At 33.3% G+C, this 57,671-nt stretch carries 61 protein-coding genes (2 of these 61 only partly in view); all 61 read left to right on the top strand.

Annotated elements, in window-relative coordinates; all coding sequences use genetic code 11:
* Nucleotides 1–201, top strand: the final stretch of a protein-coding gene (locus tag B5X47_RS01430; protein ID WP_079588448.1) for a FliH/SctL family protein. It extends 606 nt beyond the left edge of the window; only the last 201 of its 807 coding nucleotides appear in the window; its start codon lies off the left edge, out of view; the stop codon is at nucleotides 199–201.
* On the top strand, nucleotides 198–1,508 hold the full coding sequence (gene fliI, locus B5X47_RS01425; RefSeq protein WP_079588447.1) for a flagellar protein export ATPase FliI: 1,311 nt from the start codon (nucleotides 198–200) through the stop codon (nucleotides 1,506–1,508). The genes B5X47_RS01430 and fliI overlap by 4 nt, the downstream gene beginning before the upstream one ends.
* 11 nt (nucleotides 1,509–1,519) lie before the next feature.
* Entirely contained in the window at nucleotides 1,520–1,960 is a 441-nt protein-coding gene (gene fliJ / locus B5X47_RS01420) for a flagellar export protein FliJ (RefSeq protein ID WP_079588446.1), read from the top strand.
* Nucleotides 1,961–1,972: 12 nt separating this feature from the next.
* Nucleotides 1,973–3,238, top strand: a complete 1,266-nt coding sequence (locus tag B5X47_RS01415) for a hypothetical protein (RefSeq protein WP_079588445.1) — start codon at nucleotides 1,973–1,975, stop codon at nucleotides 3,236–3,238.
* A gap of 17 nt (nucleotides 3,239–3,255) precedes the next feature.
* Nucleotides 3,256–4,689, top strand: coding sequence for a flagellar hook-length control protein FliK (locus B5X47_RS01410; RefSeq protein WP_079588444.1), 1,434 nt, complete (start codon nucleotides 3,256–3,258; stop codon nucleotides 4,687–4,689).
* Nucleotides 4,690–4,698: 9 nt separating this feature from the next.
* A complete protein-coding gene (locus tag B5X47_RS01405; protein WP_079588443.1) occupies nucleotides 4,699–5,085 on the top strand; it encodes a flagellar hook assembly protein FlgD in 387 nt (128 codons plus the stop codon).
* 37 nt (nucleotides 5,086–5,122) lie between these two features.
* Nucleotides 5,123–6,355, top strand: a complete 1,233-nt coding sequence (locus B5X47_RS01400; RefSeq protein WP_079588442.1) for a flagellar hook protein FlgE — start codon at nucleotides 5,123–5,125, stop codon at nucleotides 6,353–6,355.
* A gap of 11 nt (nucleotides 6,356–6,366) precedes the next feature.
* The gene (locus B5X47_RS01395; protein WP_079588441.1) at nucleotides 6,367–6,576 is read left to right on the top strand and encodes a flagellar FlbD family protein; all 210 of its coding nucleotides are present in this window, start codon (nucleotides 6,367–6,369) and stop codon (nucleotides 6,574–6,576) included.
* Between the two features lie 3 nt (nucleotides 6,577–6,579).
* Nucleotides 6,580–7,362 carry a motility protein A gene (locus B5X47_RS01390; protein ID WP_079588440.1) on the top strand — a complete coding sequence of 261 codons (783 nt, stop codon included), beginning with the start codon at nucleotides 6,580–6,582 and terminating at the stop codon, nucleotides 7,360–7,362.
* Nucleotides 7,362–8,114, top strand: a complete 753-nt coding sequence (locus tag B5X47_RS01385) for a flagellar motor protein MotB (protein WP_079588439.1) — start codon at nucleotides 7,362–7,364, stop codon at nucleotides 8,112–8,114. The genes B5X47_RS01390 and B5X47_RS01385 overlap by 1 nt, the downstream gene beginning before the upstream one ends.
* Nucleotides 8,115–8,135: 21 nt before the next feature.
* Nucleotides 8,136–8,561 (top strand): flagellar basal body-associated FliL family protein, encoded by a 426-nt coding sequence (locus B5X47_RS01380; RefSeq protein WP_079588438.1) that lies wholly within the window; start codon nucleotides 8,136–8,138, stop codon nucleotides 8,559–8,561.
* Between the two features lie 15 nt (nucleotides 8,562–8,576).
* Complete coding sequence (gene fliM, locus B5X47_RS01375) at nucleotides 8,577–9,575, top strand: flagellar motor switch protein FliM (protein WP_079588437.1); 999 nt, start codon at nucleotides 8,577–8,579, stop codon at nucleotides 9,573–9,575.
* The gene (gene fliY, locus B5X47_RS01370; protein ID WP_200805074.1) at nucleotides 9,565–10,740 is read left to right on the top strand and encodes a flagellar motor switch phosphatase FliY; all 1,176 of its coding nucleotides are present in this window, start codon (nucleotides 9,565–9,567) and stop codon (nucleotides 10,738–10,740) included. The genes fliM and fliY overlap by 11 nt, the downstream gene beginning before the upstream one ends.
* Nucleotides 10,741–10,759: 19 nt before the next feature.
* Nucleotides 10,760–11,122 carry a response regulator gene (locus tag B5X47_RS01365; RefSeq protein ID WP_079588436.1) on the top strand — a complete coding sequence of 121 codons (363 nt, stop codon included), beginning with the start codon at nucleotides 10,760–10,762 and terminating at the stop codon, nucleotides 11,120–11,122.
* Nucleotides 11,122–11,403 (top strand): flagellar biosynthetic protein FliO, encoded by a 282-nt coding sequence (locus B5X47_RS01360; protein WP_079588435.1) that lies wholly within the window; start codon nucleotides 11,122–11,124, stop codon nucleotides 11,401–11,403. The genes B5X47_RS01365 and B5X47_RS01360 overlap by 1 nt, the downstream gene beginning before the upstream one ends.
* Nucleotides 11,393–12,181: a flagellar type III secretion system pore protein FliP gene (fliP, locus tag B5X47_RS01355; protein WP_079588434.1), complete on the top strand. Its 789-nt coding sequence runs from the start codon at nucleotides 11,393–11,395 to the stop codon at nucleotides 12,179–12,181. Before B5X47_RS01360 ends, fliP begins: the two co-directional genes overlap by 11 nt.
* An 11-nt stretch (nucleotides 12,182–12,192) precedes the next feature.
* A complete protein-coding gene (fliQ, locus tag B5X47_RS01350; RefSeq protein WP_079588433.1) occupies nucleotides 12,193–12,462 on the top strand; it encodes a flagellar biosynthesis protein FliQ in 270 nt (89 codons plus the stop codon).
* An 11-nt stretch (nucleotides 12,463–12,473) separates the two neighbouring features.
* The gene (gene fliR / locus B5X47_RS01345) at nucleotides 12,474–13,262 is read left to right on the top strand and encodes a flagellar biosynthetic protein FliR (RefSeq protein ID WP_079588432.1); all 789 of its coding nucleotides are present in this window, start codon (nucleotides 12,474–12,476) and stop codon (nucleotides 13,260–13,262) included.
* Between the two features lie 3 nt (nucleotides 13,263–13,265).
* The gene (gene flhB, locus B5X47_RS01340; RefSeq protein WP_079588431.1) at nucleotides 13,266–14,357 is read left to right on the top strand and encodes a flagellar biosynthesis protein FlhB; all 1,092 of its coding nucleotides are present in this window, start codon (nucleotides 13,266–13,268) and stop codon (nucleotides 14,355–14,357) included.
* A gap of 8 nt (nucleotides 14,358–14,365) precedes the next feature.
* Nucleotides 14,366–16,393, top strand: coding sequence for a flagellar biosynthesis protein FlhA (gene flhA / locus B5X47_RS01335; protein WP_079588430.1), 2,028 nt, complete (start codon nucleotides 14,366–14,368; stop codon nucleotides 16,391–16,393).
* Nucleotides 16,393–17,619: a flagellar biosynthesis protein FlhF gene (flhF, locus tag B5X47_RS01330; RefSeq protein ID WP_079588429.1), complete on the top strand. Its 1,227-nt coding sequence runs from the start codon at nucleotides 16,393–16,395 to the stop codon at nucleotides 17,617–17,619. The genes flhA and flhF overlap by 1 nt, the downstream gene beginning before the upstream one ends.
* Nucleotide 17,620: 1 nt before the next feature.
* Nucleotides 17,621–18,514 carry a MinD/ParA family protein gene (locus B5X47_RS01325; protein ID WP_079588428.1) on the top strand — a complete coding sequence of 298 codons (894 nt, stop codon included), beginning with the start codon at nucleotides 17,621–17,623 and terminating at the stop codon, nucleotides 18,512–18,514.
* Nucleotides 18,514–19,152, top strand: a complete 639-nt coding sequence (locus B5X47_RS01320; RefSeq protein WP_079588427.1) for a flagellar brake protein — start codon at nucleotides 18,514–18,516, stop codon at nucleotides 19,150–19,152. The genes B5X47_RS01325 and B5X47_RS01320 overlap by 1 nt, the downstream gene beginning before the upstream one ends.
* A gap of 1 nt (nucleotide 19,153) precedes the next feature.
* Nucleotides 19,154–20,227 (top strand): protein-glutamate methylesterase/protein-glutamine glutaminase, encoded by a 1,074-nt coding sequence (locus B5X47_RS01315; protein ID WP_079588426.1) that lies wholly within the window; start codon nucleotides 19,154–19,156, stop codon nucleotides 20,225–20,227.
* A gap of 1 nt (nucleotide 20,228) precedes the next feature.
* Nucleotides 20,229–22,319, top strand: coding sequence for a chemotaxis protein CheA (locus B5X47_RS01310; RefSeq protein WP_079588425.1), 2,091 nt, complete (start codon nucleotides 20,229–20,231; stop codon nucleotides 22,317–22,319).
* Nucleotides 22,320–22,339: 20 nt separating this feature from the next.
* A complete protein-coding gene (locus tag B5X47_RS01305; RefSeq protein WP_079588424.1) occupies nucleotides 22,340–22,759 on the top strand; it encodes a chemotaxis protein CheW in 420 nt (139 codons plus the stop codon).
* A 27-nt stretch (nucleotides 22,760–22,786) separates the two neighbouring features.
* Nucleotides 22,787–23,410 carry a chemotaxis protein CheC gene (locus B5X47_RS01300; protein ID WP_079588423.1) on the top strand — a complete coding sequence of 208 codons (624 nt, stop codon included), beginning with the start codon at nucleotides 22,787–22,789 and terminating at the stop codon, nucleotides 23,408–23,410.
* Nucleotides 23,403–23,888 (top strand): chemotaxis protein CheD, encoded by a 486-nt coding sequence (locus B5X47_RS01295; RefSeq protein ID WP_079588422.1) that lies wholly within the window; start codon nucleotides 23,403–23,405, stop codon nucleotides 23,886–23,888. The genes B5X47_RS01300 and B5X47_RS01295 overlap by 8 nt, the downstream gene beginning before the upstream one ends.
* 35 nt (nucleotides 23,889–23,923) lie before the next feature.
* The gene (locus B5X47_RS01290) at nucleotides 23,924–24,235 is read left to right on the top strand and encodes a hypothetical protein (protein WP_079588421.1); all 312 of its coding nucleotides are present in this window, start codon (nucleotides 23,924–23,926) and stop codon (nucleotides 24,233–24,235) included.
* A gap of 17 nt (nucleotides 24,236–24,252) precedes the next feature.
* Nucleotides 24,253–24,996 (top strand): sigma-70 family RNA polymerase sigma factor, encoded by a 744-nt coding sequence (locus tag B5X47_RS01285; RefSeq protein ID WP_079588420.1) that lies wholly within the window; start codon nucleotides 24,253–24,255, stop codon nucleotides 24,994–24,996.
* Between the two features lie 14 nt (nucleotides 24,997–25,010).
* Nucleotides 25,011–26,423, top strand: coding sequence for a FapA family protein (locus B5X47_RS01280; RefSeq protein WP_079588419.1), 1,413 nt, complete (start codon nucleotides 25,011–25,013; stop codon nucleotides 26,421–26,423).
* Nucleotides 26,424–26,436: 13 nt separating this feature from the next.
* Complete coding sequence (locus tag B5X47_RS01275) at nucleotides 26,437–26,769, top strand: hypothetical protein (RefSeq protein WP_079588418.1); 333 nt, start codon at nucleotides 26,437–26,439, stop codon at nucleotides 26,767–26,769.
* Between the two features lie 5 nt (nucleotides 26,770–26,774).
* Nucleotides 26,775–27,365 carry a hypothetical protein gene (locus B5X47_RS01270; RefSeq protein ID WP_079588417.1) on the top strand — a complete coding sequence of 197 codons (591 nt, stop codon included), beginning with the start codon at nucleotides 26,775–26,777 and terminating at the stop codon, nucleotides 27,363–27,365.
* A gap of 175 nt (nucleotides 27,366–27,540) precedes the next feature.
* Nucleotides 27,541–28,287 carry a 30S ribosomal protein S2 gene (gene rpsB, locus B5X47_RS01265; protein WP_079588416.1) on the top strand — a complete coding sequence of 249 codons (747 nt, stop codon included), beginning with the start codon at nucleotides 27,541–27,543 and terminating at the stop codon, nucleotides 28,285–28,287.
* Between the two features lie 55 nt (nucleotides 28,288–28,342).
* A complete protein-coding gene (tsf, locus tag B5X47_RS01260; protein WP_079588415.1) occupies nucleotides 28,343–29,257 on the top strand; it encodes a translation elongation factor Ts in 915 nt (304 codons plus the stop codon).
* A gap of 68 nt (nucleotides 29,258–29,325) precedes the next feature.
* A complete protein-coding gene (pyrH, locus tag B5X47_RS01255; protein ID WP_013361916.1) occupies nucleotides 29,326–30,039 on the top strand; it encodes a UMP kinase in 714 nt (237 codons plus the stop codon).
* 2 nt (nucleotides 30,040–30,041) lie between these two features.
* Complete coding sequence (frr, locus tag B5X47_RS01250; RefSeq protein ID WP_079588414.1) at nucleotides 30,042–30,599, top strand: ribosome recycling factor; 558 nt, start codon at nucleotides 30,042–30,044, stop codon at nucleotides 30,597–30,599.
* Nucleotides 30,599–30,802: a hypothetical protein gene (locus B5X47_RS01245; RefSeq protein ID WP_079588413.1), complete on the top strand. Its 204-nt coding sequence runs from the start codon at nucleotides 30,599–30,601 to the stop codon at nucleotides 30,800–30,802. The genes frr and B5X47_RS01245 overlap by 1 nt, the downstream gene beginning before the upstream one ends.
* 51 nt (nucleotides 30,803–30,853) lie before the next feature.
* Nucleotides 30,854–31,582, top strand: coding sequence for an isoprenyl transferase (locus B5X47_RS01240; protein WP_143215736.1), 729 nt, complete (start codon nucleotides 30,854–30,856; stop codon nucleotides 31,580–31,582).
* Nucleotides 31,583–31,592: 10 nt separating this feature from the next.
* On the top strand, nucleotides 31,593–32,369 hold the full coding sequence (locus B5X47_RS01235; RefSeq protein ID WP_159446362.1) for a phosphatidate cytidylyltransferase: 777 nt from the start codon (nucleotides 31,593–31,595) through the stop codon (nucleotides 32,367–32,369).
* 25 nt (nucleotides 32,370–32,394) lie between these two features.
* Nucleotides 32,395–33,564, top strand: a complete 1,170-nt coding sequence (locus B5X47_RS01230; protein WP_079588410.1) for a 1-deoxy-D-xylulose-5-phosphate reductoisomerase — start codon at nucleotides 32,395–32,397, stop codon at nucleotides 33,562–33,564.
* A gap of 22 nt (nucleotides 33,565–33,586) precedes the next feature.
* Nucleotides 33,587–34,582, top strand: a complete 996-nt coding sequence (gene rseP, locus B5X47_RS01225; RefSeq protein WP_079588852.1) for an RIP metalloprotease RseP — start codon at nucleotides 33,587–33,589, stop codon at nucleotides 34,580–34,582.
* Nucleotides 34,583–34,593: 11 nt separating this feature from the next.
* Entirely contained in the window at nucleotides 34,594–35,640 is a 1,047-nt protein-coding gene (gene ispG, locus B5X47_RS01220) for a flavodoxin-dependent (E)-4-hydroxy-3-methylbut-2-enyl-diphosphate synthase (RefSeq protein ID WP_079588409.1), read from the top strand.
* A 62-nt stretch (nucleotides 35,641–35,702) separates the two neighbouring features.
* The gene (locus B5X47_RS01215) at nucleotides 35,703–39,956 is read left to right on the top strand and encodes a PolC-type DNA polymerase III (RefSeq protein ID WP_079588408.1); all 4,254 of its coding nucleotides are present in this window, start codon (nucleotides 35,703–35,705) and stop codon (nucleotides 39,954–39,956) included.
* A 202-nt stretch (nucleotides 39,957–40,158) separates the two neighbouring features.
* On the top strand, nucleotides 40,159–40,617 hold the full coding sequence (locus tag B5X47_RS01210) for a ribosome maturation factor RimP (protein ID WP_079588407.1): 459 nt from the start codon (nucleotides 40,159–40,161) through the stop codon (nucleotides 40,615–40,617).
* Between the two features lie 24 nt (nucleotides 40,618–40,641).
* Nucleotides 40,642–41,715: a transcription termination factor NusA gene (nusA, locus tag B5X47_RS01205; RefSeq protein WP_079588406.1), complete on the top strand. Its 1,074-nt coding sequence runs from the start codon at nucleotides 40,642–40,644 to the stop codon at nucleotides 41,713–41,715.
* 11 nt (nucleotides 41,716–41,726) lie between these two features.
* Complete coding sequence (rnpM, locus tag B5X47_RS01200) at nucleotides 41,727–42,002, top strand: RNase P modulator RnpM (RefSeq protein ID WP_013361905.1); 276 nt, start codon at nucleotides 41,727–41,729, stop codon at nucleotides 42,000–42,002.
* Nucleotides 41,989–42,312, top strand: a complete 324-nt coding sequence (locus B5X47_RS01195) for a L7Ae/L30e/S12e/Gadd45 family ribosomal protein (RefSeq protein WP_079588405.1) — start codon at nucleotides 41,989–41,991, stop codon at nucleotides 42,310–42,312. Before rnpM ends, B5X47_RS01195 begins: the two co-directional genes overlap by 14 nt.
* The gene (gene infB, locus B5X47_RS01190) at nucleotides 42,299–44,338 is read left to right on the top strand and encodes a translation initiation factor IF-2 (RefSeq protein ID WP_079588404.1); all 2,040 of its coding nucleotides are present in this window, start codon (nucleotides 42,299–42,301) and stop codon (nucleotides 44,336–44,338) included. Before B5X47_RS01195 ends, infB begins: the two co-directional genes overlap by 14 nt.
* 22 nt (nucleotides 44,339–44,360) lie before the next feature.
* Entirely contained in the window at nucleotides 44,361–44,723 is a 363-nt protein-coding gene (rbfA, locus tag B5X47_RS01185) for a 30S ribosome-binding factor RbfA (RefSeq protein ID WP_079588403.1), read from the top strand.
* Nucleotides 44,724–44,727: 4 nt separating this feature from the next.
* Nucleotides 44,728–45,708: a DHH family phosphoesterase gene (locus B5X47_RS01180; RefSeq protein WP_079588402.1), complete on the top strand. Its 981-nt coding sequence runs from the start codon at nucleotides 44,728–44,730 to the stop codon at nucleotides 45,706–45,708.
* A complete protein-coding gene (gene truB / locus B5X47_RS01175; RefSeq protein ID WP_079588401.1) occupies nucleotides 45,692–46,585 on the top strand; it encodes a tRNA pseudouridine(55) synthase TruB in 894 nt (297 codons plus the stop codon). Before B5X47_RS01180 ends, truB begins: the two co-directional genes overlap by 17 nt.
* Nucleotides 46,586–46,603: 18 nt before the next feature.
* Nucleotides 46,604–47,536, top strand: coding sequence for a bifunctional riboflavin kinase/FAD synthetase (locus B5X47_RS01170; RefSeq protein WP_079588400.1), 933 nt, complete (start codon nucleotides 46,604–46,606; stop codon nucleotides 47,534–47,536).
* A 106-nt stretch (nucleotides 47,537–47,642) separates the two neighbouring features.
* Nucleotides 47,643–47,906: a 30S ribosomal protein S15 gene (rpsO, locus tag B5X47_RS01165; RefSeq protein ID WP_079588399.1), complete on the top strand. Its 264-nt coding sequence runs from the start codon at nucleotides 47,643–47,645 to the stop codon at nucleotides 47,904–47,906.
* 102 nt (nucleotides 47,907–48,008) lie between these two features.
* A complete protein-coding gene (locus B5X47_RS01160) occupies nucleotides 48,009–50,108 on the top strand; it encodes a polyribonucleotide nucleotidyltransferase (RefSeq protein WP_079588398.1) in 2,100 nt (699 codons plus the stop codon).
* Nucleotides 50,109–50,396: 288 nt separating this feature from the next.
* On the top strand, nucleotides 50,397–52,601 hold the full coding sequence (locus tag B5X47_RS01155; RefSeq protein ID WP_079588397.1) for an FtsK/SpoIIIE family DNA translocase: 2,205 nt from the start codon (nucleotides 50,397–50,399) through the stop codon (nucleotides 52,599–52,601).
* Nucleotides 52,602–52,630: 29 nt separating this feature from the next.
* On the top strand, nucleotides 52,631–53,674 hold the full coding sequence (gene mnmH, locus B5X47_RS01150; RefSeq protein WP_159446361.1) for a tRNA 2-selenouridine(34) synthase MnmH: 1,044 nt from the start codon (nucleotides 52,631–52,633) through the stop codon (nucleotides 53,672–53,674).
* Nucleotides 53,675–55,003, top strand: coding sequence for a 30S ribosomal protein S12 methylthiotransferase RimO (gene rimO / locus B5X47_RS01145; RefSeq protein ID WP_079588395.1), 1,329 nt, complete (start codon nucleotides 53,675–53,677; stop codon nucleotides 55,001–55,003).
* Nucleotides 55,000–55,518: a CDP-diacylglycerol--glycerol-3-phosphate 3-phosphatidyltransferase gene (pgsA, locus tag B5X47_RS01140; RefSeq protein WP_079588394.1), complete on the top strand. Its 519-nt coding sequence runs from the start codon at nucleotides 55,000–55,002 to the stop codon at nucleotides 55,516–55,518. Before rimO ends, pgsA begins: the two co-directional genes overlap by 4 nt.
* 76 nt (nucleotides 55,519–55,594) lie before the next feature.
* On the top strand, nucleotides 55,595–56,647 hold the full coding sequence (gene recA, locus B5X47_RS01135; protein ID WP_079588393.1) for a recombinase RecA: 1,053 nt from the start codon (nucleotides 55,595–55,597) through the stop codon (nucleotides 56,645–56,647).
* A 180-nt stretch (nucleotides 56,648–56,827) separates the two neighbouring features.
* Nucleotides 56,828–57,671 carry the 5' portion of a ribonuclease Y gene (rny, locus tag B5X47_RS01130; RefSeq protein WP_041487447.1) on the top strand. It continues 698 nt past the right edge of the window, so only the first 844 of its 1,542 coding nucleotides appear in the window; the start codon lies at nucleotides 56,828–56,830; its stop codon lies beyond the right edge, outside the window.

Below are 57,671 nucleotides of genomic sequence, written 5' to 3'. Positions count from 1 at the left end.
ATAGTAGAATTTGCCAAAAATAAAATTCTAGCAACATATCCAGGAATCAGCAAGATAGAAATTAAAGTGGCTGATAATTTTAAAAAAGGCGATGTAGAAATAGAGAGTGATTCAGGTAGTCTTAACCCATCTGTTTCTCACCAAATTAAGAAGTTGATTGGAGAGTTTAGTAAATTGATAATGAGCAGTGATAATATATGATTGCAAACTTAAAAAAATATCATGATAGACTAAACGAGATATCCCTATATCAATATAAAGGTAAAGTTTCTAGGGTTATAGGACTTACTATTGAATCAAGAGGTCCAGCAGTTAGACTTGGAGAAACCTGCCACATATATCCTATCAAATCAAAAGACCCTGTATTAGCTGAGGTTGTAGGATTTAAAGAAGATACTGTTCTTTTGATGCCTCTAGGAGAAATGGAAGGGATAGGACCTGGTTCGATGGTTATTGCAACTGGTAATACTCTAGAAGTAGATGTTGGAGAACAGCTACTTGGAAGAATACTAGATGGAATGGGAAATCCTATAGATGATTTTGAACCTCCATCGCTAAATTATTCTTATCCTGTAAACAACCAACCACCAAACCCACTTTCTAGAACAAAAATAACTGAGCCACTTCCACTAGGAGTAAAGGCAATAGACGGATTTTTAACTTGTGGAAGAGGACAAAGGATAGGTATATTTGCTGGTTCGGGAGTAGGTAAATCTACTTTACTAGGTATGATAGCAAGAAATACCTTGGCCGATATAAACGTAATCGCACTTATTGGAGAGCGTGGAAGAGAAGTTAAGGAATTCATAGATAATGATTTAGAGGAAGAAGGCTTAAAAAAATCTGTGGTTATTGTAGTAACATCCGATCAGCCGCCTTTAGTCAGGATGAAAGGAGCACTTCTTGCCACATCAATAGCTGAATATTTTAGAGATTGTGGCAAAAATGTAGTTTTAATGATGGACTCACTAACTAGATTTTCTATGGCTCAAAGAGAAGTGGGACTTGCTATAGGAGAACCACCTGTTACAAAAGGCTATACTCCATCGGTTTTTGCAGTTCTACCAAAGCTACTTGAAAGAGCAGGGAATTCTAGTAAAGGCTCTATTACAGGGCTCTACACTGTTCTTGTAGACGGCGATGATATGAATGAGCCGATTGCTGATGCTGTTAGAGGGATACTAGATGGACACATTGTTTTATCTAGAAACTTAGCAAATAAAAATCATTATCCAGCCATAGATATTCTAGCTAGTGTAAGCAGGGTAATGCCTAATATAGTTGATAAAGAACATATTGGAATAGTTGGTCAAATAAAAGATTTGATGGCAACTTATAGAGACTCCGAGGATTTGATAAATATAGGAGCTTATATTAAGGGGACAAACAAGAAAGTAGATATGGCAATAGAAAAAATAGAGGCTATAAATGATTTTTTGAAGCAAGGCGTTCATGATAGATTAACATTTGATGAAATTGTTGAACTGTTAAGAGGCATTCTAGATTAGCAGGTGATGATATGGGGTTTAGATTTAAGCTTCAAAGAGTACTAGATTTAAAATTAAAGCAAGAGGATGAAAAAAAGAATCAAATAGTAACATTAATGCAAGCTATAAAAATCAAAGAGGAAGAGTTAGAAGCCTTAATTAGCGAAAAAAAACAAAAAGAATTCAGCTTGAACGATAATAGAAAAAGAGGTATTTCAATTCTTGAAATAAGAAATATAAATCAGTATTTACTTTTTCTAGATAAAAAAATTAATACATTAAGATTCGAAATAAGCTCTTTGGAATCGAACTTAAACCAAAAAAGGCTAGAATATTTAGAACTACAAAAAGAAAGAAAAACATTTGAAAAGCTAAAAGAAAAAGACTATGAAAAGTATCTTTACAACGAAAAAAAAGAAGAAGAAAAAATGATAGACCAAATTGTCACATTTAATAAAAATAACACTAAATAGGAGGCTGGCTTTGTGAGTGAAGAAGCAATCATACAAGACGACTTAACGGCAAAAGAATCTAGATTTGGAGCACTAAAAACAGCGATTCTTGTCGTGTTAGGGCTCTTGATAATTGGCATAGTATCATCAACTATTTTATATTTCACAAATAGTGGCGTAAAAACAAATATTGATGCACTTGCAAAGAGGGTTGGTCTATTTCAGCCTAAGTCAGAGCCAGAGTTACAAGTTGATACGAGAATAAAAGAATTGTCTTCATATTATCTTTCGCTAGATATACCTAGAGCCGCTGATAAACTATATGCTCTAAAACAAGAGAATAAAAAGCTTTACGAAGAATTGTTTTCTTATATGATAGGAGAAAATTCCTTAAAGGCCTCTAAAATTAGAGATGAAATTAAGCTTAAAGAAGCTAAAGAGGATACACTTCAAAGAGAATATGAAGCAATGCAAACAGCAATTAACGCTCAAAGAAGCACTGACTCTACACATTACGCTTCTTTAGGTGTAAGAGGAGCTATAAATGCTATAGAGGAATCCTTGACCTATAATATGGATTTTACTACTATGGCCAAAACTTTGGAAACAATGCAGCCGAACTTTGTAGCTAAGCTGCTTCACTATATGAACCCGACATACTCAACTGAATTAGAACTATCATTAAGCAAAGAGTTCTATGATACAGTTAAAAAGGAAAAAGAAAAGTATGATGAGTTTCTAAGAAAAAACACATCAATGGCACAAGTATATAATAAAATGGATGCAGTTTTGGCAGCGGCCAAATTAGAAGAACCAACAGAATTCAACTTAGATGACTTAGGATTAATTTTTTCTAAAATGGATTATTTCAAAGCATCAGAAATTTTAAATAAATTTTCTGATGATAAATATGTATCACAAGTACTCGAAAGTATTAAAAATTACGAGGATTTAGAATCTACATTTGAAGGAAGTTTATCCACTGTAATCTCAGATTCGCTTAGAGTTTTAGAGGAATATGAGAGAGACACTACGAACCTAAGAAAAGCCTATGAAAAAATGCAACCTGCAGATTTAGCAGATATTGTCGATACAATGACTAACCAGAATCCATCATATAAAGAGTATGTGATTGATGATGTAAGAAAGTTTAGAATAACAGAGCAAGATATGCTAGTACAAGTATTAAAACAAGCTAAACCAACTGTTGTTTCGAATTTATTATCCGAACTAAAAAACACTGACAGAACTCAAAAAGCAGCGTTACTGAGCAGAGAACTAGGAATACCTAATCCATAATAAAAGGAGGCAATTGAATGAACAAAGTTGACACTGTGTCTTTAATAAATATGATTCTACCAAAGCCAGATACTTCAAAAGGCTCGTGGGGAGACTCAGCTTTTAAAGATATATTTTCTATTAATAATTCAAGTAATAGTAAATCTAATAATAAACCTAATAAATCTACCAAAGATATATATTCAGACAATCAAAATGTTGATAAGAACTTACAAGCTTCAAAAAGAAAAGATTTGAAGCCAGAATCACCTATTAAGCCAAAAGAAGCAAAGGATAAGCTTCAAAACGATTCAATCAGCAATAATAAGCAAAATGAAAAGCAAATGAGTGAGACGGAAAACACCAGTAGCGTTTCACCATTAGCAGAATCTAATAATAATGAGGCTGAAGCTTCGGGATTGATTGAACCTGAAGTGACTATAAATGATCAGGCAAATCAAAATCCAGTAGATATACCAGAGAAGATAGCAGAGCTTATTCAAAGCTTAATGAACACAAACCTAAATCCTGAGCAATTGGATAAAGTTACTGAGGCTATAAAAATGCTTCCAGAAGAGATTAAAGCTATGATACAGGAAAATCCAAAAATTGCACTTGATTTTCTTAAAGACAACTTAAATTTTTTAGCTAAAACAATTGATTTATCAAAGGAACAACTGACAAGTATAGAAAATAGCTTAACTGCATTATTGGAAACAGTTGGTGCCAGTGAAGACATAAATTTAGACAAGCTTATAAATCTACAAAAAACTCAAATTCAGAACATTAATTCAAATATAAAAGCTGAACCCAAAAAAGAAGTGGCAACTGGTGATTTGACTGATATAAATGTTGAGCTTAACGCATTAAAAGTTCAACCAAATGTTGTATCACAACAAAGCTCTATGTCATCTAATGTTTTTTCTGATAGTCAAAGTGAAAACCTTGATTTTATGCAGACAGATAAAATAGAAGGCTTTGATTTAACTGGAGGGAAAATTTTCTCGAATACTATGCTTATGAATTCAGTAAAAAAGGTTGATGTAAGAAATAATCAGTTTATGCAAATGATATCAAAAATAGCTGATGAAATAAGACTAACTGTAGATAAAAATAAAAACGAAATGACTATAAAACTTCAGCCTGAGACTCTCGGCAAACTAACAGTTAAAATAAGCTCGGAAAACGGAGTGATGAATGCATCATTTTTCGCAGAAAATGATAAAGCAAAAACAATGATTGAAAATAATATGATAGAGCTTAAAAATTCACTAGAAAAACAAGGAATTCAAGTTCAAAATCTAACTGTAACAGTAGACCAAAATCAAGATGAGCTTTCCAAACACAGGAACATAATGGAAGCTCAGAAATATAATAAGGCTCAAATAAGTGTTGCAGAATTTGAGCTATTAGAAAAAGATAATTTAGATAACCCATATGTCCTTGAGGATATATTTTCAGAGTTAATTTAGGAGGTTAACATGAGTACAAGTACTACTAATACAGTGAACCCTACCCCAATAACAAGCACAGGCACAGAAAAAAATTATGCTAGACAAGTAAATTCTGAACTTGGAAAAGATGCATTCTTAAGACTACTAACTACCCAACTTAGCCATCAAGATCCGCTTAATCCTACTGATGACAAGGAATTTCTGAGTCAAATGGCAAGTTTCTCATCATTAGAGCAAATGCAAAATTTAAACACAAGTTTTGCAGGACTAGATAAAACTATGCAGGAAACGCAAAAAGCTTTATTTGACACAATTAAAATGTTTAATAACAACTATGTTGACGGGCATAAGGAACTAGTTAAAAAAATTGAAGAATTATCTCTAGCAATAAAAGAGCTAAAGGAAAATGATTAATTAACAATATAAAGGATATAATGAGGAGGAACAGCTTATGATGAGATCAATGAACTCGGCGGTATCGGCACTTAGAAACCACCAGCTGAGAATGGACGTTATCGGTAATAATATAGCAAATGTTAATACGATTGGTTTTAAATCAAGTAGAGTAACTTTTAAAGATTCTCTAAGCCAGATGCTTAGAGGCGCCAGTGGCCCTGATACTAGCAGGGGAGGAACAAATCCTCAGCAAGTAGGATTAGGTATGGATTTATCTTCTGTAGATACTCTATTTACAACAGGAGTGCCTGATAGAACAGATAGAGGCCTTGATGTTATGGTAAATGGAGAAGGTTTCTTTATGGTTTCAGCAGATGGTACTGACAACGGAATGTACTATACAAGAGCTGGAAACTTTGATATCGATGAAGATGGAAACCTTGTGAATGCTGATGGACTTAGAGTATTAGGATATAAAACAGATGCTTCTGGAAATGTTGGAACAGAGATTGGAGGAATAGTGGTTCCACTTGCTGATAGCATACCACCAATTGCGACAACTAGCGTTACTATGGAAGGGAATTTAGATTCTAGAACTGCTGATACTGCATTAGGAAGACAAACAGAAATAACAGTTATTGATTCCTTAGGAACAAGTCATAAAATTAGTTTAGCTTTCACAAAAACAGGTCCTAATGCTTGGAGTGTAACGCCAACAACTGTTGCTGATCCTCCACAACCAGCTGGAACTGCAGTGAATATTACTTTTGATACTAATGGTAAATTAACATCTGGTGGGAGCCTTTCTGGAAGTTTAGCGCTTACGAATGGAGCAACTACACCATTAACGTTTACTATTGATATGTCTGAGTTGACCCAATACGGGACTGAATCAAATGCACTTATGAGATCTCAAAATGGTTCGCCTGTAGGAGTTCTTACATCTTATGCAATAGGACAAAGAGGGGAAGTCGAAGGAGTATTTTCAAATGGTAGAACTAAAATACTTGGACAAATAGCCACTTCGATTTTTGCAAATCCAGCTGGACTTGTAAAAATGGGTGGAAACCTTTATAGAAGCTCTGCTAACTCTGGAGACCCTCAGGTGAATAAGCCGGGAACTGGTGGCAATGGTGGACTTCAGCCTGGAGCATTAGAAATGTCAAATGTAGATTTAGGTAAAGAATTTACAAATATGATAGTAACTCAAAGAGGATTCCAAGCTAACTCACGTATAATTTCAACTACAGATCAGATGCTTGAAGAACTTGTTAATCTTAAGCGTTAACGGAGGCTTTTATGATAAAAGTATCTAGACTAAATGGAGAAGAATATGTTTTAAATAGTAGCTTGATAGAGACTGTTGAAGCTAATCCAGATACAGTTATATCTCTAACGACAGGTCATAAGCTTGTCGTTAGAGAATCAGTTGATGAAATTATCGAAAAGGTAATAAAATATAGTGCGAGAGTAAATGCAGCAATTAAAGTCATTCAAAGTGAGGTGTAGACCTTGGATTTATCTACTATTATAGGTATAGTTTCGGGGATGGTATTAATAATAATAGCAATTTTACTAGGAGGTAGTTTACTAGCTTTTTTTGATGCAGCGTCTATAATGATAGTTTTGGGTGGAACTATAGCGGCGACGTTGGTTGCATTTCCAATACCTCAAGTAAAAGACATAATAAAATTGACTCAAAAAACATTTGCAAATAGAGACTCTAACCCAGGTAAAATAATCAATGATATAATAACATTAGCAAATAAAGCTAGAAAAGAAGGTTTATTATCTCTTGAAGAAGCTACAGAAGCTTTGGATGATGAATTTCTAAAAAAAGGACTTATGCTAGTTGTAGATGGAACGGATCCTGAGCTCGTTAGAAATTTACTAGAGACAGAGCTTGATTTTATTGAACAGCGCCATAAAGCTGGTCAAGGATTGTTTGAATCAATGGCAACGGCGGCACCAGGTTTTGGTATGATAGGTACACTAATTGGACTTATAAATATGCTCGGTAGCTTGGATGATCCGTCTACTATAGGTCCTTCTATGGCAGTTGCACTTATTACGACTTTATATGGTTCATTATTTGCAAACTTATTTTTCTCTCCAATGGCTAATAAGCTTAAAGTGAAAAGTGGAGAAGAAATACTTGAAAGAGAAATAATGGTAGAGGGATTATTATCTATTCAAGCAGGTGAGAATCCTAGAATAATAGAAGAAAAACTTAAAGCATTTTTACCGCCATCTATGAGAGCTGGGATAGGAACTGGAAATGGAGGAGAAGATTAATGGCTAAGAAACAAAAGCCAGAGGAGTGCAAGCAAAAAGTAGCCGAATATATGCTTACATACGGAGACATGATGACTTTGCTTCTTTGTTTCTTTGTTCTGTTGTTTTCTTTTTCATCGATTGATGCTAAAAAATTTGAGGCTATAATTCAGTCTTTTAGTGGAGCATTAGGAGTATTAGATGGTGGAACTACAGTTCAAGATGCTCCTATGCTTGACAGTGGATTGATGGATGAAAATACATCAAGTGAAGTTCTAGAAATGCAAAATTTTCAAAAACTTGAAGAAACTATCCAAGAGTATTTAAATGAAAATCAGCTTTCTGAAAGTGTTACAGTATTAGAGGAAGAAGCTGGACTATTGCTTAGATTTCAAGATAATATACTTTTTGACTCAGGAAGTGCAGACTTAAAACCAGAATCACTAGAAATAATGAGTTATATTGCTCAGCTTCTCAACGCCGAGGACTTTGAGGATAAATTTATTAGCATAGAAGGACATACCGACAATGTACCTATGAATAGTCCAAGATATCCTTCAAACTGGGAACTTTCAGTAGGAAGATCCAGTAATGTGGTTAGATTTTTAGTTGAAAATAATAACATGGACCCTAAGAGGATTTCGGCATCTGGATATAGTGAATACCATCCTGTAGCTCCAAACGATAACCCTGAAAACAGAGCAAAAAACAGAAGGGTTGATATATTAATTTTAAAAACTATCCATTATAAAGATTCCTCAAAAAACCAATAAATTCTCTTAGGAGGTGAACATATGGACAATAAAAAACTTGCAATTTTTTCAATAGCTGTATTTGTGGTGTCAGTTTTGGTTTTTGCTACAACTTTGTATTTGGTATTTTTTAAGGCTCCTGCTTCTGCAGATAGCGCACCTAAAAAAATAGATACCTATAAATATGATTTGGGTGATTTTTCAACTAATATAGGAAGCTCTGGAAGATATTTTAAAGGCAAGATTGTAATAGAAACTACAAACAAGAAAACTCCTAAACTGATTGAGCAAAATGTAGAACCTATAAGAGACCATATACTATCAGTCTTAATTTCTCAAGATGTTAAAACTATGATGAGTGAAAATGGCATTGAAAACATTAAGAAAGATATTTCTAAAAAAGTTGCTGAGATAATCGGATCTGATGACATTAGCAATGTATATTTTACGGACTATATTATACAGTAAGAGAGGTGAAGACATTTGGCTGATATATTATCCCAGAGTGAAATAGACTCCTTACTGTCGGCGCTTAGCTCAGGTGAAATAGACGCTTCCGATATTAAGGAAGAGACAAAAGAAAGTAAAATTAAGAAATATGATTTTAAAAGTCCTAAAAAGTTAGCTAAGGATCAGCTAAAGACTCTTCACATGATTCATGAGAACTTCTCTAGGATATTAAATACTTATCTATCAGGATACTTAAGAACAATAACTCAAATAGATGTAATATCAGTAGAAGAGCTTTCGTATTATGAATTTAATAATTCAATATCTAACCCTGCACTAATATCTGTTATAGATTTCATGCCTTTGCCAGGCCAAATTATATTTGAAATGTCAAATAGGCTAGCTTTCACTATGATAGATAGAATTCTAGGTGGAAATGGAAAATATGAGTCTGAGAGTAGGCCATTTACAGAAATTGAAACTACTATATTAAATAAGTTAATGGCAAATGTCTCGCGACTACTTATTGAACCGTGGGAAAATGTGATTGAGCTTGACCCAGAGCTTGACAAAATTGAGACGAATTCTCAATTTGCTCAGATTGTATCTTCAAATGAAACGGTAGCGCTTATAACTCTAAGGGCAAATATTGGCGAGATAGAAGGTCTCATGAATATTTGTATGCCTCATATAGTATTAGAACCTATTCTTCCAAATCTTTCTACAAAGTTTTGGTTTTCAACTGTAAAAAAGGAACTTAATGAAGAAGACAAGGGATATTTGGAAACTAGAGTAAAAAGGGCAAATATAGATATTAATGCAATCGTAGGAGATACATATATAACGGTTGAAGAATTTATATATCTTCAAGAAGGAGATGTAATTAAGCTTTCAAGAAAGATTGATGAAGATTTAGAACTACATGTTGAAGGAAAAACCAAGTACCTAGGAAGACCAGGTACACTAAAAAACAATATGGCATTTAAGATTACAAAAGTGGTAGAAAAGGGTGATGAAGACTATGATGAATGACATGCTTTCTCAAGAAGAAATTGATGCGCTGATGAGTGGTGCAAGCTCTCAAAGTAATGAACCAAAAAATGAAAGCCTAAACGATATGGAAATAGATGCAATAGGGGAAATTGGTAATATAAGCATGGGAACTGCTGCCACAACTTTATTCACTCTTTTGGGCCATAAAGTTCAGATAACAACTCCAAGAGTTGAGGAAACTACCATAGGTACTATTGCAAGTAGCTATCCGCTACCATTTATAGCAGTTCAGGTTAATTATAGAATAGGCATAGAAGGAATGAATCTTCTGATTCTTAAAGAAGATGATGTAAAAATAATTACATCATTAATGCTAGGTGGAGATGGCAAGTCAGATATACCTGAAGAACTTAATGAAATTCATCTTAGCGCAATAAGCGAAGCTATGAATCAAATGATAGGGTCGTCTTCAACATCTTTATCTGAGATGCTCGCTAAAAAAATCGATATTACACCACCTATTGTTTCTAAAGTGAATTTCTCTGATAGTCAATTAGATCCTGAGCTATTATCAGCCGATGAATCTATTATATGCATATCTTTTAGAATGACAGTAGGAGATTTAATTGATAGCACTATAATGCAAATTTTACCTATAGATTTTGCGAGAGCGCTTGTTAATAGAATGCTATATGGAGCTTCAGATGAAGAAGAACAGGTAGAAGAAGAGATTAAGCCTCAGCCAACGGTTAAATCTGTTGAAACTTCAGTAGAAGACAACTACCCTGAGGATATAGAGGAAGTTGAAGATGATGAGTATTATTATGAGGAAGATGATGATAGTTATTATGAGCCTCAAAAGCCACAACCAAAACAAAAGAACGTAAAAGTAAAACCAGCTGCATTCGCTAGTTTTGACGCTCCGCATAAACGTTCAGGTGATATGCCAGAAAACATTGATCTTATAAAAGATGTTTTATTGAAAGTAACTGTTGAACTTGGAAGAACAACAAAACCAATTGATGATATTCTTCAATTTACACCTGGAAGCATTTTAGAATTAGATAGACTTGTAGGAGAACCTCTTGATATAATGGTAAATGGAAAGAAAATTGCTAAGGGTGAAGTAGTAGTAATTGATGAGAATTATGGAATTAGAATAACAGATATTATAAAATCTGAAAAAAGACTTAGAAGTATATGATTTTAAGGAGGAATAGAACGTGGCAAAAGGAATATTATTAGTTGATGATGCAGCATTTATGAGAATGATGTTAAAGGATATCTTAGTTAAAAATGGATATGAAGTACTAGGAGAAGCTGAAAATGGTTTAAAGGCTGTAGAAAAATATAAGGAATTAAACCCTGATTTAGTAATTATGGATATAACTATGCCAGAAATGGATGGGATAGAGGCAGTTAAAGAAATTAAGAAAATAAATCCATCTGCTGCTGTAATCATGTGTTCGGCAATGGGACAACAGTCAATGGTTATAGAGGCGATTCAATCAGGAGCAAAAGATTTTATTGTAAAGCCATTTCAAGCTGATAGAATCATAGAAGCTGTTAGAAAAGTTATAGGATAATGGACTTGTTTTTGGAGATACTAAGGATAATAGTTTCTTTAGGCATTTTCATTGCGATTTTATTTGGAGCAAAGTACGCTACGGTTTATTGGGCAAAGAGGAACCAATTTATAAATAATGAAAAGCAAATTAAAGTTATTGAGCAGGTTCCTCTAGCCAGAGATAAAGCTGTTTTCCTTATAAAGTATAGAGATAATGAATATATAATAGCTACTACTCCACAGAATATCGAGATTATTGATAAGATAAAATCAGAGGAAATGGATAATTATGGCAATTAAATCGAAAAAACTTTTTTTATACATAGGGATTTTTTTTGTTTTTTTTATTTTTAGTCTTGATATTGGATACTCGGAAAATCTAACGAGCAATATTCCTGATATCTCTCTACAAATAAATGGATCGGAAAATCCAAGAGATTTGAGTAATTCAATTGAAATGTTAATGCTTTTTACAGTGCTAACATTACTTCCTAGTATTTTAATTATGATGACTTCTTTTACAAGAGTAATAGTGATTTTGTCGTTTTTAAAAAATGCTATGGGAGTACAGCAGGCGATACCTTCTCAAGTAATAGTAGGGCTTTCGCTTTTTTTAACATTTTTTATTATGGCGCCTGTTGGGAATACAGTGTATTCAGAGGCTCTAAGACCTTATTTTGATAATGAAATAACTCAAGAAGAAGCATTTGAGACGGCAATGGTTCCACTTAGAGAGTTCATGATGAAGCAAACTAGGGAAAAGGATATTAAACTATTTATGGATTTATCTAAAAATGAAGACCTGATAAATAGTGAAGATATTGTTCTAGAAAATATTCCAAACACGGTAATCATTCCTGCTTTTATAATTAGTGAACTAAAGACTGGTTTTCAAGTTGGATTTTTATTATTCATACCTTTTATTGTTATAGATATGGTTGTAGCAAGTACACTTATGTCAATGGGTATGATGATGCTTCCACCAATGATGATATCGCTTCCTTTTAAAATTTTACTGTTTGTTTTAGTGGATGGATGGGATATGGTAATAAAATCAATAATTATTGGATTTAATTAGGAGGGGTAATAATGGATATGGATCTTGTTGTAGGAATAATGCAACAATCGCTGACTATGGTATTATTACTTTCTGCACCAATGCTATTAATCGGACTAATTGTTGGACTTATAGTAAGTGTTTTTCAAGCTACTACTCAAATACAAGAAGCTACTTTAGCATTTGTTCCTAAGATAGTTGCGGTTATGCTTTCCATGGTGGTATTTGGTCCGTGGATGATGTCATCTATGGTTAATTTTACTCAGAATTTATTTGAAAATATTGATAAATTTATTAAATGATTGGATAGCTTATGATAAACGAATTATTTACTACAGTTATTACTTCGATAAATGTATTTTTGCTCATCCTATCTAGGGTAATAGGCTTTATATCGGTTGCTCCTGTATATGGAAGAAATGGTATACCTATGTATGTAAAAATAGGGCTTAGTATAATTGTTTCTTACATAGTTCTACCCTTCTTAATTTTCGAAACTCCTGCCCCTATAGGATCTGCCGAATTAATTTTTTTATCATTTAAAGAAGTTATTACTGGGTTGGGTTTAGGGTTAATTGCTCAACTCTTTTTTTCTATTTTTGCATCAGCTGGTTCGATTATAGATATGGATTTAGGTCTTTCAATGTCACAGGTTTATGATCCTCAAATTGGAGGACAGGTTACGGTGACATCAAAATTTATGGATATTTTTGCATATCTTATTTTTTTATATATTGATGGTCACCACTATCTTATGAGAGCTATAATAAATAGTTTCTATATATTGCCTCTAGGAGAAGTTCATATTGCTAATGACAATTTTATTAATTTTATTATAAAGTTATTTAATTATTTGCTGATTAGCTCTATAACTATTGCTATTCCAATAATAATAAGCATTTTTCTAGGCAATCTTTTGCTTGCTTTTATGGCAAAGATTATGCCACAGATGAATGTATTTATAGTAGGAATGCCATTTAAAATTTTTATGGGACTTATAATTTTTATAATTTCACTACCATATATGGGAGACTTAATAAGAAAGATACTTATGAATATCTACCAATATTTATATTTATTTCTAGATATAGTAAAAGGATAAACTATGACGGATATAAAATTGAAAATTGATTTACAATTATTCACAGAAGAAAAAACTGAAAAAGCATCACCTAAGAAAAAACAAGACTCTAGAAAAAAAGGTCAAGTGATGCAAAGCAGGGAAATAAACACTGCTGCAGCATTAATGGCTTCAGTTCTTGCGCTTAAATATTCGGGTGGCTTTATGTTTCGAACAATAACAGAAGCCACTTATTTTTTTAGGGATTTATTTTATACAGATATACTAAACGAGAGTATAGGTGGATATAAAGTATTACTTTATATGATTATGTATGTTACTAAAGCAGTTGTAATTGTCATTGGAGTTGGATTTGTGGCAGCATTTATAACAAATAAACTTCAAGTTGGTAATCTTTTTACTACAGAAACCTTAAAAATTAAACCTGAAAGATTAAATCCAATCGAAGGGTTCAAAAGAATGTTCAGCATGAGAACTTTCGTTGAACTGGTAAAATCTTTATTAAAGATTGGTATTGTTGGATTTGTTGGATATAGCTATTTAGCAAAAAATATTGGACTTGTTTTAAAAAGCCAGCAGCTTGTACCGATTCAGTTCTCTTATATGATATTTGAATTATCAATTAATCTTGCAATAAGAATGACATTTGCAATTACCGTAATTGCTATTTTAGATTTCTTTTATCAAAGATACGATTATGAGAAAAACTTAAAAATGTCAAAACAAGAAATAAAAGAAGAATACAAGCAATCAGAGGGAGATCCTCAAATTAAGTCCAAAATTAAGGAGAAACAAAGACAAGCTGCAATGAGAAGAATGATGCAAGAGATACCAAAAGCGGATGTTATAATCACAAACCCAACTCATTTTGCAGTGGCGGTAAAATATGATGAGGATAAGTTTGAAGCTCCATACGTTGTGGCAAAAGGGAAAAATTTAATTGCTCAAAATATTAAACAAAAAGCAAGGGAAACAAGTATACCTATTGTAGAAAATAAGCCGTTAGCACAGGCATTATATAAAGAAGTTGAAATAGGACAGATGATTTCTCCACAGCTTTATGAAGCTGTAGCAGAAATTTTGGCATATGTGTATTCATTAAAAGAAAAAATATAGGAGGCTCTATGAAATCAGGTGATATAGCAATAACCATCGGAATTATTTTTATTATACTTATGATTATTATTCCAATACCATTATTTTTAGTAGATATACTGTTGAGCCTTAATATATCTTTGGCTCTTCTTATATTACTTATTTCAATGTACAACAAAGAAGCATTGGATTTCTCAGTTTTTCCATCGCTATTATTAATTACAACATTATTTAGACTTTCATTAAATATTACTACAACAAGATATATCTTGTCTGAGGGAAATGCAGGACAAGTAATAGAAGCCTTCGGAAATTTTGTTATGGGGGGAAATCCTGTAGTAGGATTTGTTGTATTTATAATTATTGTAATAGTCCAGTTTATGGTTATAACTAAAGGTTCCGAGCGTGTAGCCGAAGTAGCTGCTAGGTTTACACTTGATGCTATGCCGGGAAAGCAGATGGCTATAGATGCAGATTTAAATTCTGGTCTAATTGATGAAAGAGAAGCTAAAAATAGAAGACTTAAAATTCAAGGCGAGGCAGATTTTTATGGAGCAATGGATGGAGCTTCTAAATTCGTAAAGGGAGATGCTATAGCAGGAATTCTGATTACTTTAGTCAATGTAATTGGAGGATTTGTTATTGGTGTATTGATACAAGGTATGCCAATGGCTGAAGCATTATCTAGATTTACTATTCTATCAGTTGGTGATGGACTTGTTTCACAGATACCAGCATTACTTATTTCAACTGGAACAGGTATCGTTGTTACTAGAGCCACATCTGAATCTAACCTTGGTAGAGATTTCATAGATCAGCTTTTTAATAATTATAAAATAATGTTTATTATATCAGGGGTATTATTCTTTTTAGCACTTACTCCACTTCCATTTATACCTTATATGCTGTTGTCGTTGATATTTTTAGGCTCAGGGCTGAATATGCTAAGAAGATCGAGAATTGAAGAACGCGCTCCAGAAATAGGGGAAGAGCAAGATAACGTCGAAGAAATTAGAAGACCTGAAAATGTACTTCCTCTACTTAACGTAGATCCTATTGAACTAGAATTTGGATATGGAATTATTCCTCTTGCAGACAAATCTCAAGGTGGAGATTTATTTGATAGGCTAGTTATGATAAGACGCCAGTGTGCATTAGAATTAGGTATTGTAGTGCCTATGATTAGATTAAGAGACAACATACAACTACAACCTAATGAATACGTAATAAAAATTAAGGGTGTTGAGGTTTCAGGAGGAGAAATATTATTTGACCACTACCTAGCTATGAATCCGGGTATAGCCGATGGAGAGATAAAAGGGATAGATACAGTGGAACCAGCATTTGGACTTCCTGCAAAATGGATAGATGAAAAAGAACGTGAAAGAGCAGAAATATTTGGATATACAGTTGTGGATCCGCCATCTATTATATCTACTCATTTGACTGAAGTTATTAAGAAACATGCACATGAGTTGATTGGTAGACAAGATGTCAAGATGCTTCTTGACAACCTTAAAGAGACACATCCTACACTTGTAGATGAAGTTATACCATCGCTATTATCCATTGGTGATATCCAAAAAGTTTTATCAAATTTACTTAGAGAAGGAGTTTCGATTAGAAACTTCAGTAATATTATGGAGGCATTAGCTGACTATGGGCAAGTTACCAAAGATACAGATATGCTTACTGAATATTCTAGGCAGACAATGTTTAGATCCATTACAAAACAGTTTATTTCTAGAGATGATGCAAAAGTCATAACTCTAGATCCAGATTTAGAAAGAATAATTATGGAGTCTCTTCAAACTACAGAGACAGGTACATATATGGCTCTAGATCCTAGCATATCTCAAAAATTAGTATCAAGTCTGGGCAAAGAGGTTGAAAAAGTGCTATCTATAGGAGAACAACCATTAATCGTCACTGCTCCTGTTGTAAGATTTTATTTTAAAAAATTTGTAGAACAGATAAGTGATGATATAATAGTCTTATCATATAATGAGATAGACCCAAAAACAAAAATCCAGTCTATAGGGACGGTGAGTGTGTAGTGCAAATAAAGAAATTTGTTGGAGAAAATATAACTCAAACTATGGCATTAGTAAAAAAAGAAATGGGCAATGATGCTATTATACTGCAGACTAAAAAAACTAAATCAAAAGGATTTCTAGGGTTTTTCAAAAAAGATATGGTAGAAGTTCTTGCGGCTATAGAACCAGACAAATCAAATTCCAGAATAGCAAAAACTAAATCTTCAGAACTAAGTTTGACAAAAGGCGATTATGACAAAAAAAATGTAGAAGATAGTGGATTCACAGAACATATAGATGGAAAAAATAATAAAAATGATGTATCATTTAAAGAAGTAAATAAAATTTATCAAAAACCAGTACTAAATAATCAGACAATAAAAAATAATGACATTACTAAAGACATAGATGAAATAAAAACCGTTATAAAAGATTTAAACGAAAGATTTGTTCAAACTTTTAAAACAGAAGAAGATGAAGTTCTCCATGAATTAAAATCAAGATATATAAAAAAACTTGAATTAAAAGGACTATCACGTTTGCTGGCAGAAAAAATTGTTGAGGAAGCTATATCAAATAATAAAGATTGTAATCGAGAAATAATACTGAAAATAATTGATACACGCTTCAACGCTTTCAAAGACAATAGTAAGAGTTTTATAAAAAAATATAATGTTTTTGTTGGACCTACGGGTGTAGGAAAAACGACAACTCTAGCAAAGATAGCTTCAAATTTAGCAATAGGCGAAGGAAAAAGGATAGGATTTATGACACTTGATACATATAGAATTTCTGCAGTGGAACAATTGAGGACCTATGCTGAAATATTAAATTGTCCTATAGAGGTTGCATATGACAAGGACGATGTATCAGAAGCTGTTAAAAGACTTGAAAGCAGAGATTCAGTATTTATTGATACAGCAGGAAGAAGTCATAGAAACAAAATTCATATGAAAGAATTAGAAGAAATTTTAGGAAGTATTGAAGAAAAAGAGGTATTCCTAGTTCTAAGTGCGAATTTTAATAAAGAGGATATAAAAGATATATTAGAGGCATATAGTTTCATTGATGAGTTTAGCGTGATAATCACGAAAATGGATGAAACTTCTAGAGAAGGATTAGTTTTTGATATTATTGACGAAGCAAATAAACCCATATCTTATATAACATATGGACAAAATGTTCCAGATGATATAGAAGTTTTTGACTTTAATAAGTTTGTCAATGAATTTTTAAGGGAGATTTAGGATGCAGAATTTCGATCAAGCTCAAAGGCTTAGAGAAGCTGTTGTTTTTAAAAAAAATATAGATAGACAGGATAAGCCAAATAATTCTTCTACAAGAGTAATTTGTATATCTAGTGGCAAGGGAGGAGTGGGCAAGAGTAATTTTACTATTAATCTTGCAATTGCTCTTCAATCTCAAGGGAAGAAAGTCATAGTTATAGATGCAGATTTAGGACTAGCTAATGTCGAAATACTTTTAGGCATAATGCCAAAATTCACTTTATTAGATGTTATAAGCAAAAATACAAGTATTAAAGATGTAATAACTAGAGGGCCAATGGAAATTGGTATAATTTCTGGAGGCTCAGGGATACAATCAATGGCTGAATTATCTCTTTATGATATGAATAAACTTCTAAATGAAATAAATGCGCTTAAAGATATGGCGGATTTTATTTTAATAGATACTGGTGCAGGGATATCAAAATCCGTAACAGCCTTTATTGAGGCATCTGAGGAGCTTATAGTAATAACAACGTGCGAACCACCTGCTATTGCTGATGCATATGCACTCATAAAAATAATGTCAGGCATTGATAAACAAAAAAAAATAAGCCTAGTAGCAAATAGAGCTGAAGATACTAAAGAAGCTGAAAATGTATTTATGAAGTTAAGCTCAGTATCAAAAAAATTTCTAGACATGAATATAGATTATCTTGGGGAAATTTTGGATGATGACAATGTGACAAAATCAGTAAAAAAACAGGTGCCATTTTATATGAATAATCCCAAATCGAAAGCAAGTCAAGGTATTCAAAATATATCTGAAAGACTTCTCGACATGCCGGTTTCTCAAAAAGGCTTTAATAGCTTTATGAAAAAGTTAAAAGGACTGTTTGCTGGAGGAGGTGCATAATGAAGGATAAAAATTTTCCTCAGTTAGGTCAAAAATTAATAATAGTCAGAACAAAGATGACTGGAGAAAAAGTGGAATATGTAAGCCAGCTTGTTGATATTGAGTCAAATGGAGAACTAGCAGTAGCTGTACCCATTAAGAACGCTCAATTAGTAACTTTACTAAATGGTACAAAAATAACTGTAATATACAATAATAGCGAAAGCGGAATGCTTGAGTTTGAAGCAGAAGTAGTTAGAAAGCTTAATGGTAAAGTACCTCTTATGTATATTAGAAAGATAAGCGAAATCACTAAGGGACAAAGAAGAAATTATTTTAGATTGGATTTACTTGTTCCAATTCAAATAATCAAATCAAATGAAGATGTTATACATTCCGGCTTTACTAAAGATATAAGTGGTGGAGGCCTTAGAATGGTAACAGATGTGGATCTTATGGAAGGACAAATTATTCATGTGAGCTTTGAGCTAGAAGATAGAACCTACAACCTTAAATCCCAAGTAAGAACAAAATTTAGCTCAATTGACAATAAAAATGAAGTAGGAATTGAATTTTTGGATATAATTGAAATAGATAGAAATGATTTGATTAAGTATTTATTTCTTCAGCAGAGAATGCTTATTAAAAGAGGGATGTAGAATGCAAAATATAAAAGTATTAATAGTAGATGATTCTGCCTTCATAAGAAAAATGTTAAGAGATTTGCTAGAAATTGATTCTTCTATTCAAGTAGTTGCTGCAGTGAAAAATGGAAAAGAAGCAATAGAATATATACAATCAAATCCTGTTGATGTCATAACTCTTGATGTAGAGATGCCAGTGATGGATGGAATAGAAACTCTAAAAGAGATTATGAGAGTAAAGCCTACTCCAGTAGTTATGTTAAGCTCATTGACAAAAGAAGGAGCTGAGATGACATTTAAGGCACTCGACTTAGGAGCTGTAAATTTTTTAGCTAAACCAACTAATATTTTTAAAATCAGTTCTTCAACTGATATACAAGATAATATAATTGAAAAAGTAAAAGAAGCATCAAAAGTAAGGGTAAGTAAAATAACTACAATAAGACCAAGAGACTCAAAAATAATAAATACTCAGCCCAATATTATGAGTACAGCAATGAAAGATAGCGAGGTCAAAAAAATAGTTGCAATTGGAACTTCAACTGGAGGACCAAGAGCTTTACAAGAGGTAATCAGTAACCTATCAGGAGATTTACCTGCTCCAGTGCTCATTGTTCAGCACATGCCAAAAGGATTCACTAAATCGTTAGCAGATAGACTTGATTCTATTTCTAGAGTAAAAGTTAAAGAAGCTGAAGATAATGAAATCCTCGAAAATGCTACTGCATATATAGCTCCTGGAGATAGGCACTTAAAGATAGAGGCTGTTTCAAAAAACAAATACAGAATAAGGCTAGATGACGGTCCAAATGTTTCGGGCCATAAGCCATCTGTAGATGCACTGTTTTATTCTTTATGTGATGTTCCAACCAACGATATTATAACTGTAATAATGACAGGAATGGGGGCTGATGGAGCAAAAGCCATGGAACAGTTGAAAGTAATAAAAAATTCTACAACTATAGTTGAAGACGAGTCTACATGTGTGGTTTTTGGAATGCCAAAATCAGCTATAGCAACTGGAAAAGTTGATAAGGTTTTGCCACTAAATAAGATAGCTAATGAGCTTAATAAAATGTTGGGGGTGTAATATGCTAGATTTTGAACAATATATTGATATATTTATAGATGAATCTAAAGAACATTTACAGAATTTAAACCAGTGTTTATTGGATTATGAAGCAAACACTGAAAATCTAGAAACTGTAAATGAAATTTTTAGAATAGCGCATACATTAAAGGGCATGTCTGCGACTATGGGCTTTGAAACAATTGCTTCACTTACTCATAAAATGGAAAATATTTTGGATGGAATAAGGTCACATAAACTTCAAACCACTCCTGAAATGGTAGATATACTATTCGAAGGGCTGGATATATTGGAGGAAGAAGTTAAGAGTATTGAAACTTCAGGAAAAGAAAAAGAAATTGATATAAAAAATATCATATCAAGACTAGATGATATAGAAAATCAAAGAGCCAGTTCTGCTAAAGCTCCTATTAAATCAAAGGTAGATTCTGTAGATAATCACGAGCTTGAAATAAGTGAAGAGGATAGGGACACTATTATAAGTGTAGCTGCTGATATGGCAGAAAATGGTTTTAAAGTGTTCAAACTATGGATAAAGCTTGAAGACGGGTGCATGCTAAAAGCGGCTAGAGCTTTTTTAGTATTTAAGTCACTTGAAAGTAAAGGTGAGATTGTATACTCTAGTCCATCTTCCGATGATATAGAAGATGAAAAATTTGAAGATAGCTTTACTGTTTTATACTCAAGTAAATTGTCATCAGATGAAGTTGAAAAAATTGTTATGGAAGTTTCTGAAATTGAAAAAGTAGAAATTTCTATTTTCGATATATCAAAAGCAACTATAAGTAAATCAGAAAACATAGAGTCAATTAAAACTATGGATGATAATGAAGCTCAGTTTGAAGAATTGACTAAAAATATAAATGTAGAAAATAAATCTGATGCAAAAAGTGATTCTAATCAAGACAAACAAGCTGAAGGGGACGCTGGATCTAAAAAGAACAAGACTGGAAAAACTGTAAGAGTTGATATCGATAGATTAGACAATTTAATGAATCTTGTAAGCGAGCTAATTATTGTCAAAACTAGACTAGAAGATGATGAAATAAGCTCAAATCAACAGAATATGAACGATGCAGTTGAATACCTAGAGAGAATTACAACCAGTCTGCATGATGCAGTAACCAAAGTAAGAATGGTTCCTGTTGAAAGAGTGTTTAATCGCTTTCCAAGGATGGTAAGAGATTTATCTAAAGATTTAAATAAAGAAATAGAGCTGTTTATGTCAGGTGAAGAGACAGAAGTAGACAGAACAGTTATAGATGAAATTGGAGATCCATTAATTCACTTATTAAGGAATTCAATTGACCATGGAATTGAGATTCCAGAAGTAAGACTTGAAAAAGGCAAAAAAGAGAAAGGCAGAGTAAACCTTAATGCATATCCTGACGGGAATACTGTTGTTATAGAAGTATCTGACGATGGAGCAGGGATTAACGTAGACAAGGTTAAGCAAAAAGCTATAGATAAAGGCCTGATAACAGCAGAGCAAGCAAAAGAAATGGATGCTAACAAAGCTGCAGAGCTTATATTTGCGCCAGGATTCAGTACAGCTGACAAAGTATCAGATATTTCTGGGCGTGGAGTTGGACTGGATGTAGTTCTAACTAAAATAGAAGCTCTTGGCGGAAATGTAGAAATTGAGACAGAAAAAGATAAGGGCTCAAGATTTATAATTAGACTTCCTCTAACGCTTGCTATTATTCAAGCTTTACTAGTAATTGTTGGTGAAGAAAAGTATGCAATTCCTTTAAATAATATAAAAGAGATTACAGATATAAACACAGAAGAGATAAGATTGATTGAGCAAAAAGAAGTGATACTTTATAGAGATAATCCATTGCCACTTTTGAGACTTTCTGAAGTGCTAGACTGCAAAGAACAAAAGAGAGCTCAAGGAGAAGCTACAGTAGTAATTGTAAAAAAAGGCGATAAAGAAATAGGTCTTATCATTGACTCGCTTATTGGTCAGCAGGAGATAGTTATAAAATCATTAGGAAGATATTTGAACTTTGTAAAGCAAATTGCTGGAGCTACTATTCTTGGAAATGGTGGAGTAGCACTTATCATAGACACCAATTCGTTGTTTTAATTTAAGGAGGTGAACATTTTATGAATGACAATCAATTCGTTATTTTTAGATTAGCTGATGAATACTATGGCATTAAAATTGAGAATGTAGAGACAATAGAAAGAATTATGGAAATAACTAGGGTTCCAAAAACTCAAAATTATATAAAAGGAGTGATTAACCTTAGAGGTGAAATTGTTCCGATTATTGATTTAAGAGATAGACTAGGGCTTCCAAGTAAAGACTATGATTCAGAAACGAGAATAATAGTTAATAAAAAGCAGGATTTAATGATAGGATATATAGTTGACTCGGCTTCTGAAGTTAAGGATATACCTCCTTCTGCTATAAGCTATGGAACCTTTGAAGAAAACCTTTCAGAGACATTCGTAAAAGGAATAGGAAAAGTTGAAAATCAAATGATAATATTATTAGATGTAGATAAAATAATAGAACACTAAAGCGCACATCTTAGTAAGGAGAATGCTATGGATTTTAGTATGGATAATATTAACGGCTTGTATTTAGATGTTTTAAAGGAGATTGGAAATATAGGTTCGGGAAATGCAGCTACTTCTCTTTCGAAGATGATAAATAAATCTGTAAACATGGAAGTTCCAAACATTGAAGTAATTGAGACTGAAAAAGTTGTTGAGCTCTTTGAAGATGAAGAAGAAATAACAGTAGGTGTATATATTAACTTCAATGGAGATATTAATGGAACAATTCTAACTTTACTAGATAAAGCATCTTCAGATAATCTTGTTAGAATACTTTTTGGGAAAAAGCCTGAAAGTGATATTTATAATGAAATAGAATCATCTGTAATTCAAGAGCTTGGTAACATAATGTCCAGTGGATACGTTACTTCTATTTCTATGCTGACTTCATTAAATATAAATATTTCTGTTCCAGCAGTAAATATAGATATGGTGAGCTCAATTTTAAGTGTTCCAGCTGTAGAATATGGGCTTGAAAGTGATAAGCTTATTCTAATTGAAAACAAGCTTGAAATAGATGATGAAAAAATTAAATGCTATTTCTTCTTCATGCCAGATTTGACATCGTTTGACACCTTATTTAGAAGCTTAGGGGTGCTAGGCAATGGATAAAAATATTAAAGTAGGCATGGCAGACTACAAAGTTGCTTCAGGAGAAGAGGTTTTAATAACATTAGGATTAGGATCTTGTGTTGGCGTTGTTATATATGATTCCTCAAAAAAAATAGCTGGAATGGCTCATATAATGTTGCCTTCCAGCTTGGAAATTAAAAATAATTCTAATAAAATGAAGTTTGCGGACACCTGTATAGATTTGATGCTAGAAGAGTTAATAAAGCTCAAGGTATCAAAATCCTCTCTAAAAGCAAAAATAGCTGGAGGAGCTCAGATGTTTAGCGTTTCTCTTAATACTGAAAGCTTAAATATAGGGAAACGAAATGTAATAGCTGTAAAAGAAAAGCTTAAATCCTTAAATATACCAATAATAGCAGAAGATGTTTTAGGAAATCACGGTAGAACTATCAAATTTGATTGCAATAACCAAAAACTAAACATAAAAAGTATTGGTAAAGGAGAGCATTTTATATAGAACTAATAAAATCAAAGGGTTTCAAAGGAGCTGTCATGGGAAAATATTTTACTATATTGATATTATTAAACTATATATTGTCTATGACAACTTTATTTATATCTATGCTCAAGCGTTGGAGCCTATTTACATTTTTAAAGAACTTATTATTTTTAGCTGTTGGAATTAATTTAATATTATTGATAATTTGGCTAATAATTAAGACGTTGAAAAATAAAAAAACTGACGAAAACATTATTGATTTAATTGTACCTACTGAATCAGAAGAAGAAATCAAACAGATTTTAAAGGAGGCCTCTTCACTTGATGAAGATGAAGAATTTAAAGACTGGACCCCAGATAATTGAGAAAAGGGGGATTGAAGATGGCTAGACAAATTGATATTTGGGATAGGTATTCTCAAGAAGAAAACTTGGATAAAAAGAAGGAAATTAAAAAAGTAATTATAGAGGAATATATTAATCTTGTGAAGATAATTGCAGGCAAGCTTTATAATTATTATGCAAGCAATATTGAATATGATGATTTAATGAGTTATGGAGTGATTGGGTTAATAGATGCCATAGATAAGTATGATCCTAGCAAAAATATTAAGTTTGAAACCTATGCATCTATTAGAATAAGGGGATCCATAATTGATCAAATTAGAAATTTAGACTGGATACCTAGATCTATTAGACAAAAATCAAAAATTTTAAAGGATGCAAATGAAGCTTTAGAATCTAAGCTTGGAAGAGAAGCATCATATCAAGAAATAGCAAAATATTTAGGCAAATCAGAACAAGAAGTTCTTACATTAATAGATGAAACTTCGGTTTATAATATTTTGTCTATAGAAGACGATTTTAATGAATCTTTTAAAATACAGCTAAAGGATGAAAGTATTGAATCTAGCCCGGAGGACTTAACAGTTTATAATGATACGATTAAAGAACTTCAAAGAACGATTGGTGAGCTAAATGAAAGAGAACAGCTCATCATAAACCTGTACTACTATGAGGGATTGACCTACAAGGAAATAGGGGAAATATTAAATATTTCTGAATCCAGAGTCTCTCAAATACACAGTAAAGCTATATCAAAAATGAGAAAACAATTTCAGCACTAAGGAGGCCGTGGTTAATGTTTCAGCGAATTAATTTTGATAAAATAATAGATGACTACACCCTTAAACTGGTTGTAACAAAGGATTATATGAAAGCATATCTGGAAATATCTCTAGATACTGATGAGATTCCTGACAAAAATCTGACTGTTGAGGAAGTTGAAAATTTCTTGAGAGACAAAGAGATAGTATATGGAGTTCAAACAAACATTATTAGAGATATGATAGATTCTAGAATTTATCAAAAGTCAGTCATGGTTGCTGAAGCTGATATGCCTCAAAAAGGTGATGATGGTTATATACAGTATACTCATAGAATAAAGAATTCCATATCTCTTAATCAAGATGATAAGGGAAACATCAATTTCAAAGAACTAGGGTGGTTCATTCAGGTAAGCCAAGGTGATATTTTAGCTAAAAAGATTCCACCTACCATGGGGCATGGTGGGAAAAATTTAAAGGGTGAAGAAATTCCTGCAGTTCCGGGAAAAGAAGCAGTTTTTAAGTATGGGAAAAATGTAGAGGAATCTGAAGACAAAACTAGTCTAATATCTACAAAAGATGGAAGACTTGAATATGCAGGCGATAAGCTTCAAGTAAATGATGTTTTAACTATAAAGGGTAATGTGGATACTAGCACTGGAAATATTAATTTTGGTGGAGATGTAGTAGTTAATGGAGATATAAAGACTGGATTTGAAGTTAACTGCGTAGGGAGCCTTGAAGTAAATGGAGTAATTGAAGCTGCTAATATTATAGTCGGTAGAGATTTAGTAGTTAAAGGTGGAGTTCAAGGAAATGCTAAATCATCTATAAAAGTAAGTGGAAGTACAATATGTAGATTTATTGAAAACGCTTGCGTATTTTCTGAAGGAGATATAATAACAGATTTTGTAGTTCACAGTAATATTAGCTGTGGTTCAAATTTAGTTGTAAAAGGCAAAAAAGGTCTAATTGTTGGTGGAGAGATTAGAGTAAAAAATGAAATAAATGCTCAAGTAATAGGCTCGTATATGGGAACAAAGACTGTTATTGAAATTGGACTAGATCCTTCACAGAAAAATAAATTAGATGCATATAGAGATGAACTTCATTCATATGAAAAGAAATTAAAAGAATTACAGCCTACTATTGAGACAGGTAAACAGCTATTGCAAAGAGGTCTAATGGATAACATAAAGAAAATTTCTTTTGTAAAAATGTTAGAAGACTATAATAAGACAGTTCAAAACATCAGTATAGTAGAGACTGAGATTCAAAAAATTGAAAAGCAGCTTAGCGAGATTAGATATGGAATGATGCAAGTCAAAGACAAAATTTATCCTGGAGTAAAAATTACGATAGGTAGATACAGCAGATATATTAAAGATGAAACGGGAGCATCAAAGTTCTATGTCCAAGACGGAGATATAGTAATTCACAAGAATTAAATTAGGAGGAAATATGTCGCAAAGTGTAGTTTTAATTTTATTAGGAGCAGCTTTTGTACTTAATATTATATCATTTTTGGTGTTTGCAAAAAAAGATGACACGAAGACTAATGAAGAGAATCTTCAGGGAGAACTAATTTTAATTCATCGCTCAACTAATCAGATAATTAGTGAAATTGATAAGCTTAAAGCTGAACTTCAATCAATCGAAACCAAGCTACAAACTGATGATGACATAATAGGCAAGTTCTCTAAACAAGGTATGAGCAATATTGATATGGCTAAGGCGATGAATAGAAGCGTTAAAGAAATTGACCTGATTATGAAGATGAGAGGAAACAGATAAACATTATGGAAAAGAAAATAGCTACATATTTACTTGGGGTTGCTATGGGAATTATTATAATGGCTTTTTTAAATGTTCTTATCTTTGATACAAATACTAATGAAAAAGCGTTACTGGATTTAAAAAAAAGCTATGAAAGTCTTTTGGAAGAAAAAAGCAATCTTCAAGCTCAATTAGATGTAAAAGCAGAAGAAACAGATGACAAAGAAGCTAATGAGCCAGCTGAAGCTGAAATAGTTATAAATCAAAACGATTCACATGAAGAGATTGCCGGTAAGCTTGTAGAGGGGAACATTTATCCACATAAGAATGATATAATGCTTATTTTGGAGATATTAGAATACGATAAGCTAGAAGCTGAGAAATATCTTGTGGATTATGGAATAGTCCCAAAGCACACAAATGCACTTAAACTATACGATGAAAAAAGCCTTAGAATTAGAGAAGTTTTAGCTAAAGAACAGGTAATTGTTGATGAAGATGCTTTTGAAAAATTTCAATATATGATTGATAGGAGTACAAAAATTAAACCGGGAACTAAAAGCTTTAAAGTAAATAGTTCACTTAGAGAAATTGTAGACGTGCTGTCGAATTAAACATAAAAGGTCATAATTTTATTATACATATATAAATTATTCTTGATTTTGTTTCAACTTTCCTATATTATATTAGAGGAATTAAATCACACACGTTCCTTAATTTTTGAGGCGGTGCCGAAAGGCTTCTTGAAAAGATGAAAGGGACGGAGGTAAAAACCAAGGAGGAAATTAAATGTCAGTAGTAAGTATGAAGCAGTTGTTAGAAGCAGGAGTTCATTTCGGTCACCAGACTAGAAGATGGAACCCTAAAATGTCAAGATTTATATTCACAGAAAGAAATGGAATATACATCATTGATTTACAAAAAACAGTAAAGAAAATTGAAGAAGCTTATAGCTTCATCAGAGAAGTTGCTGAAACTGGAAAGCCAATTCTTTTCGTAGGAACTAAAAAGCAAGCTCAAGATTCTATCAAAGAAGAAGCAGAAAGATCAGGAATGTACTATGTAAATGAAAGATGGTTAGGTGGAATGCTAACAAACTACCAAACTATCAAAAAGAGAATAGATAGATTAAGAGAACTTGAAAGAATGCAAGAAGATGGAACTTTCGATGTTCTTCCTAAAAAAGAAGTAATCCAGCTTATGAACGAAAAAGAAAAGCTAGAAAAATACCTTAACGGTATTAAAGATATGCCAGAAGTTCCAGGAGCTATTTTCATAGTTGACCCTAGAAAAGAAAGAATAGCTGTTAAAGAAGCTCATAAATTAGGAATCCCAGTTGTTGGTATCGTAGATACAAACTGTGATCCAGATGAAATTGACTTCCCTATCCCAGGAAATGACGATGCAATCAGAGCAGTAAAACTTATTGCGTCTACTATTTCACAAGCTATTATCGAAGCAAAGCAAGGACAAATTGAAGAAACTACATCTACTGAAGAAGCTGCTGTAGAAGCAGAAGTAGTAGAAGCTGAATAATATAAATTGGGTAAGGGCAAGCCCTTACCCTTACTAATGTACAGGAGGAGATATTATGGCTATTACAGCAGGTATGGTTAAAGAGTTAAGAGAAAAAACTGGTGCTGGAATGATGGATTGCAAGAAGGCATTAACTGAAGCAGAAGGTAACATGGACAGAGCTATAGATATCCTAAGAGAAAAAGGACTTTCTCAAGCGGCTAAAAAATCAGATCGTATTGCAGCAGAAGGATTAGTTGGAATGATGATATCTGAAGATGGAAAGAAAGCTGCAATGACTGAAGTAAATTCAGAAACAGATTTCGTTGCTAAAAACGAAGAGTTCCAAACTTTTGTAGCTAACGTTACTAAGGTTGCAATGGAAAAAGAGCCTAAAGATTTAGAAGCACTTCTTGCATCTGAATACTCTGCTGGAGTTACAGTTGAAGCTGAGCTTACATCTAAAATTGCTAAAATCGGTGAGAATATGAACGTAAGAAGATTCTCAGCGCTATCAATAGAAGCTGGAAGAATTTCAGGTTATGTTCACGGAGCTGGTAAAATAGCAGTATTAGTTAAACTAGAAGCTGCTAGCGATTCTGAGAAATTAGATGAACTAGGAAAAGACATAGCAATGCAAGTTGCAGCTATGAATCCAAAATATATTTCTCGTGATGATGTAGACCAAGATTACATCAACCACGAAAGAGAAATCCTTATTCAGCAAGCTCTTAATGAAGGAAAACCACAGAACATAGTTGAAAAAATGGTTGAAGGAAGATTACAAAAGCAACTTAAAGAAGTTTGTCTACTTGAGCAAACATTTGTAAAGGATTCTGATAAAGCGGTTAAAGACGTTGTTGCAGATACTGCAAAAGCTTTAGGCGTTGAAATAAAAGTAGTAGCAGTTGAAAGATTCGAGGTTGGAGAAGGCCTTGAAAAGAAATCAGAAAATTTTGCAGAAGAAGTTGCTAAGCAATTAGGTAACTAATATTATAATCTAAAAGAGAACACCCGTTGTGTTCTCTTTTTTCAAAACCGGTTCTTTGGGAGGAATTTATGACAAGTACACAATATAAAAGAGTTCTGCTAAAACTAAGTGGTGAAGCATTGGCTGGAGATAAAGGCTATGGGATAGAAAATTCTGTACTTAACTCTATAGCTAAATCTATAAAAACATTGATGGATATGGGAGTAGAAGTGGCAATTGTTGTTGGTGGAGGAAATATCTTTAGAGGCCGAAGCGGTGAAGGTATGGACAGAACAACAGGTGATTACATGGGCATGCTTGCAACTGTGATTAACTCTCTTGCGCTTCAATCATCTCTTGAAAATGAAGGCGTAGTGACTAGAGTGCAAACTGCAATAGAAATGAGACAGATTGCTGAACCTTATATTCGTAGAAGAGCTATAAGACATCTTGAAAAGCAAAGAGTAGTGATTTTTGGAGCTGGAACTGGAAATCCATATTTTTCTACTGACACTACTGCAGCGCTTAGAGCAGCAGAAATAGAGGCGGATGTAATTCTTTTAGCTAAAAAAGTTGATGGTGTTTACGATAGTGACCCAGTACTTAATCCAGATGCAGTTAAATTTGACGAGTTAACTTATATGGATGTTTTAAACAAAGGGCTTAAAGTAATGGACTCAACAGCGACATCATTGTGTATGGATAATAATATTCCTATAAGGGTATTTTCACTTGAAGATCCAAATAATATAATAGAAGTAGTTAAAGGAAAAAATATTGGAACTATAGTAAAGGGGGATTAAGTATGAAACTCGATATCCACAAGAAAATTGAAGAAAAAATGGAAAAAACGATTGCTGTTTTAAAAGATGAGCTACTCACTATTAGAGCAGGAAGAGCAAATCCTAATATGTTAGATCGTGTGATGGTTGATTACTATGGAACTATGACTCCACTTAAGCAAATGGCTGGAGTATCATCACCTGAACCTAGAACTATACTTATTCAACCATGGGATAAAAGTGCTATGGGAAGTATTGAAAAAGCTATTCTTAGTTCAGATTTAGGCTTCAATCCGACAAATGATGGTAACTCAATTAGAATTAACATACCACAGCTTACTGAAGAAAGAAGAAAAGATCTTATAAAGCTAGTAGCTAAAACTGGAGAACAAGCTAAAGTTGCAATCAGAAATGAAAGACGTGAAGCAAACGAAGCAATTAAAAAAATGGAAAAAACTTCTGAGCTAACTGAAGATGATTCAAAAAAGGCTCAGGATGAAGTTCAAAAGCTTACTGATTCTCATATCAAGATGATAGATGATATGCTGGCAAAAAAAGAGAAGGATATAATGGAGGTTTAATGGACAATATTTGTCATAAACTTATTGGTAAATCAAAATTATATATACTGGATTATGCAAAAGAAAATAATCTAGTTGTTAATTTTTCACACACAAAAGGTCATAAAGATTCAAACATCTTAACTGAAGAGTATGCAGTAAAAGCAAATTACGATAATGGTGAAATACAGGTGGTTTTATCCTATTTTAAAACTGCTATATAAAAAACCCCGGCCTTTTGGTCGGGGTAACTTCATATTAAAGGAATGATATCTTTGAGTTATTATGATAAAATAGATAAAAATAATATACCTAGCCATATTGGTATAATAATGGATGGAAATGGACGTTGGGCTAAGAAAAGAATGCTTCCAAGAAGCTTTGGGCATAAAGCTGGAGTGGAAACAATAAGAGATATTGTAAAGGCTTGCAATGAGCTTAAGGTTGAGTATTTGACCCTGTATGCTTTTTCCACTGAAAACTGGAATAGACCAGAAGAGGAAGTAAGTGCTCTTATGAAGCTTTTACTTGAGTACTTAAAAAAAGAAACAAAAGAGCTAGATAAAAATAATGTTAGAATCAATGCAATTGGAGATTACTCAAAGCTCCCGAAGTTAATTTATGATGAGCTTTGCCACTCCATTGAAAAAACTAAGAATAATACTGGAGTTGTAATGTCGCTTGCTCTAAACTACGGAAGCAGAAATGATATTATGACAGCTGTAAAAAATATAATATTAGAGGAAAGAGAAAAGGGTATTGATATTGATAGTGTTGATGAAGACTTTATGAGGAATTACCTAAGCACTAGATTGTTACCAGACCCTGATTTAATTATAAGACCAAGCGGAGAATTAAGACTTTCTAACTTTTTAATGTGGGAAGCAGCCTATGCCGAATTTTGGTTTTCTGACATAAACTGGCCAGATTTTAAAAGAGAAGATTTATATAAAGCAATTTTTGATTATCAAAATAGAGATAGAAGATTCGGCACCATAAGTTAGGAGGGGTATTTTGAAAGTCAGAATTATATCTGCACTAGTTCTTCTTCCGATATTTTTCTTTGTTATCATATATGGAGGACTTGTAACAAAGCTAGCAGTTTTAATTGTTGCATTAATATCGATAAAAGAATTTACAAATGCATTTGCTGCATCGGGGATTAAACCAACAAATGCAATTTTATATATTATAACAATACTATTTTTAGTTCCTAGCTGGCAAAATATATGGTCGGTGCTACCTGTTTTGCTATTTATACTTGTAGTGGGCGAGAGCATCCTTCTTATTTTTGGAAAAAAAACAGTAGAGGATATTTCTGTAAGCATCTTAACTTTTGTTTATATAACGGTTGCTCTTAGCAGTGTGATAGTTGTTAGAGAGGCATCGTTTGATTTCATTTGGTATATTTTTATTTTTGCGTGGGCGACAGATACCTGTGCCTACTTTGCAGGCTTTGCTTTTGGAAAGCATAAACTTATGCCAAAGGTTAGCCCTAAAAAAACCATAGAAGGGGCTATTGGAGGTATAATTGGCTGTATTATAATATCTACTGTATATGCTTATTTCGTGCATCCTGAGTATATCTTGTTAATAGGAGTCTCAGCGCTAATAGGAAGCGTAATATCTCAAGCAGGAGACTTATTTGCATCTTCTTTTAAACGTAAGCTAGGTGTAAAAGATTATGGAAATCTTATACCTGGCCATGGAGGAATGCTAGATAGAATAGACAGCATTATATTTACAGCGCCATTTACTTATATAGTGATGTTTATTGCAAAGCTAATATAAAAATTAATTAAAAGCAGGTGTAACCATGAAAATAATTTCTATTCTAGGATCGACTGGTTCTATTGGAACCCAGACTTTAGATGTTATAAGAAATCATAAAGATAAATTTGATGTATTTGGATTATCAGCAAATAGTAGCGTAGATATACTTATAAATCAAATACTAGAATTTAACCCTAAAATTGTATGTATTTATGATGAAGCTAAATATTCGGATTTAAAGTCTAAGGTTGATAAACTGGATTTAGATTACAATATAGAGCTTTGCTATGGGCTAGATGGTTTGATTAAAATTGCTGATGCAAAGCAAAATGATATACTTCTTACATCGGTAGTAGGCATGATAGGACTTATTCCCACGCTTACTGCTATAAAAAGAGGAACTACTATCGCTCTAGCAAATAAAGAAACCCTAGTAACTGCTGGGAAGCTAGTTATGGACGAAGCAAAAAAGCACAATGTGGCTATTATTCCTGTAGATAGTGAGCATAGCGCTATTTTTCAGTGTCTAGTGGGTGAAAATACTAGCAATATTAATAAAATTATTCTAACAGCCTCAGGAGGACCATTTAGAGGGCTGGATAAAGAAGCTATAGCTCAGATGACGAAGAGCAATGCTTTAAAACATCCAAATTGGAGTATGGGACAAAAAATAACAATAGATTCAGCTACTCTTATGAATAAAGGCTTAGAGGTGATAGAGGCAAAATGGCTATTTGATTTAGACATAAAAAAAATAGATGTTCTGGTCCACCCGCAAAGCATAATTCATTCTATGGTTGAGTTTAAAGACAAAAGTATAAAAGCTCAACTAGGTACTCCGAATATGAAGGGACCTATTCAATATGCTCTTGGCTATCCTCAAAGGTTAGAGTCTCAAGAGGATGGGCTGGATTTTATAAAGTATAATAATCTCACGTTTGAAAAGCCAGACTACGAATGCTTTCCATGCTTAAAGCTTGCATTTGATGCTCTTGAAAAAGAAGGAACCTATCTGTCTGTTCTTAATGCAGCAAATGAAGAAGTAGTATATGCGTTTTTGAATGATAAAATCAAATTTTATGATATATCAAATATAATAAGTGAAGCACTTTCTTCTCATGACTCAATCAATAATCCGGATTTGAGTCAAATACTTGAAGCTGATAAATGGGCTAGACGATATGTTAATAATAAAATTTCAAAGTTGATATAGAAAAGGTGAAATAATGAATTTAATGACTATAATAATTGCACTGATAGTTTTTGGAGTCATAGTTACAGTTCATGAGATGGGACATTTCTTTACTGCAAAGTATTTTGGTGTTACGGTACATGAATTTTCTGTAGGAATGGGGCCGAAGCTATATAGCAAAACAAAAAAAGAAACAGAATACTCCTTAAGAGCACTTCCGCTTGGCGGATATGTAAGAATGGAAGGAGAAGATAGTGAAAGTCAAGATCCAAATAGCTTTAATAACAAGCATCCTCTCAAGAGAATGGCAATAATATTTGCTGGTCCATTTATGAATTTTATTCTTACAATTGTATTAATGTCATTTTTGTTTATGATGATTGGTGTTCCAGTTAATAAAATCGGAGCTCTTGTAGAAAATATGCCAGCTTCTAATTCTGGATTGGAAGTCGGCGATAAAATTATAATGATAGATGATAAGAAAATAGATTCATGGCAGTCTGTTACAGATGCAATACAAAGCTCCCCTGACAATGATTTAGAATTTACAATTGAGAGGAATAATGAGCAGAAAGTTATAGCTGTAGATGCAGTAGAGCAAGCAGGCAGAAAGGTAGTAGGAATATCACCTGCTTCCGAAAAAAGCCCAGGAAAATCTTTAGTATTTGGAACAAATCAAACTATACTCATGCTTACTGACATGTTAAGCTTTTTAGGAAAGCTCTTCACTGGACAAGCTGGTGACGAAGGTGTAGTTGGACCTGTTGGAATAATAAGCGCTGTAGGTGAAGCTGCTAGAACTGGTTTTGCAAATGTAATTTCATTAGCAGCTATAATAAGCTTGAATTTAGGGCTAATAAATCTACTTCCAATACCTGCTTTAGATGGTAGCCGTATTGTATTTCAAGCAATAGAGCTTGTAAGGGGCAAAAAAATAGACCCAGAAAAAGAAGGCTTTGTCCATATGATAGGTATGATACTACTGTTAGCATTAATGCTATTTATAACCTCTAAGGATATCTTGAGGATATTTGGTTAAGGAGAATACTAATGCAAAGAAGAAAAACTAAGAAAATATATGTTAAAGATATTACAATAGGGGGAGATTCTCCTATCGTGATTCAATCTATGACAAATACAAAAACCTCAGATGCCAAGGCGACTATAGCTCAAATAAAAGCACTAGAAAAAGCTGGTTGCGAGCTTGTCAGAGTATCTGTGCCTAATAACGAAAGTGCTCAGGCTATTGGTGAAATAATTTCAAATGTAGATATTCCAGTAGTTGCAGATATTCATTTTGATTACAAATTAGCACTTGAATCTATAAAAAATGGAGTTCATGGACTTAGAATCAATCCTGGAAATATCGGAAATGAAGAAAAAGTTATTCAGGTTGTAAATGAAGCTAAGAAAAGAAACATAAAAATTCGAATTGGAGTTAATGCAGGCTCTTTGGAAAAAGATCTTTTAGACTCTATGGGAAGAACTCCTGAGGCTATGGTAGAAAGTGCTTTTAGACATATAAAAATACTAGAAAAATACGACTTTTACAACACAGCTGTTTCCTTAAAAGCAAGCGATATAGAAACTACTATAAAAGCCTATGAGCTGTTTTCAAGCAAAAGCGATTATCCTCTACATTTAGGAATAACTGAAGCAGGGACTTTAAAAGCAGGAACTATAAAATCATCTATTGGAATTGGTTATATGCTTCTAAATGGAATTGGAGATACTATAAGAGTTTCCTTAACTGCTGACCCAGTAGAGGAAATATATGTTGCAAAAGAAATACTAAAGTCTATCGGACTGGATAATGAATCTATAAGAATTATTTCATGCCCTACCTGCGCTAGAGCTGATATAGATATCATAGGCCTTGCCGAGAAGGTTGAAAAAGCAACAGCTAACATTAAGAAGAACATATCAGTTGCAATCATGGGATGTGCAGTCAATGGACCAGGAGAAGCAAGAGATGCTGACCTTGGAATAGCAGGTGGAAAATCTGAAGCCCTGTTATTTAAAAAAGGTCAAATAATTAGAAAAGTGGATGAAGCTTCTATAATAGAAGTTTTGCTAGAGGAAATAGATAAATTCTAAGTTTAAGCTTAGAATTTATCTATTTATAAGAGCGTTGATTTAGATATAGGAGATGGTTTGACTTGGAGCGTTTTAAATTTATAGAGCTTGAAACTATAGATGCTAAAGTAGAATTGGATAACATAGTATATTTCAAGAATGAGAAAAAATTAAATCTTTATTTTAAAACAGATAAGATTATCCCTATGCCTAAACTAATAGAGTCTGAAAGTAAGCTCAAGCTTAAGTTTAAGCATCTAAGCAGGGTATCGTTAAAACCAAGATATAACTTGGCCTCCGGTGTGGAGAGTTTACTTATAGAGTATGTAGGAAATATAAAATATAAAATAACTGAAGTATGTCCATCCACTTCATATCTAAATGAAGATGCTCTGAGCCTAGACTTTAATCAAGCTGAGCATTGCTTAAATATTTATGTTAAAGATAAATTTGTCCTAAAAAGGCTTACTTCGAAGAACCTTGAATATTCTATAGGTGCAATGATTCAAGAAGAACTAGGCCTCATGTATAAGGTAAACATTATATCCTCAAATACAGAGCTTGATATGAAATTATACAATCAGGCTAAAGAAGAAGATACGAATTACATTATAAGTAATCTAGATAAAGTTACTAGAGTAGCTAGCACATCAAAGGAAAAGGCAGAGAAAAAACCAGCGGATAAATCAGCTTATATCAAAAAAAGCAAGAATGCTAAAGATGTCAATGAAGAAATATTACCAATAAAAGCTTTAAAGGGAAACGAATATGCTATCTCAGTAGTAGGCGATGTATTTTCAATGGAAAAAAGAGAATTGAAAAATGGCAAAAATCTTTTTACATTTGCAGTTACAGATTATACTGGTTCTATTTTCTGCAAGGTTTTTTCAAAGGATGATGAAATTTCTATAAAAGTAGGCGACTATGTAAAAATCAGTGGAGATGTGAACTATGATGCCTTTGCAAAAGAAATTGTAATAATGACAAAGGACATTGAGCCTAAAGCAAAAAAAATTAGAAAAGATATAAACACTCAAAAAAGAGTAGAGCTCCATGCACACACAAATATGTCGGCAATGGATGCTATACCAGGAGTTAAAGCCCTTATAAAAAAAGCCAAGGAATTTGGTCACAAGGCAATAGCCATCACGGATCATGGAGTAGTTCAGGCTTTTCCAGAAGCTATGGAAGTTGGCCAAAACGAAGGTGTGAAGATACTATATGGAGTTGAAGGCTATCTCGTAAACGACATGTCAAAGATTGTATCAATTGATACTGAAGGAAATTTTGAAGATGAATATGTAGTCTTCGATATAGAAACTACTGGATTTTCAAATACTTCAGACGAAATAACTGAGATAGGCGCGGTAAAAATAAGAAATAAAGAAATAATAGATAGCTTTGGAGAATTAATAAATCCCAATATGCCTATACCTTTAAAAGTTCAAGAGCTCACTGGTATAACTAATGACTTAATAAAGGATAAGCCCTCAATAGATGAAGTTCTGCCAAGATTTTTAGAATTTGTTGGAAACAGCATTTTAGTTGCTCACAACAGTGATTTTGATATGGGCTTTATTAGAGCAAAAGCAAAGCGATTAAACTTAGCTTTTGAAAACAAGGATATAGATACACTTAAATTATCTAGGATATTGCTTCCTAATTTAAAAAGACATAAATTAAACTTAATAACAAATCATCTTGGAATTAGCCTTGAGAATCATCATAGAGCAGTGGATGACGCTAAAGCAACAGCGCTAGTGTTTATTAAGTTTATGGAAATGCTAATAGATAAAGATATAAATAACTTTGAGATGGTAAACGACAAACTAGGTAAGCTAGATTATAAGAGTATTCCTAGTAATCATATAACTATTATAGCCAAAGACTATACAGGGCTTAAAAATCTGTATAAGCTTATATCTGCTTCCCATATAGATTATTTTTATAAAAACCCTAGAATACCAAAAAGCCTTTTGATAAAGCATAGAGAAGGATTATTGATAGGGAGTGCATGTGAGGCTGGAGAGCTTTATCAAGCAGTTTTAAGAAGAAAATCCGACGATGAAATTGATGAAATAGCTAATTTTTATGATTATATTGAAGTTATGCCTACTTCCAACAATAACTTTATGATAAAGAAAAATTCAGTAAAAGATGAAATTGAGCTACAAACTATAAATAAGACAATAATAGATATAGCAATTAGAAATAATAAAATACCAGTAGCAACATCAGATGTGCATTTTATAAATCCAGAAGATGAGGCATATAGAACAGTGCTTAAGCACTCATTAGGATTTAAAGATGCAAATGAGAGTACTCCTCTTTATTTTAAAACTACACAGGAGATGCTTGATGATTTTTCTTATTTAGAACCTAGACTTGCAAATGAAATTGTAATTGAAAACACAAATAAAATTGCAGACATGATAGAGGATATACTGCCCGTCCCAGATGGTACATATCCACCTAGGATTGAAGGCTCAGATGAAGAATTAAGGCAAATGTGCTTTGACAAGGCAAGAAATATTTATGGAGACAACCTGCCAGAAATAGTAGAAAAAAGATTAGAAAGAGAGCTAGGCTCTATCATTAGCAATGGGTATGCAGTAATGTATATCATAGCTCAAAAGCTTGTTACTAAATCAATGCAGGACGGATACCTTGTAGGCTCAAGAGGCTCTGTTGGGTCTTCCTTTGCAGCTACTATGAGTGACATAACCGAGGTTAATCCTCTTCCTCCTCATTATGTGTGTAGTAATTGTAAATACAGTTATTTTATAACTGATGGCTCTTATGGAAGTGGAGCTGATTTACCAGATAAGCTTTGCCCTGATTGCAGTACAAACCTTACCAAGGATGGGCATGATATTCCGTTTGAAGTGTTTTTAGGATTTGAAGGAGATAAAGAACCCGATATAGATCTTAACTTTGCGGGGGAGTATCAACCTAATGCTCATAAATATACTGAAGAATTATTCGGAAAGGGATATGTATTTAGAGCAGGAACAATAGGTACAATAGCTGAAAAAACTGCATATGGGTTTGCAAAAAAATATATTGAAGAAAATGAACTTGAGGCAAATGGAGCTGAAGTGGAAAGGCTTAAAAGCGGATGTACAGGCATAAAGCGTACATCTGGACAACATCCTGGTGGAGTTATGGTAGTGCCTGACTACAAAGAGATTTTCGATTTTTCTCCTATCCAGTATCCTGCAAATGATTCTTCTTCTGGAGTTATAACCACTCATTTTGATTATCATTCCATAAGTGGAAGGATCCTTAAGCTTGACATACTAGGACACGACGTTCCTTCCATTATAAAAATGCTTGAGGATTTAACAGGTACAAATGCAACCCAAATTCCCCTTGATGATAAAGATACAATGTCCTTGTTTACATCAACCCAAAAGCTTGGGTGTGATTTATCAGCTATAAACTGTACAGTTGGAAGCCTGGGTATACCAGAATTTGGAACAAAATTTGTAAGGCAAATGCTGATTGATACTCAGCCTACCACCTTTGCAGAGCTTGTGAGAATCTCTGGACTTTCTCATGGTACTGATGTATGGATAAACAATGCTCAAGAGCTTGTAAGAAATAAGGTTGCTGAGCTTAAGGACGTTATTTCAACTAGAGATGATATTATGAACTATCTTATATTAATGGGCTTAAAACCAAAGACGGCATTTAAAATAATGGAAAATGTTAGAAAAGGTAAAGGCTTAACAGATGAACATATCCAAGATATGAAGGAAAAAAATGTGCCTTCTTGGTATATAGATTCATGTAATAAAATTAAGTACATGTTTCCAAAAGCCCATGCGGCAGCCTACGTAATGATGTCATTTAGAATAGCTTATTATAAAGTACATCATAAGGAAGCGTTCTATGCTACTTACTTTACTACCAAAGCAGAGGACTTTGATATAGAACTAATTTCAAAAGGAAAGGATGCTGTTTTAGAAAAACTCAAAGAATTAGAAGCTCTAGGGAATAAGGCTACAGCTAAAGAAAAAAATATTGCCACTGTGCTTGAGGTGGCTTATGAGATGTTTAGTAGAGGAGTAAAGCTAGATAGACTTGACTTATATAAATCTCATTCAAAGGTATTTAAACTTTCATCTGACAAAGCTCTGATTCCTCCGCTAATATCTATGCAAGGACTAGGCGAAACTGTAGCTATTAATATTGCAAATGAATCATCGAGAGAGTTTATGTCGATTGAGGATTTTAGGCAACGTACTAAAGCAACTAAAACTGTAATAGAAACTCTGATAGGCTATGGATGCCTTAACAGCCTTCCTGAAACCAATCAACTTTCGCTTCTTTAGGTTGCTTGTATATAAATAATCTGTTATAATAAAAATGTGCGTTATTTTATGAAATGTATTTGATAAGGTGCTCCCCTTTAGGTGTGAGAATCTTAGTAGATTAGCTTAATCAAGAAATCTCAGCAAGAGTGGGTGAACTAATACCCACTCTTTCATTTTATCTTTTCACAATGCACATTACAACTTAATAGGAGGTGTTATTATGGCTAGTAAATTAGAACTTTTAATTGAGGGAATAGTAAGCGATATGATTACTGACCCTTTTGAACTAGTTGATGTAGAATATGTCAAAGAAGGCTCTTTGAAGTATCTTAGGATATATATCGATAAGCAGGGAAAAATGTCTTTGGATGATTGTCAGCACTTTAGCCATCTGATAAGTGAAAAACTAGATGAGCTTGACCCAATTGAAGAAAATTATATGCTTGAAATTTCTTCGCCAGGGCTGGACAGACATCTTAAAAAAGAAAAAGACTTTATAAGAGAAAAAGGAAAAGAAGTAGAGCTAAAGCTATTTAAAGCTATCGATGGCGTGAAAGAGTTTGAAGGCACTTTAGTAGGTCTAAACGATGATAATGAAGTTGAGGTACAGACCTCAAAAGGATTAATGAAATTTCCTAGAAAAAATGTGGCGGTTATTCGCCTAATGATAAAAATATAAAGGATTCATCAAGGAGGAAAAAAAATGAACGCTGAATTTATTGCTGCCTTAGAACAAATTGAAACGGAAAAAGGCATAAGCAAAGAAATTCTATTCGAGGCTTTAGAATCGGCACTACTTAATGCTTATAAAAAGAATTTTGGAACATCAAGTAATGTTAGAGTAGAAATGGATAAAGATAAAGGTGAAGTTAAAGTCTTCAGCAGAAAATCAGTTGTTAACAAATATGAATACGATTTGGGAGAAGGGGAAATTAGCGTTGAGGAAGCTCAAGAACGCTATGGACCAAACTATGGAGACGGAGATGTAATTGAAGAAGAAGTTACTCCAAAAAATTTCGGTAGAATAGCAGCTCAAGCAGCTAGACAAATGGTTATTCAAAAGATTAAAGAAGCTGAAAGAGATATTGTTTACGAAGAGTTTTTAAACAGAGAATCTGAGATTATAACTGGAGAAGTATCAAGACAAGGAAAAGGAAATGTATATGTGAATCTTAGCATTATAGGAAGCAAGGAAATCACTATATCTGCAGAAGCAGTACTTCCTCCTTCTGAGCAAATACCTTTTGAAAACTATATGCCAGGAGCTAGAGTTAAGGTTTATGTTCTTGAGGTTAAGAAGAACAACAATGTACCACAAATTTTAGTTTCTAGAAGTCATCCAGGGTTAGTTAAAAGATTATTTGAAAGTGAAGTACCTGAAATATTTGATGGTGTAGTTCAAATTAAATCTATATCAAGAGAAGCAGGCTCTAGAACAAAAATGGCAGTGCACTCTGTAGATGAAAATGTAGACCCTATAGGAGCATGTGTAGGACCAAAAGGACAAAGAGTTAAAAACATAGTTGATGAGTTAAAAGGTGAAAAAATAGATATAATTATATATAGCGAGGATCCAAAGGAATTTATATCTGCTTCTCTTAGCCCTTCTAAGGTAATATCAGTAGATGTAAATGAAGATGACAAGAGCGCAAAGGTAGTAGTACCTGATGACAAGCTATCGTTAGCTATAGGTAAGGAAGGTCAAAATGCTAGATTAGCAGCAAAATTGACTGGATGGAAGATAGATATAAAAAGTGAAAGTCAGGCCGAATTATAGGAGGGATAGGAATGAAGCAGAAGAAAATTCCTCAAAGAAAATGTATAGCCTGTAATGAAAGAAGCGACAAAAAAGCATTAATAAGGATAGTTAGAAATAAAGATGGAGAGATTTTCTTTGATCCAACCCTTAAAGCGAATGGAAGAGGAGCTTATATCTGCAAAGAGATGGCGTGTCTCGAAAAAGCGATAAAGACAAAAGCCCTGAACAGAGCATTTAAAACAGAAATTTCACAAGAAGTTTATGAAAAATTAAAATTGGAGCTGGAAAAACTTGAATCTAAGTAAAGTATTAACACTTATAGGATTTGCTTACAAAAGCAGAAAAATGGTATCAGGAGAAGGAATCACTCTAGAAGCTATAAAAAAGAATAAAGTAAAATTAGTTTTTTTAGCTAGTGATGCTTCAGAAAATACTAGAAAAAGAATCAAAGACAAATGTAGCTACAGAGATATCCCAGTAAGTGAAGAGCTAGATAGACTACAAATAGGAAATGCAATTGGAAAAGACGAAAGAGTAGTAATAGGGATAACGGATGAAGGATTTTCACAAAGCATGTTAAAATTACTAGGAGGTGGAGCCTATGCAAAAGACTAGAGTATATAAAATTGCACAGGAACTAAACATGACCAGTAAAGAACTAATTGAAAAGCTGGAAGAATTAGATATAAAAGTTACAAATCATATGAGTTCTCTTTCTATGGAAGAAGCAGAAGTCATCATTGAGCTTTTGGGGGATAAAAGAGAAGAGAAAGAGGAAAATATGACAAAAACAGAAGTAGAAGATATTAAGGACATAGAAACTATTAAAGAGCAGCCTAAACAAGAAATTGAGCCAGAGGAAATGGATTTCGAAGAGGAAGAAGCTTATGACTCAAACGCTATAATAATAGGTGATACTATTGTTGTGGGAGATTTAGCGAAAAAATTAGATATTGCTGCATCTGAAGTAATAATGAAGCTAATCAAGCTAGGTATCATGGCAAATATTAATCAAGAGATTAAATTTGAAACAGCTGAAAAAATAGCTTTAGATTATGATATTTTGCTTGAAAGAGAAGAAAAAGAAGAAGAAGCTGCTGATATAATTATCGAAGAAGATGAAGCAGAGGATTTAAAACCTAGACCTCCTATAGTTACTGTTATGGGACACGTTGACCATGGTAAAACTTCACTTCTTGACTCAATTAGAAACACAAGAGTTACAGATAGAGAAGCGGGAGGAATCACTCAGCACATCGGAGCTTCAGAGGTAACTGTAAATGGTAAGAAGGTTGTATTTTTGGATACTCCTGGTCATGAGGCGTTTACTGAAATGCGTTCAAGAGGAGCGAAAGTTACGGATATTGCAATATTAGTTGTTGCGGCAGATGATGGAATTATGCCTCAGACTGTTGAAGCAATAAACCATTCAAAGGCGGCTGGTGTTCCTATAATAATTGCCATTAATAAAATAGATAAGCCTTCCGCTAATATTGAAAGAGTTAGACAAGAATTATCAGAAAAAGGCTTACTGGTTGAAGAATGGGGTGGAGATGTTATAGACGTACCTGTTTCAGCTAAAACAGGTGAGAATATAGATACTCTTTTAGAGATGGTACTATTAGTGGCTGAAATGGAAGAGCTAAAAGCTAATCCAGATCGTAATGCTGTAGGTACTGTTATAGAATCAAACCTAGATAAAGGTAGAGGTCCTGTTGCTACAGTAATAATTTCAAATGGAACGCTTAAAGTAGGTGACCCTATTGTTGCAGGCTCATCTTATGGAAAAGTTCGTGCTATGATTAACGATAAGGGAAAGAGAATTAAAAAAGCTCCTCCATCAACTCCTGTTGAGATATTAGGACTAAATGAAGTTCCTAATGCAGGAGATCAGTTCGTTGTTCTTGCAAGTGATAAGGCAGCAAGAACTATTGCAGAAAAAAGAAAAGAAAAGATTAGAGATGAGCAAATGAAAGCTAGCTCTAAAATTTCTTTAGAAGATTTATTTGAAAAAATGCAACACGGAGAATTAAAAGAACTTAACATAATAGTTAAAGCAGACGTTCAAGGCTCTGTTGAGGCAGTTCGCCAATCTATAGAAAAGCTTACGAATGAAGAGGTTTCTGTAAGAGTAATCCACGGTGGAGTAGGTGCAATAACAGAATCTGATATAATGCTAGCATCTGCATCTAATGCAATAGTAATTGGATTTAATGTTAGACCTTCAACTGGAGCGAATACTCTTGTAGAGCGTGAAAAAGTAGATATGAGAACATATAGAATCATTTATGAAGCTATAGAGGATATCGAAAAAGCGATGAAGGGTATGCTTGACCCTGAGTATGTTGAAGAAGAGCTTGGAAAAGCAGAAATAAGATTGCCATTTAAAGTGCCTAATGCTGGAATGGTTGCTGGATCATATGTAATAAGTGGTAAAATTCTCAGAAATGCAAAAGCTCGTCTTGTAAGAGATGGAATAGTTGTTTATGATGGAACAATTGATTCTCTTAGAAGATTTAAAGACGATGTAAAAGAAGTAGCAACAGGCTACGAATGTGGTATAGGACTTACAAATTTCAATGATATCAAAGAAGGCGACATCATTGAGGCATATGTAATTAAGGAAGTTGAAAGAAAATAGCTAGATATGGCAGGTGATATAAATGAGCTATGAAAGAACTAGAAGAATTGGCGAAGAAATAAAAAAATCCATTACTGAGCTTTTAAGAGAGCAAAGAATAAAAGATATCAGAATAATAGATAGCAGATCTCTTATCTCTATAACGACTGTAGATGTAGTAAGAGATTTAAAGTATGCTTACATCTATATTAGTGTACTAGGAAATGACTCTGATAAAGTTTTAGAGGGATTTAAAAGTGCATCTGGTTTTATAAGAAAAGAAGTAGGTAAGGACATAAAATTAAGATATACTCCTGAATTAATATTTAAAATGGATGATTCGATAGAAAGAGGAGTTAATATGTCGAAGCTCATCAATGATTTGAATATAGAAAGTGGAGAGTAATTTTATGAACCAAATTATAGATGTAATTAACTCAAGTAAAACATTTATAATAACTAGTCATGTTGCACCTGATGGTGATAATGTAGGTTCTAGCTTAGCGCTTACGTGGTTTTTAAGAGCTATGGGAAAAGAGTCATATTATGTTTTAAATGATTCTTTTCCACAGAATCTAGCTTTTTTATATGGCAATGAAAAAATACTAGAATCAAGTGAATTATCTAAGCAGATTTTAAGCTCAGAGTATACTTTAATCGCACTTGACTGTGGAGATATAAACCGTCTTGCTATAGGAAAAGATATCATTAATACTGCTAGTAGCTTAATAAATATAGATCACCATCAAAGCAACAATAGGTTCGGTGATTATAATTATGTAGTTACAGATGCATCCTCAACTTCAGAGCTAGTTTATAATTTAGTTTCTAAGATTGATAGTAATCTTATCAGTCCTAAAATAGCCCAAGCTCTTTACACAGGGCTTGTAACGGATACTGGAAGATTTCAGTATGACAATGCAAGTATTAGTGCTTTTTTGATGGCAGCTGATTTGCTTTCAAAGGGAGCGGATAAACAGGAAGTTACTCGAAATATCTACCAGAGCGATTCATATGACTATGTAAGGCTTTCTGCTGAAACTGTATCTACTTTAGAAAAAGAAGGTATATTCTCTTTTATGATTCTAGAAACCAAGATGCTAGAAAAATATGGAGTAAGCTATGAAGATACAGAAGACCTTGTTAACTATACCGTGAATTTAGATGGTGTAGAGCTAGGCATTTTATTTAAGGAAAGAGGACCTAAACACGTCAAAGTTTCATTTAGGTCAAAGCAGTTTATAAATGTAAACGAAATAGCTTCAAAATTCGATGGAGGAGGACATATGCGTGCAGCAGGCTGTACTATAAATAATTCTCTGCAAGAAGCTGTAGCTATGGTTCTTAACTATATAAGGGAGTATCTAAAAGAGCATGGATGGAATCATTAATATATTAAAGCCAAGTGGGATGACATCTCATGACGTTGTTTCCTTTATAAGGAAAAACCTTAATATTAAAAAAGTAGGACATACTGGAACCTTAGATCCAAATGCTGCTGGAGTGCTTCCAATTTGCATAGGAAAAGGAACAAAACTAAGTCAGTATATCATGCAAAAGCAAAAAAAATACAGATGTGAAATGATTTTTGGAAAAAGTACTGATACACTAGATTCCTATGGAAAAGTAATAGATGTCAAGGAAACAGAAAATATAGAATTTGAGAAAATAAAAAGTATTTTGGATAAGTTTCATGGAGAAATACAGCAAGTTCCTCCAGCCTATAGTGCAATTAAAATAGATGGAGTTAGATTGTATGAAAAGGCTAGAAAAGGCCAAGAAATAAAAGAAATACCATCTAGAATGGTTACAATCTACAATATTGAGGTTATTGATTACGAGTTTCCAAGGCTGATGATTGATATCACTTGTTCAAGTGGTACCTATGTAAGGAGTCTAGTAAGAGATATAGCTGAAGATTTAGGAACTGTAGCATATATGAGCTTACTTATAAGAACTAAATCAGGCGAATTTGATATTGAAAATTCGATTACCTTAGAAGAAATAGGAAGCTTTGATTTAGAGAAAAATCTAATTTCGATATCAGACTTAAATCTAGATATGGATGATGTGGTTATAAAATCTACAGCATCAGTTGCATATATTAATGGATGTGAAGTTTCATATAAAGGGCTTTTAACTGATATAAATCCATATGTAAATCAAAAAGTCAGAGTTTTTGATGATTCAGGCCGTTTTATGGGTATTGGATTTATTAAGAATAAGGACACTGAAAACTTCTTAAAAAGTGATACTCTCTTTATATAAATTATGGAGTGATTTAATTTGAACATATATTCCAGCTTAGACAACATAGCTTTTGATAAACCTACAGCTGTTACTATTGGAAACTTTGATGGAGTCCATCTTGGGCACAAAGAGCTAATAAATAGAACCATTGCTATCGGTGAGGAAAAAGATATTTTACCAGTTATGTTTACTTTTTCGAATCATCCTTTAGAGTTTTTATACAAAAAACAGATAGATTATCTTACAAGCTTTGAGCAAAAGGTCAAGATAATAGAGCAAATGGGAATTAAAGATTTAGTCTCGGTGCCATTTGACTACACAATCAAAGATATGAGCACGGAAGTGTTTGCAAAAGAAATTCTGCTCAGTAAGCTAAATGCTACTGATATAGTAATGGGATTTGATTCGAAGCTTGGAAATGGAAGACAAGGCAGTGTTGATTATCTATATGAGGTTGGGAAGAAGCTAGGCTTTGATGTTCATATAGTACAGCCTGTTATGGTTGAAAACATGAGGGTTTCTAGTTCCTTTATACGAGAACTGATAAAAACCGGAGAAGTAAAAAGAGCAGAATTTTTTTTGGGACGAAAATATATGCTTGAAGGCAAAGTAGTTCACGGAAAAAAAATAGGACGAAAATTAGGCTTTCCAACGGCTAACTTAGAGGTGAATCAGGATATACTGCTTCCTAAACGAGGAGTGTATTTTTGCAAGATAGAAGTAGATGGTAAAACATATGATGCGGCTGTAAGCATTGGCTATAATCCAACAATACAGTCAAATAAGCCGTTTCAGGAAATATTTGTAGAAGCGCATATATTAGAGTTTGAAGACGATATCTATGGAAAATCAGTCAAACTTTATTTTATGGATAGATTAAGGGATGAACTTAAGTTTAACTCTTTAGATGATTTAATAAGACAGTTAAATAGAGATGTCCTCAGAATAAAAAATTATATCTTTACTTGATTTGTGCTATATGTTACAATAACAGATGGTTAAATAACCTATGCTGGGTAATTGGGTACCGTCCACTACTTGGCATCAGGCGCTTATATTAATGGAGGTGTTTTACATGGTAAAGGAAAGAAAGATAGAAATTATCGAGAAATTTGCAACACATGAAGGAGATACAGGTTCTCCAGAGGTTCAGGTAGCTCTTCTTACAGAAAGAATCAACGAGCTTAACGGTCATCTTCAGATTCACAAGAAAGATCACCACTCAAGAAGAGGACTACTTAAAATGGTAGGACAAAGAAGATCACTTCTTAGATACCTAAAAGCAAAAGATCTAGGTAGATATAACACACTTATTCAAAGTCTTGGACTAAGAAAGTAATCAAAAGAGCGGGAATATCCTGCTCTTTTTCTATAATAGCTTTGAAAATGTTAATTGTGTTTTATAATATATTAAAGAATAAGGTTTAAATAGGAGGTAAATATGAGCAAAATATACGAAACCTCTATTGGCGGTAAAAATCTGTCAGTAGAAATAGGTAAAGTTGCAGAGCTTGCTAATGGCGCATGTATTCTTCGCAGTGGAGATACAGTGGTTTTAGTTATAGCTACAAATTCAGAAAAGCCTAGAGACGGAATAGATTTCTTTCCTCTAAGTGTTGACTATGAAGAAAAGTTATATGCAGCAGGTAAGATTCCAGGCGGCTTTATAAAAAGAGAAGGAAGACCTTCAGAACGTTCAATTCTAACATCAAGACTGATAGATCGTCCTATTAGACCTTTATTTCCAAAAGGATATAGAAACGATGTACAAGTAGTAGCTACAGTATTATCAATGGACCAAAATGCTAATCCAGATACAATGGCTATGATAGGCTCATCTATAGCTCTTTCAATTTCATCAATTCCTTTTAATGGACCTACTGGATCTGTTTCAGTTGGATTAATAGATGGAGAATTTATAATCAACCCAGATTTAGACCAAAGAGCAAAATCTCAAATGTATTTAGTAGTATCAGGAACAAAAGAAGCAATAATGATGGTTGAAGCAGGGTCTAATGAGATTTCAGAAGATACTATGCTAAAAGCAATACTATTTGCTCATGAAGAAATTAAAAAAATAGTTGGATTTATCGAAGAAATCGTTAATGATATTGGAAAGCCTAAAGATGAGGTTGTACTATTTGTACCTCAAGAAGAAATTCTGAGCGCAGTGTCTGAATATGGAAAGCAAAAAATGAAAGATGCTATCCTTACTAAAGATAAGCAAGAAAGACTTGAAAACATGGATAAAGTTAAGCAAGATATCCTAGAGCACTTTGTGGATATTTATCCTGAAAATATGAAAGACGTAAGTGAAATTATTTATAAGCTTACTAAGGATGGCGTAAGAGAGCTTATATTAAAAGATAAAATTAGACCAGATAATAGAATGCATGAAGAAATTAGACCAATCTGGAGTGAAGCTAGTGTTCTTCCTAGAACTCATGGCTCGGCTATATTTACAAGAGGACAGACTCAGGTAATGAGCATCACTACATTAGGAGCTTTAGGAGATGTTCAAATTCTTGATGGCTTAAGTGAAGAAGAAGAAAAGCGTTATATGCACCACTACAATTTCCCTGCGTATTCTGTAGGAGAAGCAAGACCATCTAGAGGTCCTGGAAGAAGAGAAATCGGACATGGAGCACTTGCAGAAAGAGCACTTGAGCCTATGCTTCCAAGCAAAGAAGATTTTCCTTATGCTATTAGAGTAGTATCAGAGGTTCTTTCATCAAACGGATCTACTTCTCAGGCGAGCGTATGTGGAAGTACATTATCACTTTTAGATGCGGGAGTTCCACTTAAGGACATGGTAGCAGGTATTGCTATGGGCCTTATCAAAGAAGGCGACGATGTAGCTATACTTTCAGATATCCAGGGTATGGAAGACTTCCTTGGAGATATGGACTTTAAAGTTGCAGGAACAGAAAAAGGTATAACTGCAATTCAAATGGATATTAAAATAGCTGGTATAGACGAAGAAATTTTAACTAGAGCTTTAGAGCAAGCTAGAGTAGGAAGACTTCATATATTAAACGAAATGAAGAAAACTTTAAGTGCTCCAAGAGAAGAAATCTCTGAGTATGCACCTATGATTATCACAATGAAAATTGATCCAGATAAAATCAGGGATGTAATCGGACCTGGCGGAAAAGTAATCAATAAAATCATAGAAGAAACTGGTGTTAAAATAGATATAGAAAATGACGGAAACGTATTTATCGCAGCAGTTGCTAGAGATATGGGCAAGAAAGCTAGAGCGATGATAGAAAATATCGTAAAGGTTCCTGAAGTAGGACAAAAATACATGGGTAAAGTTACAAAGCTAATGGCATTTGGAGCTTTCATGGAAATTTTACCAGGAAAAGAAGGCTTGCTTCATGTATCACAAATTGATGTGAAAAGAGTAAATAAAGTAGAAGATGTGCTTTCTGTCGGAGACGAGTTTGAAGTTCTTCTTACTGAAATAGATGCTCAAGGCAGAATGAATCTTTCAAGAAAAGCTTTATTAAAGCCAGAAGAACCTGCAAAAGAAGAATAAAAGCCCTATTAATGTAATAAAGCTTGCTTATATTCAAAGCCAATTTTTTGAATTTACAATAAGCAAAAAAAAATCAGATGGAAAATTCCAGCTGATTTTTTATTGTATTAATCAAAATAATTTGTGAACAAGATGAGTGCGCTTTGAAATGGAGAAATGATATTGAGAAATAAGCAATCTTTGATAATTAATAGTTAAAATAGTATAATAATGTAAGACCTGTGAAAATATCAGCTAAGAATAAAAGTACATAATTATTAAAAGTATCTGAAAGTAGTGGATGAAAGTATGTCGAGAGTAAAGCGAAAAACACGAAAAAAGAAGAAACCTAGTCAAATAAATGAAAATCTACTTGCAGTAGGCTACATTTTTTTTGGTATTTTTATGACTTTGTCAGTTAGAACGGAATCAATGGGTATAGTTGGACAGAGCATAAAGTATATACTGCTGGGCTTGTTTTCGAAGCTATCTATATTAATAGCATTCGTTTTAATATTTTTAGGGGTATACAAGCTCATATATCCTGAAAAAATTCAATACCAAAAAATACCTAAGCTTCTGGCCTTTATTTTGACAACAGTTGTTGTCCTTATATATGGCTTACTGCAAAGGAATTTTTTACCTAGGACTACACCTCTTAGCCTTGAAAACAGCAGATTGATATTTTCTATGGCTCAAAGAGGAGAAGGCTCAGGGCTTATTACAAGCATAATTACCTATTATTTTCATGGGCTGCTTGGAACTGCAGGCACCAGTTTACTTTGCATATCCTTAATACTCTTTGTTCTAATTTATTATTTTAAAATTGATCCTGCGAAATTTTTTGAAATATTTAAAACAGGACCATCATATATTAAGGAATTTATAATAAACACAAAAGCAAAGATAACAGATTTTGTGCTAGTAGACTCAGATGAAGATGAAGATAAAAAAGCTGTTATAAAGCCACGAAAAAAACCTATTCAGCTTCAAGTTGAAACAGATGATATCGAAATTATTCATGAGACTAAAGAGAAACTAGTTAAGCCTGAAATGCCAGAAAATGAGTTGGATTTAGAAATTCCAGCAGTAATGAAAAGACCTAGAAAATTAAGTGATGACTCTTATGTATTTCCAGGGTTAGAGCTATTAAATAGCCGAGAAAAAAATCCTAAAAAAGATTCTAGTAGCAAAATGAAAAATTCTAAGACATTAGAAAGTACTTTACTTAACTTTGGAGTAGATGCAAAGGTAAAAAGTATTTCTCAAGGGCCAACAATAACTAGATATGAACTAGAACCAAGACCAGGAACTAAGGTGAGCAAGGTAACTAATCTTACTGAGGATTTAGCTTTAGCTCTTGCGGCTCAAACAATAAGAATAGAAGCTCCTATACCTGGGAAATCACTGATAGGCATAGAAATACCAAATGATACAAGTGAGGTAGTGAGCTTTAAAGATATAATAGAAAGTAAAGCTTTCAATACATCAAATGTAGATATAGCCTTTGGAGTAGGAATGGATATTGGTGGTAATGTAATAGTAGCAGACATAGCAAGAATGCCACATATGCTAGTAGCTGGAGCAACAGGCTCTGGGAAAAGTGTATGTATAAACACCTTAATTTGCAGTATACTATATAAGTACTCGCCTAAAGATGTAAAGATGATTATGATAGACCCTAAAATGGTTGAGCTTTCAGTTTACAATGATATACCTCATCTTCTAATCCCAGTTGTAACAAATATGAAAAAGGCACCTAATGCTTTGAACTGGGCAGTAGCAGAGATGAATAGAAGATACAAGTTGTTTGCAGAATCAAAAGTAAAGGATATAAATGGGTACAATGAAAAATTTGAAGAAAGACTTCCTAGAATCGTTCTTATAATAGACGAGCTTGCTGATTTGATGATGGTGAGCCCAAATGAAATAGAAGATGCAATATGCAGACTGGCACAAATGGCTAGGGCTTGTGGAATCCACCTTGTTATTGCAACACAAAGACCATCAGTAGATGTAATCACAGGACTTATTAAGGCTAATATTCCATCAAGAATAGCATTTTCTGTATCTTCGCAGACAGATTCTAGAACAATTTTAGATACTGGAGGAGCTGAGAAACTACTAGGAAGAGGAGATATGCTTTACTATCCTATGGGAGCAAATAAACCAGTGCGTATTCAGGGAGCTTTTATTTCTGAGAATGAAGTAATTAAAATCACTGACTTTATAAAAGAAAAAAATAACGTGGACATTGATAACACTGAAATAATCCAAGAAATTGAAAAGATAAAGGAGCAAGCAGATAATCCAGAGGATGAATTAATAACAGAAATCCTAGATTTTATTAAGGAAAAAGAGCAAGCCTCAACATCACTGCTTCAAAGAAAATTTAGAATAGGCTATAATAGAGCCTCTAGAATTATAGACGACCTTGAGCAAAAAGGTATAGTTGGGCCAAGCGATGGAGTAAAGCCAAGAAAGGTCTATATAGAAAACATTAAAGAAAAATAGATGGAATTTAAACGCAGGAAGGTGTAATTTTGAAAGAAATCAGTATAGAAGAAGTATTAGAATTACAAAATTCAATAATTGTAGATGTTAGAACACCGAAAGAATATGAGGAAGATCATATCCCTGATTCAATCAATATTCCAATATTTGATGATGATGAAAGAGCTATAATAGGAACCTTATATAAACAAAAGGGAAAGGAAGTTGCTGTAAAAACAGGAATAGAAATAACCTCTCCAAAGCTTCAAGATTTCTACAACAAATATTTGACTCTATCTAAGCAATATAATCAAATAATACTATATTGCTTTAGAGGAGGTATGAGAAGCGGCTCACTTGTAAATTTTTTAAATGAAATGGGTCTAAATGTTTTAAAAATTAGTGGAGGGTATAAATCCTACAGAAACTATGTATTAGATTATCTTGAGAATTTAGGTATGAAGCATCAATTCATTGTGCTTCATGGGCATACAGGAACAGGTAAAACTCAGCTCTTAGAAGCACTTGAAGAAAAAGGTTGCTGTGTACTTAATCTAGAAGCCTTGGCTCAAAATAGCGGCTCAGTATATGGCGAAATTTTTTATTCAGGTAAAGCTCCTACCCAAAAATGGTTTGATTCACGAATTGTAAAGATATTGAGAGAGTCAAAATTCAAAAATGTGCTTATGGAAAGCGAAAGTAAGAAAATAGGAAAAGTTACTTTGTGTAAGAGCTTTTGGGATACAATGACAGATGGAAAACATATTTTAGTAAATTCCTCTGCTGAAAATAGGGTAATAAGATTAGTAAAGGATTATACGAAGTATAATACTAAGGATGATGAATACCTAAAAAAATCAACTACAAGATTAAAAGATACTATTGGAACAAAAGCTGTAGAGGACTTGATTAACAAAATAGAAAACAAGGATTACGAATATGTAGCGCATTTTTTAATTCTAAATTATTATGATAAATTATATAGCTATTCTATAGATAAATACGAATATGATATGTCAGTTTCATCAGATGAAATTGATTTGGCTGTAAGTAAAATCTTAGAATACTATGATAATGCTGAAAAGGAGATATAAATGAATAAAAGTGTTTTTATTTCAACGCTTGGATGCTCAAAAAATCTAGTTGACTCAGAGGTCATGCTGAATATATTGCTCGAAAATGGATTGCAAAAAGTTGACTCTCCTCAGTTAGCTGATATAGCTGTAATTAATACCTGTGGATTTATAGAATCAGCAAAAGAAGAATCTATAAATGAAATACTGGAAATTGCAAAGTATAAGCAAATTGGAAAGCTAAAGCATTTAATTGTTACAGGATGCTTATCACAACGATATAGTGAGGAGCTAAAAAAAGAACTTCCAGAAGTGGATTCGTTTTTAGGAACCACTAGCTTTGAGCATATATACAATATAATTCAGGGATTGGAGCTTGGTGAAAATAACAGCTTGATTTTAGATATCAATCACGATTTAAAGCCCGATTCAAAGAGAAGCTTGCTTACTGAGAAGTACACCGCTTTCTTAAAAATAGCTGAAGGATGTGATAACCTATGCACCTATTGCATAATTCCCAAGCTTAGAGGTAAATACAGAAGCAGAAAGCTAGAGGATATAGTAAAGGAAGCAAAAGAGTTAGCAGCTAGTGGGGTAAAAGAAATCATTATCATAGCTCAAGACACAACAAAATATGGACTCGATATTTATAACGAAAAAAGCTTGCCTAGACTGCTTAGAGAGCTAAATACAATTGAAGACTTAAACTGGATTAGATTCTTGTATTCCTATCCAGAAGATATAGATTTAGACCTTATACTTGCAGTCAAAGAATCTGACAAGGTATGCTCATATTTCGATATGCCAATTCAGCACAGTCATGACCAAGTTCTAAAAAGAATGAATAGAAAAACTACTGGAAAGCACATCGAAGACACAATAGCATTAATCAAAGCTCACATTCCAGAGGCTGTACTTAGAACGACGCTAATAACGGGTTTTCCTGGAGAAACAGATGAGGAATTTGATGCCCTTTATGATTTTGTCAAAAAAATTGAATTCGATAGACTTGGAGTGTTTGCATATTCTAAAGAAGAAGGAACGCCAGCTGCTATTATGAGTGGTCAAGTTGCAGAAGAAATAAAAGAAGAGAGAAAAAATAAAATAATGCAGTTACAGCAAGAGATTTCTTTAAGGAAAAATCAAGCTCTTATAGGTAAAGACTTCGAAGTTATAATAGAAAAAGAAATTGAGCCAAATTTATATGAAGCTAGAAGCTACAGGGATGTACCAGAAATAGATGGAATTATATATGTCAAAGCTTTAGCTTCACATAATGAAGGTGAATTTACAAAAGTAACTATAAAAGATGCTATGGAATATGATTTACTAGGAGATGAAATAATATGAATATAGCAAATAAGTTGACACTTTCCAGAATGATAATGGTGCCATTTTTCTTAGTAGCAGTATATTTCGAAAAAGATTCTCAGGTTTTACCTATTTCAGCTATTATATTTGCTGTTGCATCATTTACAGATTTTTTGGATGGATACTTGGCTAGAAAGTATAATTTGATTACTGATTTTGGAAAGTTTATGGATCCTCTAGCTGATAAAGTTTTAGTTGTTGCAGCTCTTGCGGTATTAGTAGAAATGAATTTGATTCCAGCATGGATGATTGTTCTCATAATAACTAGAGAATATGCTGTGAGCATACTTAGAGCTATAGCTGCTAATACTGGTCAAGTAATTGCGGCTTCACAAGGTGGAAAAGCTAAAACAGTATCTCAGATAATTGCAGTTTTAATGCTTTTATTAAATATAAAATACGGAATATACGTAATGTGGATTGCTGTAATCCTTACATTTGTTTCTGGAATGGACTATTTAATGAAAAACAAAAAACTTATATCCCAAAAATAAACCATTGGTTGACGAACATATATTTGTGATATATAATCATATTAGAACTTATGTTCGATAGAAAGGTGGAGTATAAATGGATGAAAAACGTATGGAAGAAAAACGTAAAGCATTAGATGCAGCTATAGCTAAAATAGAAAAAGACTTTGGAAAAGGCTCTATAATGACCTTAGGCGAAAACGCAAAAATGAATATAGAAACTATATCTACAGGCTCGATTGGACTTGATGTAGCAATTGGTATAGGGGGTCTACCGAAAGGTAGAATCGTTGAGATATATGGACCTGAATCTTCAGGTAAAACTACTGTGGCTCTTCATGCAGTAGCTGAAGCTCAGAAACTAGGTGGCATAGCTGCCTTTGTAGATGCAGAGCATGCTCTTGACCCTGTATATGCAAAAGCATTAGGTGTAGATATAGATAAGCTGATAGTATCACAGCCAGATACTGGGGAGCAGGCACTTGAAATTACAGAATCCCTAGTTAGAAGTGGTGCTATAGATATAATTGTTGTAGACTCGGTAGCGGCTCTTGTACCTAAAGCCGAAATCGAAGGAGAAATGGGAGATTCTCATATAGGACTTCAAGCTAGACTTATGTCACAAGCGCTTAGAAAGCTAGCTGGCTCTATCAATAAATCCAAAACAATAACTATTTTTATCAACCAGCTTAGAGAAAAAGTAGGCGTTATGTTTGGAAATCCAGAAACTACAACAGGAGGTAGAGCACTAAAATTCTACGCCTCTGTTAGATTAGATGTAAGAAAAATAGATGTTATCAAGCAAGGTGACACTATGCTAGGAAGCAGAACGAGAGTTAAGGTTGTCAAAAATAAAGTAGCTCCGCCGTTCAAACAATGCGAATTTGATATCATGTACGGTCAAGGAATATCTAAAGTTGGAGAGCTTGTTGATATAGGTGCAAACTTAGATATTATAAAAAAATCTGGGGCTTGGTATAGCTATAATGAAGAAAGATTAGGACAAGGAAGAGAAAATGTTAAGCAATTTTTCATGGAAAACCCAGAGCTTATGAACGAAGTTGAATCAAAGGTAAGAGAGTATTTTAATATTAATACTTCTCCTATTGAGATTGCAAAAACTGATGTTGACGATTCAAAAGATGAGTAATCGAATAATTATATATTCTATAATGCTTTAATTTAATATACAACTAATCAAAAAAAGCTCCAGATGGAGCTTTTTTGCATATCCTGTAAAATAGTGCATTCTTGACACAAAGCCATATAAATATTAAAATTAGAGGTGATATACACCTTAAAAAATATAAAAAAGGAGGTGGCTATAATTATAACTATAACAAACGCAATACTAATTGCACTTGTAACTGCAATCATAGCAGCATTTATAGGATATATGGCCAGAAAGAAAATTGCAGAAGGCAAGATTAACCAAGCCGAAATAGTAGCTAAAGAAATTGTTGAAAAAGCTGAAAAAGACTCTGAAACAGTAAAAAAAGAAAAATTAATTGAGGCAAAAGAAGAAGTTCACAAAATGAGAAATGAATTTGATCGTGATTATAAAGAAAGACGATCTGAGCTTCAAAAATTTGAAAAAAGACTTATCCAAAAGGAAGAGCATTTAGATAAAAAAATAGCTCAACAGGAAGATAAGGAAACAAAATTATCAGAGAAACTAAAAACGATTACTGAAAAAGAAAACCAAATTGAAGAAATCAAAACTCAGCAACTAGAAAAATTAGAGGGAATTTCTAATTTGACAACTGAAGAAGCTAAAAGTCAAATTTTAGCTAATGCTGAAAGAGAAGTAAGACATGATTTAGCTCTAAAAATCAAAGAGCTAGAGCATGAAGCTAAGGATGAAGCAGACAAAAAAGCTAGAGAAATAGTAGCCTATGCTATTCAAAAGTGTTCTGCAGATCACGTAGCTGAAACAACTGTAAGCGTTGTGAGTCTACCAAATGATGAAATGAAAGGTAGAATCATAGGAAGAGAAGGAAGAAATATAAGAACCCTTGAAACACTTACTGGAGTTGATTTAATTATCGATGATACGCCTGAAGCTGTAGTATTATCAGCATTTGATCCTATAAGAAGAGAGGTAGCGAGAATAGCCCTTGAAAAGCTTATAGCAGATGGAAGAATTCATCCTGCTAGGATTGAAGAGATGGTAG

The sequence above is a fragment of the Acetoanaerobium noterae genome, assembly GCF_900168025.1.
Lineage (GTDB): Bacteria > Bacillota > Clostridia > Peptostreptococcales > Filifactoraceae > Acetoanaerobium > Acetoanaerobium noterae.
This window is presented reverse-complemented; position numbering and strand designations above follow the sequence as displayed.

Bases quoted from the DNA above. Each gene is read 5' to 3' on its own strand.
- fliI (WP_079588447.1), top strand. From the start codon at position 198: ATGATTGCAAACTTAAAAAAATATCATGATAGACTAAACGAGATATCC.
- fliJ (WP_079588446.1), top strand. From the start codon at position 1,520: ATGGGGTTTAGATTTAAGCTTCAAAGAGTACTAGATTTAAAATTAAAG.
- B5X47_RS01410 (WP_079588444.1), top strand. From the start codon at position 3,256: ATGAACAAAGTTGACACTGTGTCTTTAATAAATATGATTCTACCAAAG.
- B5X47_RS01405 (WP_079588443.1), top strand. From the start codon at position 4,699: ATGAGTACAAGTACTACTAATACAGTGAACCCTACCCCAATAACAAGC.
- B5X47_RS01400 (WP_079588442.1), top strand. From the start codon at position 5,123: ATGATGAGATCAATGAACTCGGCGGTATCGGCACTTAGAAACCACCAG.
- B5X47_RS01395 (WP_079588441.1), top strand. From the start codon at position 6,367: ATGATAAAAGTATCTAGACTAAATGGAGAAGAATATGTTTTAAATAGT.
- B5X47_RS01385 (WP_079588439.1), top strand. From the start codon at position 7,362: ATGGCTAAGAAACAAAAGCCAGAGGAGTGCAAGCAAAAAGTAGCCGAA.
- B5X47_RS01380 (WP_079588438.1), top strand. From the start codon at position 8,136: ATGGACAATAAAAAACTTGCAATTTTTTCAATAGCTGTATTTGTGGTG.
- fliY (WP_200805074.1), top strand. From the start codon at position 9,565: ATGATGAATGACATGCTTTCTCAAGAAGAAATTGATGCGCTGATGAGT.
- B5X47_RS01360 (WP_079588435.1), top strand. From the start codon at position 11,122: ATGGACTTGTTTTTGGAGATACTAAGGATAATAGTTTCTTTAGGCATT.
- fliP (WP_079588434.1), top strand. From the start codon at position 11,393: ATGGCAATTAAATCGAAAAAACTTTTTTTATACATAGGGATTTTTTTT.
- fliQ (WP_079588433.1), top strand. From the start codon at position 12,193: ATGGATATGGATCTTGTTGTAGGAATAATGCAACAATCGCTGACTATG.
- fliR (WP_079588432.1), top strand. From the start codon at position 12,474: ATGATAAACGAATTATTTACTACAGTTATTACTTCGATAAATGTATTT.
- flhB (WP_079588431.1), top strand. From the start codon at position 13,266: ATGACGGATATAAAATTGAAAATTGATTTACAATTATTCACAGAAGAA.
- flhA (WP_079588430.1), top strand. From the start codon at position 14,366: ATGAAATCAGGTGATATAGCAATAACCATCGGAATTATTTTTATTATA.
- B5X47_RS01325 (WP_079588428.1), top strand. From the start codon at position 17,621: ATGCAGAATTTCGATCAAGCTCAAAGGCTTAGAGAAGCTGTTGTTTTT.
- B5X47_RS01320 (WP_079588427.1), top strand. From the start codon at position 18,514: ATGAAGGATAAAAATTTTCCTCAGTTAGGTCAAAAATTAATAATAGTC.
- B5X47_RS01315 (WP_079588426.1), top strand. From the start codon at position 19,154: ATGCAAAATATAAAAGTATTAATAGTAGATGATTCTGCCTTCATAAGA.
- B5X47_RS01310 (WP_079588425.1), top strand. From the start codon at position 20,229: ATGCTAGATTTTGAACAATATATTGATATATTTATAGATGAATCTAAA.
- B5X47_RS01305 (WP_079588424.1), top strand. From the start codon at position 22,340: ATGAATGACAATCAATTCGTTATTTTTAGATTAGCTGATGAATACTAT.
- B5X47_RS01300 (WP_079588423.1), top strand. From the start codon at position 22,787: ATGGATTTTAGTATGGATAATATTAACGGCTTGTATTTAGATGTTTTA.
- B5X47_RS01295 (WP_079588422.1), top strand. From the start codon at position 23,403: ATGGATAAAAATATTAAAGTAGGCATGGCAGACTACAAAGTTGCTTCA.
- B5X47_RS01290 (WP_079588421.1), top strand. From the start codon at position 23,924: ATGGGAAAATATTTTACTATATTGATATTATTAAACTATATATTGTCT.
- B5X47_RS01285 (WP_079588420.1), top strand. From the start codon at position 24,253: ATGGCTAGACAAATTGATATTTGGGATAGGTATTCTCAAGAAGAAAAC.
- B5X47_RS01280 (WP_079588419.1), top strand. From the start codon at position 25,011: ATGTTTCAGCGAATTAATTTTGATAAAATAATAGATGACTACACCCTT.
- B5X47_RS01275 (WP_079588418.1), top strand. From the start codon at position 26,437: ATGTCGCAAAGTGTAGTTTTAATTTTATTAGGAGCAGCTTTTGTACTT.
- B5X47_RS01270 (WP_079588417.1), top strand. From the start codon at position 26,775: ATGGAAAAGAAAATAGCTACATATTTACTTGGGGTTGCTATGGGAATT.
- rpsB (WP_079588416.1), top strand. From the start codon at position 27,541: ATGTCAGTAGTAAGTATGAAGCAGTTGTTAGAAGCAGGAGTTCATTTC.
- tsf (WP_079588415.1), top strand. From the start codon at position 28,343: ATGGCTATTACAGCAGGTATGGTTAAAGAGTTAAGAGAAAAAACTGGT.
- pyrH (WP_013361916.1), top strand. From the start codon at position 29,326: ATGACAAGTACACAATATAAAAGAGTTCTGCTAAAACTAAGTGGTGAA.
- frr (WP_079588414.1), top strand. From the start codon at position 30,042: ATGAAACTCGATATCCACAAGAAAATTGAAGAAAAAATGGAAAAAACG.
- B5X47_RS01245 (WP_079588413.1), top strand. From the start codon at position 30,599: ATGGACAATATTTGTCATAAACTTATTGGTAAATCAAAATTATATATA.
- B5X47_RS01230 (WP_079588410.1), top strand. From the start codon at position 32,395: ATGAAAATAATTTCTATTCTAGGATCGACTGGTTCTATTGGAACCCAG.
- rseP (WP_079588852.1), top strand. From the start codon at position 33,587: ATGACTATAATAATTGCACTGATAGTTTTTGGAGTCATAGTTACAGTT.
- ispG (WP_079588409.1), top strand. From the start codon at position 34,594: ATGCAAAGAAGAAAAACTAAGAAAATATATGTTAAAGATATTACAATA.
- B5X47_RS01210 (WP_079588407.1), top strand. From the start codon at position 40,159: ATGGCTAGTAAATTAGAACTTTTAATTGAGGGAATAGTAAGCGATATG.
- nusA (WP_079588406.1), top strand. From the start codon at position 40,642: ATGAACGCTGAATTTATTGCTGCCTTAGAACAAATTGAAACGGAAAAA.
- rnpM (WP_013361905.1), top strand. From the start codon at position 41,727: ATGAAGCAGAAGAAAATTCCTCAAAGAAAATGTATAGCCTGTAATGAA.
- infB (WP_079588404.1), top strand. From the start codon at position 42,299: ATGCAAAAGACTAGAGTATATAAAATTGCACAGGAACTAAACATGACC.
- rbfA (WP_079588403.1), top strand. From the start codon at position 44,361: ATGAGCTATGAAAGAACTAGAAGAATTGGCGAAGAAATAAAAAAATCC.
- B5X47_RS01180 (WP_079588402.1), top strand. From the start codon at position 44,728: ATGAACCAAATTATAGATGTAATTAACTCAAGTAAAACATTTATAATA.
- truB (WP_079588401.1), top strand. From the start codon at position 45,692: ATGGATGGAATCATTAATATATTAAAGCCAAGTGGGATGACATCTCAT.
- rpsO (WP_079588399.1), top strand. From the start codon at position 47,643: ATGGTAAAGGAAAGAAAGATAGAAATTATCGAGAAATTTGCAACACAT.
- B5X47_RS01160 (WP_079588398.1), top strand. From the start codon at position 48,009: ATGAGCAAAATATACGAAACCTCTATTGGCGGTAAAAATCTGTCAGTA.
- B5X47_RS01155 (WP_079588397.1), top strand. From the start codon at position 50,397: ATGTCGAGAGTAAAGCGAAAAACACGAAAAAAGAAGAAACCTAGTCAA.
- rimO (WP_079588395.1), top strand. From the start codon at position 53,675: ATGAATAAAAGTGTTTTTATTTCAACGCTTGGATGCTCAAAAAATCTA.
- pgsA (WP_079588394.1), top strand. From the start codon at position 55,000: ATGAATATAGCAAATAAGTTGACACTTTCCAGAATGATAATGGTGCCA.
- recA (WP_079588393.1), top strand. From the start codon at position 55,595: ATGGATGAAAAACGTATGGAAGAAAAACGTAAAGCATTAGATGCAGCT.